General features: G+C 66.7%; 44 protein-coding genes and 1 tRNA gene. 12 read left to right on the top strand and 33 right to left on the bottom strand.

Annotated elements, in window-relative coordinates; genetic code table 11:
* The 5 genes from G020_RS15395 to G020_RS15530 all read left to right on the top strand — a co-directional run.
* Window positions 1–697, top strand: a 697-nt coding sequence (locus tag G020_RS15395) for a hypothetical protein (RefSeq protein WP_024329556.1), incomplete at its 5' end; no start/stop codon positions are given.
* On the top strand, window positions 694–1,611 hold the full coding sequence (locus G020_RS0110310; RefSeq protein WP_024329555.1) for a DUF4123 domain-containing protein: 918 nt from the start codon (window positions 694–696) through the stop codon (window positions 1,609–1,611). The genes G020_RS15395 and G020_RS0110310, both read left to right, overlap by 4 nt.
* Complete coding sequence (locus G020_RS15390; protein ID WP_231363073.1) at window positions 1,608–5,048, top strand: toxin VasX; 3,441 nt, start codon at window positions 1,608–1,610, stop codon at window positions 5,046–5,048. Before G020_RS0110310 ends, G020_RS15390 begins: the two co-directional genes overlap by 4 nt.
* 19 nt (window positions 5,049–5,067) lie before the next feature.
* A complete protein-coding gene (locus tag G020_RS0110300; protein WP_024329554.1) occupies window positions 5,068–6,399 on the top strand; it encodes a hypothetical protein in 1,332 nt (443 codons plus the stop codon).
* Between the two features lie 71 nt (window positions 6,400–6,470).
* On the top strand, window positions 6,471–6,911 hold the full coding sequence (locus G020_RS15530) for a hypothetical protein (RefSeq protein WP_231363072.1): 441 nt from the start codon (window positions 6,471–6,473) through the stop codon (window positions 6,909–6,911).
* Here the strand turns inward: G020_RS15530 and G020_RS15025 are convergent.
* The 18 genes from G020_RS15025 to G020_RS0110205 all read right to left on the bottom strand — a co-directional run bounded on the left by G020_RS15025 (window position 6,868) and on the right by G020_RS0110205 (window position 28,866).
* Window positions 6,868–7,164, bottom strand: coding sequence for a type VI secretion system PAAR protein (locus tag G020_RS15025; RefSeq protein ID WP_024329552.1), 297 nt, complete (start codon window positions 7,162–7,164; stop codon window positions 6,868–6,870). The genes G020_RS15530 and G020_RS15025 overlap by 44 nt on opposite strands.
* Window positions 7,165–7,290: 126 nt before the next feature.
* On the bottom strand, window positions 7,291–7,809 hold the full coding sequence (locus G020_RS0110285) for an Hcp family type VI secretion system effector (protein ID WP_018870968.1): 519 nt from the start codon (window positions 7,807–7,809) through the stop codon (window positions 7,291–7,293).
* Between the two features lie 320 nt (window positions 7,810–8,129).
* Window positions 8,130–8,720, bottom strand: a complete 591-nt coding sequence (locus G020_RS0110280) for a GNAT family N-acetyltransferase (RefSeq protein WP_024329551.1) — start codon at window positions 8,718–8,720, stop codon at window positions 8,130–8,132.
* The gene (gene tssM / locus G020_RS0110275) at window positions 8,704–12,351 is read right to left on the bottom strand and encodes a type VI secretion system membrane subunit TssM (protein ID WP_024329550.1); all 3,648 of its coding nucleotides are present in this window, start codon (window positions 12,349–12,351) and stop codon (window positions 8,704–8,706) included. Before tssM ends, G020_RS0110280 begins: the two co-directional genes overlap by 17 nt.
* Window positions 12,352–12,376: 25 nt before the next feature.
* Window positions 12,377–13,831, bottom strand: coding sequence for a type VI secretion system protein TssA (gene tssA, locus G020_RS0110270; RefSeq protein WP_231363071.1), 1,455 nt, complete (start codon window positions 13,829–13,831; stop codon window positions 12,377–12,379).
* On the bottom strand, window positions 13,819–14,460 hold the full coding sequence (vasI, locus tag G020_RS0110265; RefSeq protein WP_231363070.1) for a type VI secretion system-associated protein VasI: 642 nt from the start codon (window positions 14,458–14,460) through the stop codon (window positions 13,819–13,821). Before vasI ends, tssA begins: the two co-directional genes overlap by 13 nt.
* The gene (locus G020_RS0110260) at window positions 14,457–16,073 is read right to left on the bottom strand and encodes a sigma-54-dependent Fis family transcriptional regulator (protein WP_231363069.1); all 1,617 of its coding nucleotides are present in this window, start codon (window positions 16,071–16,073) and stop codon (window positions 14,457–14,459) included. Before G020_RS0110260 ends, vasI begins: the two co-directional genes overlap by 4 nt.
* Window positions 16,048–18,771 carry a type VI secretion system ATPase TssH gene (gene tssH / locus G020_RS0110255; protein ID WP_231363068.1) on the bottom strand — a complete coding sequence of 908 codons (2,724 nt, stop codon included), beginning with the start codon at window positions 18,769–18,771 and terminating at the stop codon, window positions 16,048–16,050. Before tssH ends, G020_RS0110260 begins: the two co-directional genes overlap by 26 nt.
* Window positions 18,653–19,465 carry a type IVB secretion system protein IcmH/DotU gene (gene icmH, locus G020_RS0110250; protein WP_231363067.1) on the bottom strand — a complete coding sequence of 271 codons (813 nt, stop codon included), beginning with the start codon at window positions 19,463–19,465 and terminating at the stop codon, window positions 18,653–18,655. The genes tssH and icmH overlap by 119 nt, the downstream gene beginning before the upstream one ends.
* A 2-nt stretch (window positions 19,466–19,467) precedes the next feature.
* Entirely contained in the window at window positions 19,468–20,805 is a 1,338-nt protein-coding gene (gene tssK / locus G020_RS0110245; RefSeq protein WP_024329546.1) for a type VI secretion system baseplate subunit TssK, read from the bottom strand.
* The gene (gene tssJ, locus G020_RS0110240; RefSeq protein WP_081647417.1) at window positions 20,805–21,344 is read right to left on the bottom strand and encodes a type VI secretion system lipoprotein TssJ; all 540 of its coding nucleotides are present in this window, start codon (window positions 21,342–21,344) and stop codon (window positions 20,805–20,807) included. Before tssJ ends, tssK begins: the two co-directional genes overlap by 1 nt.
* Entirely contained in the window at window positions 21,341–22,684 is a 1,344-nt protein-coding gene (tagH, locus tag G020_RS0110235) for a type VI secretion system-associated FHA domain protein TagH (RefSeq protein ID WP_231363066.1), read from the bottom strand. The genes tssJ and tagH overlap by 4 nt, the downstream gene beginning before the upstream one ends.
* 4 nt (window positions 22,685–22,688) lie before the next feature.
* Window positions 22,689–23,708, bottom strand: a complete 1,020-nt coding sequence (gene tssG / locus G020_RS0110230; protein WP_029681285.1) for a type VI secretion system baseplate subunit TssG — start codon at window positions 23,706–23,708, stop codon at window positions 22,689–22,691.
* Window positions 23,672–25,435, bottom strand: coding sequence for a type VI secretion system baseplate subunit TssF (gene tssF / locus G020_RS0110225; RefSeq protein WP_024329543.1), 1,764 nt, complete (start codon window positions 25,433–25,435; stop codon window positions 23,672–23,674). The genes tssG and tssF overlap by 37 nt, the downstream gene beginning before the upstream one ends.
* A 22-nt stretch (window positions 25,436–25,457) precedes the next feature.
* A complete protein-coding gene (gene tssE, locus G020_RS0110220; RefSeq protein WP_231363065.1) occupies window positions 25,458–25,847 on the bottom strand; it encodes a type VI secretion system baseplate subunit TssE in 390 nt (129 codons plus the stop codon).
* 42 nt (window positions 25,848–25,889) lie between these two features.
* Entirely contained in the window at window positions 25,890–27,365 is a 1,476-nt protein-coding gene (gene tssC, locus G020_RS0110215) for a type VI secretion system contractile sheath large subunit (RefSeq protein ID WP_024329541.1), read from the bottom strand.
* A 33-nt stretch (window positions 27,366–27,398) separates the two neighbouring features.
* On the bottom strand, window positions 27,399–27,908 hold the full coding sequence (gene tssB, locus G020_RS0110210) for a type VI secretion system contractile sheath small subunit (RefSeq protein ID WP_024329540.1): 510 nt from the start codon (window positions 27,906–27,908) through the stop codon (window positions 27,399–27,401).
* 625 nt (window positions 27,909–28,533) lie between these two features.
* Complete coding sequence (locus tag G020_RS0110205; protein ID WP_024329539.1) at window positions 28,534–28,866, bottom strand: hypothetical protein; 333 nt, start codon at window positions 28,864–28,866, stop codon at window positions 28,534–28,536.
* Between the two features lie 331 nt (window positions 28,867–29,197).
* Between G020_RS0110205 and G020_RS0110200 the strand changes: the two genes are divergently transcribed.
* The 4 genes from G020_RS0110200 (at window position 29,198) to G020_RS0110185 (ending at window position 32,701) form a co-directional block, all read left to right on the top strand.
* The gene (locus G020_RS0110200; protein WP_024329538.1) at window positions 29,198–29,992 is read left to right on the top strand and encodes a hypothetical protein; all 795 of its coding nucleotides are present in this window, start codon (window positions 29,198–29,200) and stop codon (window positions 29,990–29,992) included.
* A gap of 179 nt (window positions 29,993–30,171) precedes the next feature.
* The gene (locus G020_RS0110195) at window positions 30,172–30,819 is read left to right on the top strand and encodes an ERCC4 domain-containing protein (protein WP_024329537.1); all 648 of its coding nucleotides are present in this window, start codon (window positions 30,172–30,174) and stop codon (window positions 30,817–30,819) included.
* Window positions 30,820–30,958: 139 nt separating this feature from the next.
* Window positions 30,959–31,035: transfer RNA gene (locus tag G020_RS0110190), tRNA-Val, on the top strand.
* 136 nt (window positions 31,036–31,171) lie between these two features.
* Window positions 31,172–32,701, top strand: a complete 1,530-nt coding sequence (locus G020_RS0110185) for a phospholipase D family protein (RefSeq protein ID WP_024329536.1) — start codon at window positions 31,172–31,174, stop codon at window positions 32,699–32,701.
* An 18-nt stretch (window positions 32,702–32,719) separates the two neighbouring features.
* Here the strand turns inward: G020_RS0110185 and G020_RS0110180 are convergent, their stop codons facing one another.
* The gene (locus tag G020_RS0110180; protein WP_024329535.1) at window positions 32,720–33,310 is read right to left on the bottom strand and encodes a cyclopropane-fatty-acyl-phospholipid synthase family protein; all 591 of its coding nucleotides are present in this window, start codon (window positions 33,308–33,310) and stop codon (window positions 32,720–32,722) included.
* Between the two features lie 119 nt (window positions 33,311–33,429).
* Here G020_RS0110180 and G020_RS0110175 point away from each other — a divergent pair, with 119 nt between their 5' ends.
* The gene (locus G020_RS0110175; RefSeq protein ID WP_024329534.1) at window positions 33,430–34,281 is read left to right on the top strand and encodes an ion transporter; all 852 of its coding nucleotides are present in this window, start codon (window positions 33,430–33,432) and stop codon (window positions 34,279–34,281) included.
* On the opposite strand, the gene G020_RS0110170 is transcribed toward G020_RS0110175, so the two are convergent.
* From G020_RS0110170 to smc, 5 genes are read right to left on the bottom strand one after another with little or no spacing between them, the layout of a single operon-like run.
* The gene (locus G020_RS0110170) at window positions 34,278–34,592 is read right to left on the bottom strand and encodes a nucleotidyltransferase family protein (protein WP_024329533.1); all 315 of its coding nucleotides are present in this window, start codon (window positions 34,590–34,592) and stop codon (window positions 34,278–34,280) included. The two genes, G020_RS0110175 and G020_RS0110170, sit on opposite strands and share 4 nt — an antisense overlap.
* Window positions 34,585–34,977: a nucleotidyltransferase substrate binding protein gene (locus tag G020_RS0110165; RefSeq protein WP_024329532.1), complete on the bottom strand. Its 393-nt coding sequence runs from the start codon at window positions 34,975–34,977 to the stop codon at window positions 34,585–34,587. The genes G020_RS0110170 and G020_RS0110165 overlap by 8 nt, the downstream gene beginning before the upstream one ends.
* The gene (gene ligA / locus G020_RS0110160) at window positions 34,974–37,100 is read right to left on the bottom strand and encodes an NAD-dependent DNA ligase LigA (protein WP_024329531.1); all 2,127 of its coding nucleotides are present in this window, start codon (window positions 37,098–37,100) and stop codon (window positions 34,974–34,976) included. The genes G020_RS0110165 and ligA overlap by 4 nt, the downstream gene beginning before the upstream one ends.
* A complete protein-coding gene (zipA, locus tag G020_RS0110155) occupies window positions 37,097–38,278 on the bottom strand; it encodes a cell division protein ZipA (protein ID WP_024329530.1) in 1,182 nt (393 codons plus the stop codon). The genes ligA and zipA overlap by 4 nt, the downstream gene beginning before the upstream one ends.
* 31 nt (window positions 38,279–38,309) lie before the next feature.
* Window positions 38,310–41,825 (bottom strand): chromosome segregation protein SMC, encoded by a 3,516-nt coding sequence (smc, locus tag G020_RS0110150; protein ID WP_024329529.1) that lies wholly within the window; start codon window positions 41,823–41,825, stop codon window positions 38,310–38,312.
* A gap of 148 nt (window positions 41,826–41,973) precedes the next feature.
* Here smc and queF point away from each other — a divergent pair, with 148 nt between their 5' ends.
* A complete protein-coding gene (gene queF, locus G020_RS0110145; protein WP_018870388.1) occupies window positions 41,974–42,396 on the top strand; it encodes a preQ(1) synthase in 423 nt (140 codons plus the stop codon).
* A 7-nt stretch (window positions 42,397–42,403) separates the two neighbouring features.
* On the top strand, window positions 42,404–43,717 hold the full coding sequence (locus G020_RS0110140) for an FGGY-family carbohydrate kinase (protein ID WP_024329528.1): 1,314 nt from the start codon (window positions 42,404–42,406) through the stop codon (window positions 43,715–43,717).
* Window positions 43,718–43,747: 30 nt separating this feature from the next.
* On the opposite strand, the gene G020_RS0110135 is transcribed toward G020_RS0110140, so the two are convergent.
* The 9 genes from G020_RS0110135 to ndk all read right to left on the bottom strand — a co-directional run bounded on the left by G020_RS0110135 (window position 43,748) and on the right by ndk (window position 53,348).
* A complete protein-coding gene (locus G020_RS0110135; protein ID WP_024329527.1) occupies window positions 43,748–44,920 on the bottom strand; it encodes an aminotransferase class I/II-fold pyridoxal phosphate-dependent enzyme in 1,173 nt (390 codons plus the stop codon).
* The gene (der, locus tag G020_RS0110130; RefSeq protein ID WP_024329526.1) at window positions 44,904–46,355 is read right to left on the bottom strand and encodes a ribosome biogenesis GTPase Der; all 1,452 of its coding nucleotides are present in this window, start codon (window positions 46,353–46,355) and stop codon (window positions 44,904–44,906) included. The genes G020_RS0110135 and der overlap by 17 nt, the downstream gene beginning before the upstream one ends.
* A 7-nt stretch (window positions 46,356–46,362) precedes the next feature.
* Window positions 46,363–47,553: an outer membrane protein assembly factor BamB gene (bamB, locus tag G020_RS0110125; protein ID WP_018945667.1), complete on the bottom strand. Its 1,191-nt coding sequence runs from the start codon at window positions 47,551–47,553 to the stop codon at window positions 46,363–46,365.
* A 14-nt stretch (window positions 47,554–47,567) separates the two neighbouring features.
* Window positions 47,568–48,182 carry a tetratricopeptide repeat protein gene (locus G020_RS0110120; protein WP_018870393.1) on the bottom strand — a complete coding sequence of 205 codons (615 nt, stop codon included), beginning with the start codon at window positions 48,180–48,182 and terminating at the stop codon, window positions 47,568–47,570.
* 13 nt (window positions 48,183–48,195) lie between these two features.
* Window positions 48,196–49,470: a histidine--tRNA ligase gene (gene hisS, locus G020_RS0110115; protein ID WP_024329525.1), complete on the bottom strand. Its 1,275-nt coding sequence runs from the start codon at window positions 49,468–49,470 to the stop codon at window positions 48,196–48,198.
* Window positions 49,471–49,524: 54 nt separating this feature from the next.
* Window positions 49,525–50,775: a helix-turn-helix domain-containing protein gene (locus G020_RS0110110; RefSeq protein ID WP_024329524.1), complete on the bottom strand. Its 1,251-nt coding sequence runs from the start codon at window positions 50,773–50,775 to the stop codon at window positions 49,525–49,527.
* Entirely contained in the window at window positions 50,768–51,541 is a 774-nt protein-coding gene (gene pilW / locus G020_RS0110105; protein WP_018945663.1) for a type IV pilus biogenesis/stability protein PilW, read from the bottom strand. The genes G020_RS0110110 and pilW overlap by 8 nt, the downstream gene beginning before the upstream one ends.
* Entirely contained in the window at window positions 51,541–52,674 is a 1,134-nt protein-coding gene (locus G020_RS0110100; protein ID WP_018945662.1) for a bifunctional tRNA (adenosine(37)-C2)-methyltransferase TrmG/ribosomal RNA large subunit methyltransferase RlmN, read from the bottom strand. The genes pilW and G020_RS0110100 overlap by 1 nt, the downstream gene beginning before the upstream one ends.
* A 242-nt stretch (window positions 52,675–52,916) precedes the next feature.
* Entirely contained in the window at window positions 52,917–53,348 is a 432-nt protein-coding gene (gene ndk, locus G020_RS0110095) for a nucleoside-diphosphate kinase (protein WP_018945661.1), read from the bottom strand.
* Window positions 53,349–53,695 lie beyond the last annotated feature (347 nt).

Below are 53,695 nucleotides of genomic sequence, written 5' to 3'. Positions count from 1 at the left end.
CCCCCCGCCGTACCCGCTGCCCGACCACAAGACCCGCTCCGTGCTGCGCACCCGCAGCCACCAGGCCGAGGGCTACAACGAGCTGCGCTTCGACGACGCCCGCGACGCCGAACAGATCCACCTCCACGCCCAGCGCGACCTCGATCTGATCACCCGCAACGACCGCAGCGAGACCATCGAACGCCACAGCCATCTTGGCGTCCACGGCGACCGCCTCGCCGAGGTCCGCGGCAACGAACACCTCACCGTCCAGGGCGAACGCCGCGAACACACCGCCGCCGACCAGCACTTCACCGTCGACGGCACCCTGCACCTGAAGGCCGGTCAGGCCTGGCTGAGCGAATCCGGCCGCGAACTGCACATCAAGGCCGGCCACCAGGTCGTCCTCGACGCCGGCGCCGAGATCACCCTCGAAGCCGGCGGCAGCTTCATCAAGGTCGACCCCTCCGGCGTCACCCTCAGCGGCCCCAGCGTCCGCCTCAACTCCGGCGGCAGCCCGGGCTCCGGCTCCGGGCAGGCCGCCCGAACACCTGCGTTACCTGAGGATGCGAAAACACGTGAACCTGCGGTTGCGCAGGTAGGTACGGAGCCTGACGGGCCCCGCATCGAACCGGCTCGCCAGGAGGCTGCCCTGCGCGGGGAAATGGCTCTGACCCAGCCCTGCACACCTGCCGGCGATGACCAGGGATCGGCATGACCATGGAAACACTCCGCATTGGTGCGCCACCAACGGGGACGTCCCTCGGTGACGGGAGACACTACCTGCTGCTAGACGGCATCGCGCTGGAGCCTCTGGAGCGGTGGCTCTACGAGCATCTCGATGCCCCCCTCCATGAGCCGCTGTACCTGCATACCCCCCTGGCGGAGTGTCGAAACATATCGCCATGTCTGGTGGCCCTGGAAGGGGATAGCCCCCTCTGGGACTCCTTCCTGAAACGGGGCGCGGCAGAGGGCTGGGGCTGGCTCATGGCCAGCGACTTCTCGTTGCTCGAAGTGGCGGAGCACCTGCGCTGGCTGTTGTTCGTCGGGCACCCCGAGCAAGGTGAGAAGATTCTGCGAGTGGCCTCGCCCCGGGTCATGCAGTGTCTGCTCGAGGCCGAACCCGAGCCATCACAAAGCCCTCTCCTTGGCGTGATAGAAGCGCTATGGCTGCCCACGGCCGAAGACGGCAACGTCACCTGGCGACACTTGACCCGCGACCGGGGCAACAGTCACCCCGGGGCACCGACACCACCGCGGGAGCGCTTCAGCCTGCAGCCGGCGCATCTCGAGTCGCTCAGCCGCATTTCCTGGCAGCGGTTTGCCGGAGAGCTGGCACAACACCTCGAGACGTATTTTGCCAACGGCCCACTGCTCAGGGAGTGCGGGACGGCGCTCGCCAGCGCCCGGCAAGTGATCAATATCACCCGGCACCTGGGCTTCGATGGACGCCGCACCTACTACTACATGGCCAACATCCTGGGTACCCACGGGCAGGCTGCCCTGGATCAACAGCGCATGCCGGAGCTGGCTCGCCTCCTGACCCAGACCGACGACCGTCCCCCCATGGAACGACTCAAGGCCGCCCTCGCCGAGGCCCAGCGGCTTGCGAGCAGGGAGAGCAGTGCATGATTAGCGACATGGAAGCCGCCAACCGCGTCGCCGACAGTCAGAACGACAACGACCCGGGCGAGGAACAGGGCCTGTGCCCCATTACGCGAAGCGACCTGCAACTGGTTCCGGTGCGTTACGCCCTGGTCGAGTCATCGGAGGCGGAGCGGGCGTCGGACACCCCGGGCTTTGCCCCGCTGCACGAGGGCAGTTTCCGGCGTTGCGGCGTTCGTCCGGTTCGTGAGGGTTGGCTCTACCTGGTCCACAGTTCCGCGCCGGACGAGCTGCAGGTCTTCGAGGTCAAACCCGATGGCAGCGGTGATCCGATCATCGTCGAACGCAAGGGCAGCATCCAGGTGCTGTTCAGCCCGGTGGAGCTCACCGACGTGCATCAGTCGATGCTGCGGCAGGCGGCCTTTCGCGATCAGGTCATGACACGGGTAAATGTCGGCGCCTACTGCCCGGGGAACGGCACCGCCCATCTGCTGGACCCCGAAGCGTTGAAGGATGTCCTGGCGGACGATCACGGTGAACCCCGCCCGACGCCGGCCGCCCCGGGCCCGGACAGCGGCGAGCCCCTCGACCCGGGCAGCTATCCCTGGTGCGAAACCGAAGGCGAACACGGCGAATGGCGCCTTGCCCGTGCCGCGGAGATCAAGGCGGCGATTCAGGGAGACTACCAGCAGGACAGTGCCTGCCTGCTGGTCGAGGACATCGCCGGGCGCGTCAAGGACCTGGCCCAGTCCTGGGCCTGCCTGGCGGAACAGCAGGGCAACTGGCTGGCCGAGCAGGAAAGCCCGCTCTTTGCCGCCCGAACCATCGACGGGTTCATAACCCTCGATTTCGAGCCGCACATCGCCAATGCAGGCGAGGGCAACATCCCCGACTGGCTGGGGAATGCAGGCGATGCCGAGCGGGATGACCTCCAGAAGCTTGCAGAGCTCTTTTCGCAGCACCGCGAAACCCACGAGGACGCTTCCGTTAGTGCCGGCGGTCACCCGGGGTTCATGCGCAGGCAGCTGGCCCCCATCGAGGGCGATATCTCCGCGTTGAGCGAACAGCTGGCCGAAAGACTGGGCACAACGGCCGATCAGGTGGAAGACTTCGTCGAGCGCGCTGAGCAGGATCACTTCCGCGAGGTGATCGGCGGCCACTACGCCCTGGCGCCCAAGGGCATCGTCGATGTGATCCGCCAGAGCGAGATGGCGGACTACCTGGCCCATGCCGATCGACTCGAGGCCCGGTGGCAGGTCGACTATCAAGGCATCGGTACCGATCTGGCGGCCATCCTGGAAACCTGGCACACCCAGGCGCTGCTGCTCGACCGCGAGGACGAGCGCCACATCGTGCTGGCCTGCCTGCTGGAGAAACAGGCCGTCGAGACACTGCTGGCCTGCGGGCAGGAGGCCTTCCTGGCGCGTTACTACGCCGGTGACACCCCGGCAACGGCGCACCTGATGCACTTCGTGCCTACCGAATCCTTCGTCGAGACGTTCCTGTCACAAGGGAGTGGCATCCAGAAGGCCCTGTCCCAGACGGCATCACTGATCGCCGCCGAAGGCGCGTTGGCCAGCTACCAGCAGTGGCGGGATACGGTGGAGCAACAGACCGGGCTTCGCTTTCGCAGCGTGGAGGGGCTTTCCGACGAAGCCCGAACCGCCATCGCCGGCGAAGTGCAGCTCAAGGAGAAGATGCTGGGGCAGGCTGTCCTCACCACACTGCTCGACGAGGCCCAGGACAGTGACCTGGGGCCGCGCATCGCAACCCTCGCTTCCCGGTTGCCGGAAGGGCAAAGGCTGATGTTCGCCGAACGCCTGGGCCTGCTGGAGTTGGGCTGGGACATCCCCGATCAATCGGTCCTGGACCGCATCCAGAAGGCGCTGGTCGACACCGATACCGCCATGACCCGACTGACCGCGCTGGAACAGAAGCTCGAACAACTCCAGCGGGAACGCCAGCAGGAGATGACGCGCGCATCAAGGCGCGGTACCCGCCAGGCCCATCGCCGGGCGGCCGACCAGTTCAACGCCCGCAAGATCCGGGAGGCCCAGTTAGGAATCAACCAGCACAAGCGCCTGCTGGGAGCGGCACTCGACGACCTGGCCGAACACAGCTTCCCGATCGACAAGGACAACGGCCACGCCCTCAAGGTTGGCGGCCTCAGCATGGCCGCCACCCGTGCGGCCCTGGCGGAACGTGCCGCCGACCGCAAAATTGCCCACCAGCCGAGAGCCACACTGAACGACACCCTGAACACCCTGGTGCGCGACGAGCAGGGCGAAATATCCACGGGCCGCAGCCTGGGGGTGCTGGTCAACGGCAGCCTGTCCGTGCTGGGCATGATCATGGCGGGCGTGGCGTTGCGAGACATGCTCAACGCCAAGGCACAGGCAGATGTTCTCGAGCACCTGAACAGGATGGTTGCCAATGTGTCCGGGGCTGCTGCAAGCATCATGGCGATCCGGGAAATGATCATCGACGCCCGCCACCGCAACCTCTACCAGGGGCGCGGCTTTCAGCAGGTGGCCCTGGCCGAGACCCGCGCCGCCGCCGGCAGCCCCGCGCAACTGGAGCGCTGGGCCAGGGTGGCCAATGGAGCGATGGGGGCCGTGGCCCTACTGGGTGGCGCTACAGGTCTCTTGGAGGTTTACAGGCAATATCAGCGTATCGGAGGAGCGGATACCGACGCCGAGCGACTGGCCTCACAGGTTGCCTTTACAGGTGCCGTCGGAGTCGCCGGTGGTGGCTTCTTTATCGGCGGAATGAGCGCCCTTGGCCGGATACTGGGCAAGCCCGCCGTCGCCTGGCGACTGCTGCTGCTCAAATTCGCCGGCCCCGCGGGCTGGGTGGTGGCGGTCGGCACCGCGCTGCTGATCATCGGCGAGGCGCTCGCCAATCGCTTCTCGTTGAGCCCCGTGCAGCGCTGGTGCCAGCGCAGCCACTGGGGGCGGGAGAACGAGGGCTGGGATCGTGAGGCCCACCAGCGGGCACTGGCCCGACTGGGCGATACCGATCTCAGGGTGGAACGCCAGGGGCAGGCCGAACCCCATGGCGGCCCGGGACCCGGCCCGGCAGCCAGCGACCTCGCCATCCGCATCGGGCTGCCCGGGCTTGACGCCCCCAGTGCTGAAAACCTTGCAGTGGGCCTCTGGGGCGTCACCCCGCACCTCAAGGGAATGACCCGGGACTTACTCGAACATGCCGAGCTCGAAACCCGGGGCTCTAGCTATGCCCTGCACTACCATTTCGATCCCGAGGCATTGGCCGACTGCCACGAGTTCCGCCTGGTCATCCGCACCAAAGGCCCCGAGGGGCGCACCACCCGGGTATTCCAGCTGCATCGGCGCGGCACGTCGCTCTCCGACGCGTGGAAGGAGCTCTCCGCCCTCGGCGATCGCCGCCTCACCCGCCATCAGGTGGGCAACTGGCCGGACATGCCCCTGACGCCCTGGCCATAAGAACAAGGGAAAACCCCACATGCCCAAACCGACCACAGACGAACCGTTGCCCCCCATGCGCGCCGGCGAGCGGGAAAGCCGCGCCGGCGGTGAGCAGTACTGCCTCAGCCCCCTGCCGGTCCCCACCGACAGCGAACACGGGGTGGACGTGGCCCATATCGATGTGCGCCACGACGAGGCCACAATGGACCTGCGCCAGGGCGCCAGCCTCGATAGCCTCCTGATTACGGGGCATGTCTTTAGTGTTGGGTTGACCTTTATCGTGGGCATCGGGGCATTTCTGTTACTGCTGGCTTTCTTTTGGGGGGGGCTGCCATTGGCAACCATCCCATGGTGGTTTGGGGTGGCTTATGGCATATCGCTGTTTCCTCTCTTCACCGGCATTCTCTTTCCCGATGTTGTACTGAAGCGCATCCCGCCCATTCGCCTGCACCGACAACGCCGCGAGGTGGCCTTCGTAGTGGACGCCCCGGGAAGGCGCTTCTGGCTGCCCGATCCGACCAACATGTGGTTGATGGCAATTTCCGGTGCCATCGCTGCATCAACAGGGCTCATCTTCATAGCGGAATCGCCTGAATGGATGACGAATCCGGATACGGCCTTTCCACTCAAGGTACTGCTCATCCACATCGCCTCTTTGGCCTTTCTTCCCCTCTACCCCCACTTTTATGACTTCTGCCGCAAGCTCGTCGGCCAGCAGCGCCAGACGGTGCTGGTGCCCTGGGAGGACGTGATCGCGGTCTGCGGGTTCAACCCCAGCCTCAGCGCTGGTGGGGTGACGGGCTTCGGCTGGAACTTCGCCCTGATGCCGCCCGATCCCGAACGACCCGGCTACACCCTGCCCGGGGCCGGCATCATCGTCGGGGTCGGCGGCCTGCCCGGCGCGCTGGCCCAGTGGGAGTACATCCGCCGCTTCATGGAGGAGGGGCCCGAGGCGATCACGCCGTCGGCCCGGGAGTGGGGCGTGGAATGGTACGACGCCCAGGTGGCCCGGGAGCGGGAACGCTACGAGCGCACCCACGACAAGCGCCGCTGGCAGCGCTTTCGCCGCGAGCAGTGGTGGAACCATGCCCGCTTCGCCCACTGGTACACCGAGTACCGCATGAAGCATGTGCTGCCCCGGGCCGTGCCCAGGGACTGGCTCGCCGAGTGGTCCCGACCGCTGCCCGAAACCCAGTGGGCCCGGCCCTCCCAACCTCTGACCGAGCTCAGCGAACAACTGCGCGCCGCCTACCAGCGCGGCGAGCCGTTCGTGGAGATGGGCAATGTCGAACAACGCTTCGGCATCGAGGTCGAGCCAACACCGCGCAAGGCCTACCCCACACGGCCATTCGCCGCCAACGCGGCATGACCGGAACAACCATGGGTATGGCTAAAAGGAACATGGTGGAGCCGTTGGCCGCCCGCTCGTCGCGGGACCGGATGAGCGACCTCAGCGCCTGGGCTATCGGTGCCCACGCCCTCCACGCCTGCCTCCAGGCCCTGCACGTCGGTCGGGCCACCCGAGCCGCCAGCACCCCGCTTCCAGCACCCCGCTTCCAGCGCTACCTGCCCGACGGGCGCGAATACTATTTCTGGATCGACCGCTCGCTGCCCGACATCGAGCGCAGGGACGGCCACTACCACATCCACAGACAGACGATCACGGTCCGCGTGCAGTGGCGCCGGAACACCGAAAACGACGACCTGCCGCGCGTCCTGCCCGCGCCAGGCCCCACCGAACCCCGGCCGGACGACCTGCTCACGCCCGACTTCGAACGGACCGGACAGCCCGGGTGGGCCGACGAACGGACCTATCCGGCCGACGGTGGTGGGACTGTCAGGATCCGCTCACAACGCCACTGCCGCCGCCACCCACCATGACGCCACCACAGGACACCGGGTGGCCCGTCAGAGCGACAGGGCGGCCATCCACCAGCACCGTGGAACCGCCCGGAGCAATGTTGCGGGTGTGGGTGGACTTGCCGGATTTCTTGTGCGGAGCCAGCGGGTCGCCCTCGCGCGCAACCGGGCGTCCGTTGACGAAGACCGTGGGACTGCCCGAGATCACGGGCGTTGGCGGGTAGCCGTCATGCCCGGTATCCAGGTCCCCCACGACCATGATCGTTTTGGACATGGTTCCTTCTCCCTTGTATTGGCTATCCAGACTGCATAGCCCCCGGCACCACGAGAGTCCATCGGCGGCCATGACAGCGTTTGATTCGAGGGTCGAGGCCGCCCTTCCGGGCGGCCTCGATCCGGATCAGGACTCCTCGGGCGAACGCCAGTCGTCGGTACCGGAGGTACCGGCCACTGTGTGCTCCCAGTCGACCTTGCGATAGGCCAGGCTGACGTTCACGAGCTGGGTGAACTCGGCCTTGGATGCGTCCTGCGCGTGCGGCATGCTGAGATCGATGTCCACGATGGTGGCGTCGGTCAGCGTGGTGGTGAAAAAATGCTCCTGCTTGCCGTCCGTGGAGGTGCGGTACCAGCGCAGGTCCACGGACGGCAGGGATTCACCCGCTGCCAGGGCGTTGTAGAGCAGCGGCACGGCCTTGTTCAGGGCGACGGTGACGATCAGCGGCTTGTGCGCGCGCTGACCGGAGGGCTGACCGGATTGCGGATCGGTCGGGACAGTCACCACGTGCTTGACCTCCTGGACAAGCATTTCGTCCTCGTGCCCTTCCACATAGATGTTGCCGACCGAATCGGGGGTGAACGCGCCAGCGGTGATGTTGCCCTGGGTTTGTCCCTGGATGCTGATGTAGCAAGGTGTTGGCATTGTCAGTTCCTTGTGACGTTGGTTGGTGAATGTCCCGGAGGACACCAAACGAAAAGCAGCTTCCGTGCCAATGCTGCCCCGTTCTTTGTGCGGCCTGAAAAACAATAACTTGTCGCCCCAGCCAACCGAGTCTCCCCTCCCGTGGGCGAAGTCTTGCCCGGCATGGCGAGCAGGATGTTGCCTGCGGGCAACTTGTTACCCGGGCGCCGCACGGCCCCGGACCGTCCGCCCCGCCCCTTGCGCACCGAGGGACGGGGACGGAAACGGCAACAGGTGGAAGCCGGCCGTGCAGCCTGATGCCCCCGACCGGGACAAACCCGTCAGGGTCCCCAGTAGGCCGGTGCTTCGTAATGCATTACGTCCTTTGCATCCGTCCCCTGGCGCTCGAATCCGGCACCTTCCAGACAACGGGCCGCTGCTTCGCAGACGACAGGCAGGCGCGCGACACAGGGTTCTCCCCGAAAGGCCTCCCGGGTCTGTTGCAACAACCGCCGGCCATGGCCCCGCCCCCGCCACTGCTCGGGCACGCCGAAGAACCGTAGTTGCCACGCCGCTTCCGGTTGCGGCCGGCAGGCGAGCACGAATCCCAGCGGCTCGGTCGGGCGTGGGCACAGGCTCATCAGGCGCCCATCCCAGTGTTCGACCCCCTCATCGGCAACCTGCAGCCAAACGCCACTCTGGACCAGATGCTCCAACGCACGCCGAAACGTTGCGAGCTGTTGCTCTTCACGCAGCACCCAGGGAGAACAGCCTTGGTAATCGGCAAGCCGAACGGTCTCCAGAAACGCGTCCAGCATCTCCACAGGCACGGGGCGCAGGCCCAACCCGGCCGCAGTGTCCCCGGCAGCCGCCGCGGGCGTTGCATCGCCCTGGCCACGACGCCGGAACCATCCCTCAACGCGTTTCAGCATTCCGGCTTCCCCCGTCGTGGTAAAGCGCTGTCGGCAATTCGTAGTTCCGTGTCAGAGGCCGGGTGAAGGGGTTCCGGGAGCCCTTGGCGGTGAGCTCGTAGGTCATGTGCCCCCCATCAACGCCGAAGCGAAGTTTCAGCTCCCTTTCCCCGGCGGAGACGATCTCGGCGTGGTCCACCAGACGGAACCATGCCCATGCCCCGCGGAACGACACACTGCGTGGCGAGCGGTTGACCTGTCCCGGTACCAGGGTGACCCGACTTTCGTTGGTATCGCGCAGGTTGTTGGGCCAGATCATGCGAACCCCTTCCGGCGCACCGTGGCGGTATTCCAGGAGTTGTCCGTCGACGTTGAGGATGCTTCGCCGCTTGTCGCTGCTCAGTGTTACGGGCTCTACAGTGAATTCCACGTCCAGGAGGCCATCACGACCGAAATAGGCCTCGCGGATCCGTTCGGCCTGCTCGACCGACCGCAGCACGGCGGGGTTCAGCAGCGAAGCGCCATCCGCATCCTCGAGCAGTTCCGGCCCCTCGTCGATGAACGGCTGCAGCTTGTCCTGGAAGAAACCATCGATCACCCCGCCTTCCGCAAAGAATGCCTCGAAGTCCTCGAGTGCCGCCTCGCGGTCGGCCTCCGGATCGAGGGGATAACGTCCCGCCAGACCGCTCTCGAAAGGGGCCACCACTTCGTCCAGCCATTGCCGCTCGAGATAACGAATCGCCTCGGCGGTGATCAGCTGCCAGCTCTGTTGCGCCAGGTCGTCAAGGAATCGATCAACGGGGGCCGGCAGATCCCCCGCCAGACGCTCGACCGCCTCCACCGGGTCACCGCTCGACAGCAACAGACGGTCGCGTGCGTGCCGGAAGGCCGTACGCCCGGGCTCGCTGGACTGCTCGATCGACCGAAGGTGATCCCGCAGCTCTGCCACGGCGGCCATCGCGCTTTCCAGGTCACTCGGGTCGTCCTCGTCGGCGCGGCCGACGGCGTGCAGGGCCTCGAAATGCCGGGCAACCTCGCCGGCCAGCTGGTAACGCGGCGAAGTCTTGAGCGCCTCGCGGGCGGCTTCGTCGTCCACCGGCAGGCGCGGGTAGAGATCGGTATGGCGCCCCGCCTCGAGCAACAGCCGATCCAGAGGACGACTCGCCCCCAATAGTGCATCCATCACCACAACGGCGTGGGAAACATGCTCGAAATCGACCAGCCGGATGTTGTCCAGGGCCTGACGCCAGGTGACATGGTAATCGGCCACGTAGCGCTCGCGAAGCGCGTCGCGGAGCCGCTCCTCATCCCGGTCACTGAAGGCGATATCGTCACGTCGGCCCAGAACCCACAGGTCCACCAGCGCCAGTTCGGTGGCCTCTTCGATGTCCTCCAGAAATACTTCCTCGAAGCCCTGCCGGGTCAGCAGCCCGGGGAGCCGAATGCTGGAGACGTCGCCATCCCGCGCCCGAAAGACCGTACTCCACCCGGGTCCGACCCGACGGTCGAGACGCAGCGCCCCGTCGCCACGGGCCTCGCCCTGCTTGCGCAGCAGGGAATAGACCCGTTCGTCAAGCGGCTGACGCGCGAGCACCTGCTGGGCCTCCCGAATACTGCCCTCCACCGGCTCCATCGCCGCCTGCGCACGGGGGTTGCCCTGCGACCACTCCAAGAGGAGATCCGTATGGGCCATGGCGTAATCCATGTGGGCCAGCAGCCGGCGCTGCAGCTCACCCTGGTTGGGGAACTGTCTCTGCCAGCGATCCGCCATGTAGGCATGCACGCGCTCCGGCTGGCGGCCGCTGGCATCGGAGATCATCCGGAGAATCCGCAATCGGGTGAGCTGTTCGTTGCTGCCGGGCGCCGCGGTGTTCATCTCGTCCGCAATACCGATCATCACCGCGGGCAGGAAGTGGTACTGCAACATGTCCAGATAGGCCTGATCGACCATCCGGCCCACGGTATACCCCTGATACAGGCCCATATCCGCCACGGCCGGCCAGCGCTGTCGATAGTCACCGAAAACCGCAGTCGCATCGCGCATCCGGTCCAGCAGATCAACCATGCTTTGCCCGGTGGGGTCGTCACGCTGCATCACCGAGGGCTGTACGTCCATCAGCCCATGGGCCTTGGCTTCCACCGCCTGCAGGGCAAGGGCGTTCTTCTGGTAGAAATGACCCCAGCCCAGCACCAGCGCCAGACCGCCGCCCAGGCACAGCGCAATCGTTGCCCGGTGCACCGTACGACGCTTCGCGACAGCATCGGCCGTTTCTCCGACCAACCCCGCCTCGGGAAACACCACGCGCTGGAGAAGCTGTTCGGAAAAATACGCGACCGAGCGCGCCGCCCTGTATGCCGGACGCGCTTCGCCCTTCATGCGATAACGCGCACTTGCCGTTTCCGCAAAGGGGTCCACCGGCACGCCCTGTTGATACACGGACGTGAAATACACTCCGCGTACCTGCGGTTCCGTGGCGTATCGTCGGGCGCTGAGTGCTTCCTGGAGGGTCTCGCGCAGCACCTCGCCCAGCCCCGCCAGCTGGCGGGAGAAACGGAACACCGCCTCCCGTTCGGAACGGTCCCGCGACTCCGCCAGCCAGTTCAGAAGCCTTCGGTCGATGCGCTGGACCATCCCTTCGTACTCTTCGGCGAAGGCCCGCTCCCATTGGTCGGGCTGGTCCGCGACTCCGGGCTCGAAGGAGAAGCCCAGTGGCTCGCTGCGGGCATCCCGGCCGTAATGACGGAAGAATTCGTCAAAGCCGAAAAGGCCATCCATCTTGGTGAGGACCACGTAGACCGGCACCCGGCTCCGATAGCGGGTTGTCAGATCCTGCAAGCGTCCGCGGACAATCTCGGCCTGTTGACGGCGCTTTGAAGGGTTGGCCGACGCCAGCCACGAAAGATCCAGCACCAGCAGGACCCCGTCCAGGGGGCGCCGGGGCCGCTGGACCCGGATCCAGTCAACCAGGTTGGACCAGAGCCCTTGGGACACCGCGTCCATCGCGTTTTCATCCCTTCCGGAATCGTGTTCGAGCAGGCCCTCTCCAGGCTCGACCAGCACCGCCTGATCACTCACCCACCAGTCCACACGCCGACCGCTGCCTTCATCCTCCTCCGGCTGCAGCACCGTCCGGGTCAGCGCGAAACGCAATCCCGACCGATTGATCAGGCTGGTCTTTCCGCTGTCGTCCGGGCCCAGCACCATGTACCAGGGGAGAGAATACATGGCCCGGCGGCGCCGCCCGAGGTGTCCGCGCAGCTGTTCAAGCCAGCGGGCCAGGCCCTGGGTCTGGTGCTCCACCGCAAGGGCTACCGGATCGGGCTGGCCAGCCTGTCTGCGTTCCTCGTCAACCGCCTTCAGACGGGCGGCCAGACGCACACCCCATATCACGAGCACCGTTGCGACCACGGCCAGAATCACCGCGAGCCGGTTCGGCCAGGGTGCCAGCGGGTGGCTGTCGCCCACCTGCCAGGCCGGCCCCCATATCCAGATCACGGCCAGCACTGCAGCCAGCATCGCCACGAGCAACCAGAACCAGAGCTTGCCGGAGCCGCCCCCCTGACCCGCCGCCTTCCCGGCCCCACCGATGGCGGACGGCTTGAAGATGCTCCGTGCAAAGCGGGAGATGCCTTTCCTTGCGTGATTCCACATGTGTGCTTCCTGCGTGTTTTTCCGATTAGTTCCGACAGCCTGCACCGGCCGCCTTCAGGCGCTGAACGAGCTGGGGTTCCCAGTGTTCCAGTGCGAGGTCCTCGATCACGGCCTGTACCGCCCGGTACTGCTGCCGGGACAGAGCCTCCAGCCCGGCTTCCCCAAGCAGGTCGGCGCTGGCAAGACGCCAATAGGCCTCGTCACGCGGAGACCTGGCTGCCGCCAGCCCGCGGTCGAGAATGGAGAGTGCGGTGTTCAGACCATCGTCCTCGTCCAGGCAGGAGCGCGCCTCTGCAAGGGCCTGCTGCCATGGAGCATCCGCTGCCGGCAGTCCGCTGCTTTCCGTCCCGCCCGCCCGGGCCAGCCACTGGCGCGTGGTTTCATCCGCGAACGCGGTCCCGTCGCTGAACTGCAGTTCCACAAGCCCGGGTAGCCTGGTTACGAATCGGACGGTTTCCTCGTGAATCGCATCGGCGCAGTCATCGAACCCCAGGCGCTGCGCCAGCGTTGCACTGAGACGCTGCCCCTCGAGCCAGAAGGGGCTGACCGCCAGACTTTTCTCCAGTCGCTGCCAGAGGGCGTGGTTGCCACCGCGCTCCGCCCCTTCGCGATACTCCGCCATGCGGTCGGCGGCCACGGCCGCCAGCTCGGTACGTTGACCGTCACGGGTCGCGGGAACACCGTCGATCGGCGCCCACACCGCGTAGCGACGCAGCCGATAGCCGATGGGCTGATCGGGCGCCTGAGCGGCCAGATGATCGGCCACGCGAAGCAGCGCTTCCCGTTGCCCGCGTTCGTCCCCGGTGCGCAGCTCGATTCCGGCCAGCGCGGAGCCTTGATCCGCGGACAATGGGGCCCGCTCGGGAGGCGTTGGTCCGTGCTCCTCCTCCAGCTCCCCTGGGCCCTCGGGCGCTGCCGCCGCGAGACGGGTCAGCGTTTGTTCCAGCTCCTCCAGGGGGTCGACCGGCAATCCCGCCGCCCGCGCCTTCTCCTGCAACTGCTCGAGTATGTCGAGGTGCTCTTTGTACCCGCATTTCGTGCCGGCCGGGAGACCGGCGGCCAAGTGAACGGCGCGCTGCATGATGGTGCCGAACAGTTTCCGGCGCAGAGCCTTGCCGGGCTCGCCGGGTCGCGGGTAGGCGTTTTCCCACCATGTATCCAGTGCCCCGGAGAGCAACCGCAACGAGACTTCGAAGCGGGCCGGATCACGCTCCTGCTGCAGACAATGAAGCAGATGGGCGAGCACCCGAATGTCCTTGCCCGCTTCACAGAGCAGCCGGATCGCGCGACTTTCCGCGCCGGCCCAGTCAATCTGGCCATGCCGCAGGGAGCCGACCTTCATCAGTTCCTCGTCCAGCCAGGCGTAGTCGGTACTGCCGGCCACTTCCTGACCAACCCCCGAGGGCCCGTCCACCGGCGCCAGCACCGCCTCCACGTGCGCACCGGATTCGACCCGGTCCATGTCTTCTACCAACGACATTTCGCCCTCAAAGGCCGAATCGCTTCGGCCAGGTCGTCGATCTCGAAGCGCAGCCCGTCCAGTGCCGGCAACGCCTCGCTGCCCAGCTCCAGATTCCCGCCCGCCAGCAACTGCCGCAGGGTTGCGATCGCGGGCAGGCCGCGCCCCCCACTCACGACCCGGCCGCCATCGCGCACGCGCCAGGTCTGCTGGATGCGGGTGCCGCCCTGGACGAGCTCCATGTCGACGCGACCCGCCGACGCCGGTAGCGGAAGATGGACCTGGAAATGGGTAATGTCCGAATAGCAGGCGACCACCAGCCGAGGCCGCGGCGGCGGCGTACCCAGTGCCGGGGCTGTGAGCAGCACCACCTCCTCGTATTCCCCGACACTGAGACGATGATCGTCCGTCGCGCGTCGGGCTTCCTGCCGCTCGACCACCTCCCACAGCGGAGGGGCCGGGTGCGACGCGCCGGGGTCGCCCGATTCGGAGCGGAAGAGGTCGTCATAACAGGCCAGACGATCGGCCCTTGCTTCGATCTCCACGCATGCGGAGACGGCTTCCGGGCCAACCGACTCGCTGGCCTGCAGGAGCCCTGCCGCCCAGGCGAGCGGCAGTAACAGAAGCCGTGCAGCATTTCCGTGCCTCATGTGAAATCCTTGTCCAACTCGAATTGCCGGCATTTGTACGCCAGCGTCCTTTTCGGAACGCCCAGGCTCAGCGCAGCCTTGGCGCGGTCTCCCTCGAACTGGCGCAGCTTCTCCCGGATCAGGCGCGCCTCGTAATCGCGCACCGCCTGCCGCAGGTTGACCGGCGCCTGCGCCGGATTGGAGGCTCCCGGGACGACCGGCTCCGTAGCCCTTGCCACCGGCAGCAACTCCGGCCGGATCACTTCGCCTTCGCTCGCCATCGCGCAGGCGTATTCCAGCGTATTGCGCAGCTCGCGCAGGTTCCCGGGGAACTCATACCCCTCCAGACAGGCGAGGGCTTCGTGGCTGATACTGATGCCGTCCCGTCCCTCGCGCGCGGCGAATTCGTCGACGAAATGCCGGGCCAGCTCGTCAATATCCTCCCGACGCTCCCGCAACGGCGGGAGATGGAGGGGGAACTGGTTCAGCCGGTAGTAGAGGTCGGCCCGGAAACGCCGATCGCGGATAAGCTCTACCAGCGGCTGGTGGGTTGCGGATACAAGACGGACATCCACCTCGTGCTCCCGCCCTCCGCCCAGCGGACGATACCGGCCACTCTCCAGCACCCGCAGCAGCTTCGCTTGCAGCGCCGACGGCATGTCGCCGATCTCGTCCAGAAACAGGGTCCCCCCGTCCGCTTCGGCCAGCAGACCGGCGCGATCGTGCGTCGCCCCGGAGTGGGCCCCACGCAGGTGGCCGAACAACTCCGATTCGAGCAGCGCCTCCGGGATGGCAGCGCAATTGATCGCCACAAATGCCTTTTCACGCCGCGCCGAGAATTCGTGGATTGCCCGTGCGACGTGCTCCTTTCCGGTCCCGGTCTCGCCCTGCAGGAGGACCGCGAGCCTGGTTTCCGCCGCGCGGATCACACGGGATCTCAGTTCGGCCATGGCCGGCGACCCCCCGATCAGTCGGCGGCCAAGCGCCTGTTCCAGGGAACGGGCCCGGGAGTCCTGTTGCAGGCGGTTCAGGGAATGGCGCAGATCCTCGTCACGGCGGTGCGCTCGCGCCTGGTTGAGCAGCCTGTACCAGGTGGTGCTGACAAGCCGCTCCAGCGCACCAAGGTCCGGAGCGGCCCGCAGCGCCCGCAAGCGGCCCGTGGGACCCGCGAGCGCCATGACTCCCAGCCAGTCGTTTCCGGCCGCTTCTCCACGCAGCGGCCGGCACTCGATCTCCCAGTCGCCGGGCAGATCCTCGATATCGGCCCGAAACTCCGGGTCATCCATGCGCCCTCGCAGGTCCGCCACGCGTGCTTGCAACGTACGCCCGGACCGGACCACATGCGCATAGGGATGCCGGAAGTCATCGCAGGCGTAGCGCGCCGCGTTGGCGTCGGCAGACATCCACCGCCCGCTGGCATCCAGCGCCAGGAGACGAACCCAGCCGGTCGGCACGGTTTCCTCGAGCAAACGGGCCGTGCGTCGGCGCAACTGTTCGGGTGATCGGCTTTCCACCAGTGGAACCACCGACACAAGCCCGCCGACGACATGGCCGTTCGCCTGCATGTCAGATTCGAGAGTCACGGTTGCGTGCAATCGCGGCGTGTCGTCAGGCGATATCAGCGCGGAATTCACCGCTCTCCGGGTCAATTCCGAGTTCCATGCGCTGGATCGTTTCCTTGCGGGCCAGATGCTCCAGCAGCTTCAACGACACCGGCGGCAACAGCTCGCCTTCGATGACGGATTCGAGCATGCGGGCACCGTTCTCGCTTCGCCGCGCCCGCCGGCAGATGGCCTGCGGCAACGCCGGCGCCACCTCGATTTCGGCACCCGCATGCTGCCGCCGGATACGCGTCACCAGGCCATCGAGTTTCGCCGTAACGATCTCCTCGAGGGTGCTGTCGGACAACGGCCGGTAAGGAACGATCTCCATCCGGGCCAGCAAGGCGGGCTTGAAGAACGCGGCGAGCTCCGGATAAAGCGCCTGCTCCAGCGCCTCCGGTTCCGCGTGATGCCGCACAATCTGTTCATACCCAAGGTTGGAAGTAAGGAAAAACAGAACGTTGCGACAGTCGATACAGCGACCTTCACCGTCACTGAGTTCCCCCTTGTCGAATGCCTGATAGAACAGGTTCAGGACGTCGGGGTGTGCCTTCTCGGCCTCGTCCAGCAGTACCACGGAGTACGGACGCTGGCGGAGGGCCTCGGTAAGCAGCCCGCCTTCGCCGAAACCGACATAGCCCGGCGGCGAACCGATCAGCCGCGCAACACTGTGCTTCTCCTGATACTCCGACAGGTTGATGGTGGTCAGGAACTGTCGCCCCCCGTAAAGCTGCTCGGCGACCTGATGGACCGTCTCGGTCTTCCCGACACCGCTCGGCCCCACCAGCAGGAACGCCCCCAGTGGACGCCCCGGTCGGCGCAAATCCGCGCGCGCGGTCAACAGGTGCCGGTGAAGCTGTTCGATGGCTGCGTCCTGTCCCTTGATATGTTCGCCAAGCAGAGCGGGAAGCCGCGTCAGACGGCCGAGCTCGTCGTCGCTCATGCGATCCACCGGAACGCCTGTCCAGTCCTCGATCACTTCTGCAACCCGGGGCGCCTCGACCGTCGCGCTGACCAGGGCATGGCGCGTCTGCAGCGCCTCGAGCTCGCGTTCGAATTGCGCAAGCCTGGCGGCCGCCGCATCGCGCTCGCCGTCCTGCCCCGCCGCTTCGCTCAGCAGCGGGGAGTGCAGGTCCAGGATCGCCCGAACCTTTTCACGCTGTTCCTGCCATGCCGCATCGAGTTCGGTGCGCCTGGCCCGGAGCTCCGCAAGATCCCGCGACAGTTCCGCCTCGCGATCCCCCGCATCCGCACGCCCCAGCAGTCGCTCCCGCTGCACCTGGTCCATCTCCCGCTCCATCGCGAGAACCTCGCTATCCAGGTGAACCAGTCCCCGCGGAGGCGACTGCAACGCCCGGGCCACTCTTGCACAAGCGGTGTCCAGCACCTCGATCGCCTTGTCGGGCAGCTGTCGGCCGGCGAGGTAACGTGCCGACAATTCCGCCGCCGCACGGAGGGCGCTTTCGCCGATCACGACGCCGTGGCTGTCTTCGTAGACATCCCTCAACCCGCGAAGGATAACCAGCGCCTGCTCCGGCGTCGGCTCAACCACGCTGACGGGCTGGAAGCGGCGCGCCAGGGCCGGATCCTTCTCGATGTATTTCTTGTACTCGCGCCAGGTGGTAGCGGCGATCGTCCGCAGCTCACCGCGGGCCAGGGCCGGCTTCAGCAGATTGGCGGCATCCCCGGCACCCTCCGGGTTCCCGGCCCCGATCAGCGTGTGCGCCTCGTCGATGAACAGCAGCACCGGGCACTGCCCTTCCGCTGCTTCGCGTATCACTGCCTTGAGGCGTTTCTCGAACTCGCCCTTCACAGCGGCCCCGGCCTGCAGGGCCCCGAGGTCCAGAACCCGCAGATCCACCTCCCGCAGTGACGCGGGCACCTTGCCCGCGACAATGCGAAGGGCCAGTCCTTCAACGAGCGCGCTCTTGCCCACGCCCGCATCACCGACCACCACGGGGTTGTTCTTCCGGCGTCGGACCAGGATGTCGATCATCTGGTCGATTTCGAGATCCCGACAGAGCACCGGATCCAGTTCACCTTCGCGGGCCTGTTCGGTCAGGGAATGGGTAAAACGCCCCAGCGCACTGTCATCCGCGCTGGCGGCAACCGCTTCGGCGCCCTCCTTCCGGGGCTGCTCCGCGGACCCGGCGACAAGCCGGTCGAAATCGCGCAACAGTACATGGCGATCGACGGCCGCCATCCGATACGCGTTGTCGTGATCGAGGTAGCGGTCCGGGTACTGCAGCAAGGCGAGCAGGATGGCGCCGCTGCGCAGTTGACTATGCTCCAGCTCCGTGCTGGCCATCAGCCAGGCATCCTGCAGAAGGGCGACCAGCGTCGGCGAAAAAGCCGGTGTGCCCTCCTCTTCCGGACGCATGGGCGCCGCTGCGGCCAGCAACCGGCCGCGCAGCTCCGAAACCTCCCCGAGGGCATCGCCCAGCAGGCAGCGGACGTCGCACAAGGGCTGATCGAGGAACGCTGCCAGCACATGCGCAGCACTCACCTCCGGTGCGCGCTGTTCAATACACAAACCGGCCGCGGCCTCCAGGCCCTGCCGTGCGACCGGATGCAGACGCTTGAGAAGTGCGCCGAGCTCTACCTTGAGCATGTCAATTCCCTTTTTGTTCGAACCATTGCGCCACGAGGGCGCTGACTTCACTCGCCTGCTGACCGAGGGACCAGGACATCGCCAGATAAAGGCCCACAGACACCACAGCAAAAAGTCCAACGATCATCCACACGGGAAACTCACCGCGCGATTTCCAGCGACTGCGCGTCACATGCCGTTCCGGATCCGTCAGTGCTTCTTCACTGGTTTCGTGCAGGGACGACAGCTGATCCCCCAGCGCCTTGACGATACGTTGATACTCGTCGTTCTTTTCGGGCTGTATGCGGTAGCGCCCCTCGAACCCCAAACAAAGGCAGACATAGATGAATGTCAGCAATTCCTCGTACCGCTGCGGTTCCTGTTGAAGCCGTGCGAGGATGGAAAAGACCTTCTCCCCTCCCCAGGTCTCGTCATGGAAACGGGCCAGCAGCGAATGTTCCGCCCAGTCGCTCTGCGCACCCCACGAGGTGCTCATCACCGCCTCGTCGACGAACGAACACAGGACATAGCGATACGCCAGCACGGTTGGTCTGTCGTAGCCCTGCTCCGTGAGCTCGATGTCGATGGAGCGGATTTCCTCCACCACCTGGCGGTACAGGGCTTCAACGTCTTCCAGCCGCTCCAGTTGGCGTACGCGGATCACCAGTCCAAACAGCGGACTCGCCGCATCGACCAGCGGATTAAGGCTGTAGCCCCGAAGCCGGAACACCAGTGCCTCGTCGCCATCCAGCATGCCGGCCTGCACCGCGGCTCCGGAACCTCCCTCGCTGAAACCCCTTCCATGATCTTTCAGACTTTCTGCGATTGCCGTCATCGCTAGCTCCTGATCGCCCAGAACTGGATATCCAGCCCCGGAAATTTCCCGCCGACGTGAAATGCGAAGCCGCTACCGCCGGACAACGTCGACCATGCCTCACTACGCCGGTCGAGCTGGAAGTAGATGTGGCTTGCGTGGTATGGAAGCTGCCGTGGCGCCACGGGCAACGGGACCAGCGGCACGCCCGGCAACTGCAGGCTCACCAGGTCCGTGATGCGTTCAATGCTGGCCACCTTGGTCTGCTGCACGAACAGGCGACGCAGTTCCTCCACCGGCATATCGGCGTGCACCGCCACGATGAACTCCGCATCCTCCAGGAGCCCGGGATCACTCAAGGGTGCAACCATCAGGCCGTACCGACGATGCTCCAGCGGAATCGCAACGGCGCGCGCTTCGAGCACGGTGGACAGCGCCAGTCGAAGCCCCTGCATCAGGGCCCGCAACGAGTCGTCCGGATGGTCGTGGTCGTACGGAGGGTAGGCCCGCGGAAGACGCGACTCGTCCGTAAAAGTGGCCAGCTCGCCACAGGCTTCCAGCATGCAGGCATACAGCGTTTCCGGGTGCAGGCGGCGATGCTGGGCCAGATGCAGAAAGCGGGGCTGCAGGCGGTTGAGCAGCTGCAAAAGCATGAAATCCGAGACATCGGCGACACCCGCCTGTTCGGGGGCAGCAAGCCGCTGGGCAATGCTTCTTGCCCGCTCCTGCATCAGGCCGGCCATCTCGCCCAGAAACCGCTGCAGGCTTGGCGCAACGCGGGTACTCAGCGCCGTGGGAACAAAATGCGGATCCAGTACCAGCCCGCCATCCGGCCGGAGTTCGAGGATCCGGGCGACCGCCAGACAGGCATAACCACTACGGTCATCGCGCTCCAGCAGCAGCCTTGGAGCCACCCTTGCCACGGACAGTTCCGTGGCATCGCCCCCGCGGGAGTGCAGGTCGCGGATTTCGCGCGGCTCCAGCCGAAACCGACCTTCGTATTCCGGCTGATCGGTGTCCGCCACCTCGGCCACACTGTCGCGCGCAAGCGGCAGCGCAAGATAAACATGCTGGTTGGCCGCGCTCGCCTCCGTGACCTCCAGCGGCTCCGGCTCCAGGTCATCCCCGGGAATGTCGAAGGTTGTCCCGTCCGGCAACACGCCACGTGCCCGAGTCAGCGCCACCCGGCCGAACCCGAGAAACTCCTGGTTGAGCGACAGCTCCACGAACCCGTGGTCATAGGCGCAAGCCGCCTCGAGCCGGAGGTTGACCACCCCTTCAAGGCTGCGTTGCTGTTGCTGGAAATGCTGCGGCTTGATGAAGTCGCCTTCACGCCAGACTACTCGATTTCGACACACCATCAGTCCTCGTCCTGAAGGTCGGCTTCGTGCCTGCGCAAATGCACGAGAAGGTTGTAGTCACGGCCTCGCGATTCAACGCGCAGGGCCTTTTTCCACTGCGCTTCATCCGGCATCGCGTAATACGCCACCAAACCGATGTAGCGGGCATCCGAGTCCAGTTCACCCAGAAAAAAACTCTTGAACTGGCCTGGCAACAGGGTGAAGTCGTCGTGGTCCAGATAATTGGTCCCGAGCGCGTCTTCGAGCTCTTCCTCGAGCTCCTCATAGCTTGCGGCCATGAGCATTGAGTCATCCTTCAATTGCATCACGCGAAACATCAGCGGTGTACCTTCGCCTTCGCTGTTGGGATTGACGTCCTCGTCGGCCACCAGGCTCAGGCGTACCGCAGAAGGCTGGTCTTCCGGATGGCCTACCGGAACGGACGGGTCCCAGATCACCTGCCCCAGCTTTCCTGCCGTTTCCAATGGTGTTGCACATCCGCTTACAAGAACTGCAAAAATCACCCACACCAGCAACCGACAACCCCGGCAGGAGATCATTTCGTCTCCCCTTGCCGACTCCGCACCGACTGGTCATACGCCTGTTCGAACACCTCCCAGAACAGCTTTGCAAAGCCCTGTTGCCGATCGGAATTCAACTCCGCGAAATAGTGGCGGTACATGCGCCATGACCAACCGTCGCCACGGGCCTCTGCTTCGTCTCCGGTTCGATATGCCGCGAACCGACGCTGCAGGGTGTCCGGCTCGAACGCCGACAGCAGCGTCTGCAGCCCGGCACTGATTGCGGTTTCCATTGCCTGCTGATGCCGGCTCATGAGCTCCAGCGACTCCGACACCGCCGCCGCCGGTGCGAGATGCACCGGACTCCGGTCGGAAGAAAACATCGTTCGGACCGTCTCGTGATAGTCCTGCTCGAGACGAAGCGGATTATCTTCAATCGGCTGCAGGCGGCGGTCGCGCAGCGGGTACCTGGACTCGTGCCGGGTACGGTGGAGTTCGCACAAGCCGGTCACCGTCGCTTTCACGGTCTCGCCGACGAGCGCCAGAAATTCCCTTTGCTCGGCCGCGTCACGGAATTCCAGGTTCACACCCAACGCTCCGAGCAAGGGCTGGATACTCGCGCCACCGGCGGCGCCCGCGGTCGCGGTCGCCGTCTCCGGCCCCGACCACCGTTCGTCCAGGTGGGCCCCCACCGATTGCTCCAGTGCCTTCAGTTCGTCTTCGCGTGCTTCCGTGGACCGGGGTTGCGCCGGACTCATCATGGCGGACTCCTCCCTGGATCGAAGGTCGCGGCCGCCGTCCGGGCCCGTCCACTCTCCGTTGACCGAACCATTCTTTTTGTTGCCCTCCATAGCCCCCTCCAATGCCTTGATCGGATCATCCACATGCCGGCCCGGATCGGACTGCCCACCCAACGCGACCAACGGATCTCCTGCGTCATCCGCCTTCTCGGCCATCAGCGGCCCGCCATCCGCCGTCATGACTGCCTCGCGACCCCCGGTCAGCGCCCCGGCCAAAGCGGAGATCCCGAGATACTCATTCCCGCTTCCGGCATGGACACGAACGTGGTAATCGCCGATCACCAGAGTGTCCCCATCGGACAGCGATACCTTTTGATTTCGGCCCAGCGGCTGTCTTCCATTGTTGATGCAGGTGTCGCCGCCTTCTGCCTGCAGGATGAACCTGCCGTCCTCGTATCCCACAAAGGCATGTACACCGCTGACACGCCCCGCAGTGTCGGGCAGCCACCAATCACAGGCACCCTGATCGCTGCCAAGGCAACCGCCATCCGTGCCGAACACATGGCTACTGCTGCACTGACCATCAAGCACTTCCGAATTGGTTACCACCATGGTCAGTTCCGTCGGTCGTTCCGCCACCACATCACTCCCTTGTCTGTATACGGACACGCCGCCCCTGGCGCATCGCTTCCGTTCGTGGAGAGACAAAACTGGTCCATCCCAATAGACTCGTTTTCGGACAGGAAAGCCGCATGCCATCGACCTCCTCTGGCTGCAGTTCCAGCTCCAGGTCATACGCGAGCGGTTCACGCAGGAGGAAATCCACCAGCGACTGCAATACGCGGAACTCCCTGCCACTGGGGAGAAAGTCGCTCATTCGTGTGCGACTCAGTCCGGCAATGCGGATCACAAACTTGCCGTTGATGTCCCGCACCCGCTCTCCGATGGTGAAATCATGGTTCAGCCGCATACCGGCGACACCACAACGACTACGTTGATCGGGCGATATCTGCACCGATCGGGCACACCAGGGAAGCACCGTCACCTGGTCGAGGTCGAAGTAATGCGCAAGGATTCCCCCCACGACTTCCGGAGCCCGGGAGCGCCCCGCCACCAGGCCGGCATACGCCAGCATCTTGCTCCAGTTGATCGGCGTCTCGCCGCGCATGCCCTCGTCCGCGAGGCCGGTCAGCGCAAACAGCACCGCCGAGAACCCGTCACCTGCGCCGTCCTCGTAGCGGATGTGATGGCGGTACTTTCGCCACGAGAAATGGAAAAGCGTCAGCAGCCGGTGATGGAAGAAATCCAGGAGATCGGCAGCGGCACCTTCGTCGTGGGCGCGTGCCTGCGCCACCTGTTCCAGGTAGTAACCGGGGAGCGGTGACTGCGCGCCATGCAAGCCCATGAACCCAACCTCCAGGCCATACCCCCGCTGCTCGCAATACCGCAGGTGAACCACGTCGCTCCCGGGAAATCCCAACGACGGCGACACACTGAACCGAATCCCCTGCACGACCGGCCGCGTGTCCACCCTGCGCTCGGGGATCTCCCCGCGCACACGGAACAGCAACTCGACCAGCTGGAAGAAGTCATAGTGATGCGCGCATTCCCGAAGGACCTCGGGCACTACATCAGCGGTTGTTGTCCGGGCTGCCACTTCCATGTGTAGCGCTGCTCGCTTTTCCGATTAATGACCTGCAACTCGTGAAACGAGTTGATGCTCGCGTACAACGCCAGAAACCTGGCCAGAACCGAGCCAAACTGATAAAGGCTCCCTTCGTCCCCAAAGGCGTCTTCGTCCAGTTCCACAACCGAACGCAAACCCCGAACCGGCAACCCCTGGAACAGTCGATCCACCGCTTCCGTCCGAATCGAACGGATCCCGGCCAGCCGGTTTTGCGAGACTCGCTCCGCCTGACGGTCTGCAAACGACCGGAAATCGTAGGCCCGCAATACCGAGCGGAGGGCATCCGTGCTCAGCAACGAGAGATAGTTGAGGGCCAGGTTCGACAGCAGCGTCCACAGCAGGCCGTCATCCAGGCGTGGCTGTAGCCGCGGCGTGGGTGCCGTGATGTTGCTTACCGTGGCCATGGCCGGCGAGTCGTCGGCGTATGTCGCCACGTCCCCGACCGCCAGTGCCTCCGGGAGGCGCCGATTGGTGCAGGTGAGCCGCAACGAGACGGTTTCCCGGTCTCCCAATCGCTGGACCTCGTCGCCGCGCACGAAGGAGATGTCGTGGTCGAAGCCGTCATTTCGCATGCTCTCGCGCGTGCGCACCCGATAGAACAACGCTTCCCCGCCACGATCCCGCTCCAGCTGATGCTGGAAACTCTCGAAGGGGAAATAGCGCCTGGGCTTTCCGCGAAAACGCCCGTCGGCCTCGGTCAGCCAGCCCTCCACCTCGTCGACGCTGAACACTTCGTAATGCCCCGGGTTGCGACTGCTGGGCGTTATCCTGTACTCGCTCCGCTGACCGGTCAGATCGACCGGGTCCGCATCCATCTCGAACAGATTCACGGCCGGCGTACAGTGCAGCTGAAAGTTGTCGACTCCTGGACGCACATCGGACGGAAGGCTTCGCGAGAAACGGAACACCAGCCTCACCTCCTCTGCCGCCCGGTTCGGACAACTGGAGCTCAGACCTTTCACTTCGACAAACCGGAACGCGTCCGGAAGGCACAGATACTCCTGCAGAATGCGGTAACCCTCGAAACTGTTCCTCGGATACGGCAAGACGGCCTGGTCCCGCTCGAACCCCACCGGCCCAATGGCGTCAAGCGGCAATCTGCGTTGCTCGCCATCGATCCACAGGTGCAGGTCTTCCAGGTAATGCTGGAGCCAGAGGTAGAGCATCCGCGCCGAATATTCGTCGCCACCAAGGTAGAACCGCATGGACTCGGGAGCGACCGCATCCAGCGGCTGGTCTCCATGCACACGCAAGTGGAGGGTCAGTTCCGACGAATTGCCCGAGTGGAGGTCTGCCACCTCCACCACCTCCAACGGGTTCAAGGTGACGTCATGGCTGGTGCGGAACCGGCACTCGGTACCCTCGACCGGAACACTGGACAGCATAGTGCCCCGCGCGATGCGGTAGGTTCCGGTCAATGCCTGCCATAGCGGAGTGAACCGTACAATCGTCATGCTGGGCACCGGCCGCAGGTAATTCGGCCACAAGGTGTTGATCAGCGAGTGAGTGAGTTCCGGAAACTCGTCCTCGACCTTCTCGCGCATGCGCCCGGTCAGAAAGGCAAAGCCCTCGAGCAAGCGCTCCACGTCCGGATCCGTTCCACGCTCGGAAAGGAAACGGCTCAGCTGAGGGTAGGCCTCGGCGAACTCGCGGCCCTGCTCCCGCAGGAAGTTCAGTTCGTCCCTGTAGTAACGGTTCAGCATCACTCAAACCCGGCCAACGCCGTCATTCGACGAGCCAGTACCGGCGATCGGCCAGCAACAGGTCCAGGGTGGTTTCGTCACGCCGGCCGTCCAACGCCAGTCGGGCATGCACCCGAAACTGAAGCCGTGTCGACTGGCTTCCGTTGTCCTGGACCTCCACGTTCACATCGGTGATGCGCGGTTCAAACCGCTCGATGCACGCCTGGACGGCCTGCCGCACACCGAGCTTGAGGTCCAGCGCGGCGCCCGTGGCATCGTTGAAATCCATCAGTCCGAGTTCCGGCACGCACGGACTATGACCGGGACAGCTGTTGAGCAGATCGGTCAAATGCCGCTTGATCGAGTCGACAAGCGCCTGGTCGCCGCCACCCGAAGGCTCCGGGTAACCCGGTGCGGCCAGACGCTCGAACAACCGGCGCCCATTGCTGTTGTGAGACACCCCGGTCACAGGTCCTTACTCCTTGTCCAGGCGACCGACAAGCGAGAGTTCGAAGTTCGCGCCCATGTACTTGAAGTGTGGCCGAACCGCCAGGGATACCTGATACCAGCCCGGGTCTCCCTCCACATCGGAAACATCGATCGCGGCAGCCCGAAGGGGACGACGGCTTCGCACATCGGCGGGCGGATTTTCCTGATCCGCCACATACTGTCGGATCCAGTCGTTCAGCTCCCGCTCAAGATCCTGCCGCTCCTTCCAGGCACCAATCTGCTCGCGTTGCAGCACCTTGATGTAGTGCGCAAGGCGATTGATGATGAACATGTACGGGAGCTGCGTGCCCAGCTTGAAATTGGTCTCGGCCGCCTGACCCTCCGGGGTATTCGGGAAGCGTTTCGGCTTCTGCACCGAGTTGGCGGAGAAAAAAGCCGCGTTGTCGCTGTCCTTGCGCATCGTCAGAGCGATGAAGCCCTCTTCCGCGAGCTCGTACTCCCGACGGTCAGTAATCAGCACTTCAGTGGGAATCTTCGCCTGCAACTGGCCCATGGCCTCGAAGGTGTGGACGGGAAGGTTCTCGACCGCTCCGCCACTTTGCGGGCCAATGATGTTGGGGCACCAGCGGTATTTGGCGAAGCTGTCGGTCAGGCGTTCGGCCAGGAGATAGGCCGTATTCCCCCAGAGATAATGCTCATGGCTTTGGTTCACCGTCTCGCGGTAGCTGAAGGTCTTGATCGGGTTCTCGACCGGATCGTAGGGCATCCGCAGCAGAAAACGGGGCGCGGTCAGCCCCAGGTACCGGGCATCCTCGCTCTCGCGAAGACTGCGCCAGCGCGCATATTGCGGACCTTCGAAGACTGCGGACAAGTCCTTGATATGGGGGAGATCCTGGAAGCTCTCCACACCAAAGAATTCCGGTGCGACCGACGAAATGAACGGTGCATGCGCCACAGCGCCCACCGCAGCGGTGTACTGCAGCAGCTTGATGTCGGGCGTGCTGGGGTTGAACTCGTAAACCCCAATGACCCCGGCCACCGGGTCACCACCGAACTGGCCGTAACCGGATGCATACACATGCTGATACAGGCCGCTCTGGGCAAGCTCGGGAGAGAACTCGAAGTCGTCGAGGAGTTCTTCCTTGGTGGCATGCAGCAGACTCAGGCGGATGTTCTCGCGAAAATCGGTGCGGTCCACGAGAAGCTTGAGCCCGCGCCACGCCGATTCGAGCTTCTGGAACCGGGGAAGATGCAGGACTTCGTCCACCTGCGCGCTGATCTTCCGGTCCAGCTCGACGATCATGCGATCCACGACCGCCTTGTTGACCTGCGGCGTTTCTTCGTCATCCCGCAGCAGTTCGCTGATGAAGGCGGCAACGCCCTTGCGCGCGACATCATAGCCTTCGTCCGCCGGCGCCATGCGGGTTTGCGCCATCACCTGATCCAGCAGGGACCCGGTGGCCACGCCGTCGCGGGACTGTTCCTCTACCACTTCGTTCATTGCTTGTTACCTCGCTTCCGTTGCAAGCCCCGATTACTCGGTTCCATCCGTGGAGGGGGTGTCCTGTTCGAGTTCTTCCAGCAGCTGGTTTCGCGCCTCTTCGCTCTCCAGAAGCTCCTGCAGGCGTTCGCGAAACGCCGGCACATTGCCCAGCGGCCCCTTGAGGGCAACCAGTGCCTCGCGCAGCTCCACCAGCTTTCGCAGCTCGGGGACCTGCTGGGCGACCTTGTCCGGGGAAAAGTCGTCCAGCGCCTTGAAGGAGAGACTCACCGGAAGATCGCTGTCCTCATCGCCGTCCTGGAGACGGTTCGGCACCGAGGCCTCCAACCCGAGGCCCGCTTCGGCCAGTACCGACTGGAAGTTGTTCTTGTCGATGGAGACCGTCGAACGCTCCTCCACCGGCGTGTCCTCGGTACCCCCCTTGAAATCACCGACGACCAGGAGCTTCAGCGGAAGCTCGGTCTCGGCCTGCTGGTCTCCAGTGGCGGGGACATAACGAATGTTGATGCGCTCCCTGGGCGCAACCGTTCCTTCTTTGGACATGATTCACTCCTTGTGACCAGATGAAGTCTCGGTCAGACACGACAAACGCTCCGGCACCCACAAAGGTGCAGAACACTCGTGACGCTTGACGAGCTGACAAGAGGGAGACGTCGAAGTGGGAAATGCGGTGGCTACCGCTCATTGCGGGGGTCCTTTTCGTCCATGATTGTTGGTCGCCCCAGCGCCGGTGGGGGCAAATCGCTCTCGTCGCTTCGGCCCCCTGCAAGGAGCAAACCGAAAGGCGTTTTGAGCGCCCGATCATCCTGACCGGGAAACACCACTTTTTGTATCACTATGCGGAACCAGCCGTCCACACCAAAGTCAGGGTTGTACCGACCTTCCAGAGACGTCAAGCACCGTTTCTGGAAATAGCGAACATTTTTGCGTTCCTCGGGCGCCAGGCTTTGCCCGCGCGGGTTCGCGGATCCAGGCCCCATCCAGGAGCGTCGTTCGGCACGGGGTTCATCCGGCTGACGGACAACGCGCGGGAAAGGTCGCAGACACCCCTGGCTGCGCGCCTTCTCATTGCAAGTCGGGGGCATCTCGAACCCGGGCCGACAGGCTTCCTGTCGTCCCCGCATACCTCCCAGCCAGCATCGACGCAGGCCTCGCACGGGCGTCCCAGTCAGCCGCGAGGCTTTCCAGCTGCAGCGCCTTCGCTACGGCCGGTCATCGCTTCCAGCTGCTCCGTCAATCGCACGTCGATGGCTTCCAGCTCGACGCGCAGGGACTTCAGGGCGTCCTCGTCGCCGCCGGATCGCTCCAGCTCCGCCAGCCGGTTGGCGACGTCGTCCCGTTCCTTCATGGCCTCCTGAATCGCGTCTACCTGGCGGCTTTGTGCCTGCCATTCGGCCTGCTCGGCCTCGGCACGCCGGAGCAGACGGCGCCGTTGCCACGCCGACAGCACAACCAGCAGCACTAACACGCCGCCGATCAACATGTGGATATTGATGTTCATCGACGCTCCTCCCCGATATCCATATCACACAACCTCTTCCACTGAAGGGTCTTTCTACCGCAGCCTCCTCCGAACCTCAAGCACCGTCGGCAGCCGCGGAAGATGGCGCGCGACAGTGTTGCTGCCGGAGGCGAATCTGACCGAGTGCCCGAACGAAACCCCGAGGGTTCCGGACTTCGAGTGAGATCATCAAAGGCCGTCAGGCAATGTCGCCCCCTCCAAACGGAGGTTTCTCCATCCAGCTGAGTTCCGGTTCCATTGGTCGGTCGATGGTGCGGTTCACGCCACGCCCCGACCACATGCTCAGGCCAGCCAAAGGAGAAGCGAAACCGTGGGTAACCAACTGGTATTCAAGAACTGGAGCACTCCGCTCATGGGGCTCTTCGTGCTCGTGATGAGCGTGATCTTCCTGACCACGTTCGGCCGCAGCACGCATCTCGCCTGCGGGGCGGAGGAGCGCTACTGCGAACTCACCCGATCGGCCCCGTTCGGCATCCATGAATCCACCGAGGGCCGCTACCCCCTGGACGAGATCCAGCAGGCCACACTGGGCGAGAGTCGGAACAGCGACGGCGACCGCACCTACTCCGCCAACCTGCAGCTGGACGACGGCTCGGTGGATATCCTGGGCTACAGCCGGAGCGGCCGATCGGGCGTTCAATCCATCGTGGACGAGGTCAACACCGGCCTCGACGATGTCCGTCAGGGCGGAGACTTCCACATGAGCCACCAGGTCACGTTCGGCCTGTGGATGCCCCTGGCGATGGGCGTGCTGGGTCTCTACCTGCTGCTGTTCCAACGCAATGTAGTGGCCCTGTGGCTGCCGCCCGGAGTTAACCAGCTACAGGTCGCCGAACGGCGCTGGTGGCAGCCGGGGAGCCCCGGCAAGATCCGCGACATCCCCTTGCAGGACATCAGCCGGGTGGCCGTAGAGACGACCTGGTCGAGGTCACAGCGTTCCGGCCATAGCAAACCCGCGCACAGGCCGGTCATCTATCTGAAATCCGGGGAATCCATCCCCCTCACGCGAACGCGCAGATCAGGCCAGGGCGCCTTCCGCCGGCAAGAGCAAGTACGCCGCTTCCTCGAACAGGGCGGTGCATCGCTGGACGACGAGCCCGCGTAACCGGGGTGAGGATTCGATCGGTGGCCCGGACAGAACCGCTCGGGCAGCTCGGGCAGGAACACCGGGGAGGGCAACGAACCGGCGCCCTCCCCGGTGGTATCCGAGACTGCATGAGGGATTGCGAGTTACCCCCTCCGCTCCGCCTAGACTGCGTGCGGGTCACACAACCGGAGTCCCCAATGGAAAATCTTCATCTGCCGATCCGCGTCGACAAGCGCGAAAAGGGCAAGATCATCCAGCGCATCGAAGAGCTGGAGGGCGTGGAACTGGAATTCACCGATCTGGACGTGGGCGATTACGTCTTGCCCAACGGCGTCGTGATCGAACGCAAATCCGCGGCCGACATGGTCCTGAGCGTGGTTGACAAGAGCCTGTGGGAGAACGCCGCGAAGCTGAAGGCCAACTACCGGCAGGTGATCTACATCGTCGAAGGGGACCTGTACGAGCCCCGCTTCTACCAGCAGGCGCTGGACATCCACCGCGCCCTGGCCCACCTGACCATCGCCCTCGGCATCAGCGTGCTGCCCAGCCCCGATGCCGACAACAGCGGCATGCTCATCTACCTGACCGGCCTGAACGCACAGATCGAGCCGGATCCTGTCGACCGTGAGGCCGAGTCCGACAACCGGCGCAAGGTCGCCGAATTCATCCTCAGCGGCCTGCCCGGGGTCGCCGCGGACGAAGCCCGCGACCTGCTGCGCCACGTTGGCAGCGTGCGCGACGTGATCAACGCCGACGCCGGCACCCTCGCTCAGACCGACGTCCTCGACCCCGAACGCGCTGAACGCATCGAGTCCGTCGTCACCTACGGCAGCCGCAAAAGCTGAGCGATCGATGACCGGACCGCAACCCGACGTCCGTGGTCAACGCGACATGTGCCGCACGAAGGAGCTCAAGGAATCATCGGCTTACAGCATCCTTTGACACACCCGAAAGACGCTGTAGAATACGCGTCTCGGACACGACAGGCGCGTAGCTCAGTTGGTTAGAGCACCACCTTGACATGGTGGGGGTCGGTGGTTCGAGTCCACTCGCGCCTACCAGATTTGTGAAAGGCGAGCCCGACCTGGTCCGGCTCGCCTTTTTTTCGCCCGGAACCCGTACATCGGGTCGGGCTGCCGGAGATCGGGGCGGTCAGACATGGAGTCCAGGCTCAGGGCGTTGGTAACGGGGCTTGCGGTGCTGTTGCTGGCCTCCGGCTGTGCGTCGCTGGAACCGCGCGACGACCGCCCCGCGAATCCGCCCTCTGCACCGGCCGCCAAAGGTCCCCTCGCCGAATGGATCACGCCCCGGGTGGATGCATCTCCGGGGAAATCCGGATTCCGTCTGCTGGATGATGGCGTCGAAGCCTTTCAGTGGCGGGCCTTCAGCGCGCGCAAGGCCGAGGATCGGCTGAGCATTCAGTACTACATCTGGCGCAACGATGCCGCCGGCCGGGCCCTTCTCGGCGAGCTGCTGCGCGCGGCCGACCGCGGGGTCAACGTCTCGGTACTGCTGGACGACATCGATGCCCGCGGCCGCGACGACATCCTCGCCGCCGTCGATCAGCACCCCAACATCGACATCCGCCTGTTCAATCCCTTCCGCACCCGTCACGGGATGCTCGGCAAGGGGCTGGAATTCCTGACCCGGGGCGTGCAGCTCAACCGGCGCATGCACAACAAGGCCTGGGTGGTCGACGGCCACCTGGCGATCATCGGCGGGCGCAACATCGGCGACGAGTACTTCGAGGCCAGCCCGGAATACAATTTCGCGGATCTGGACGTGGCGATCGTCGGGCCGATGGCCGCCGAGGTGGAGGCCTCGTTCCACGATTTCTGGAACAGTCAGGGTGCCATCGGCATCCAGCGCGTGGTCTCGCGCCTCCCGGATCCGCCCCGGCTGCAGGAACATCGCGAGGCCCTGCAGGAATGGCTGTCCACACAGAACGACCACCCGCTGCTGCAGAAGGCCCCGGCCGGGCGCCTGCCCCCGGGACATATCGATGACGATGAAGCCTATGTCTGGACTGCGGCGGCGGACTTCGTGGCGGACCCGCCCGCCAAGGCGCTGGACACCGCGGGTTTCGATCCCGAGCGGGATGGCGGGGTCACCCCGGCGCTGCGGGCCCGCTTTTCCGGGGTAAGCAACGAGCTGCGCATCATCACGCCCTATTTCGTCCCACAGCGGCGGGGCACCCGGGAACTGATCGAGATGGCGGAGCGTGGCGTTCGCGTCAGCGTGCTGACCAACTCGCTGGCCTCCAATGATGTGGTGTTCACCCACAGCGGATATTCACGCCGCCGACCGACCCTGCTGCAGGGCGGCGTGGAGCTGTACGAGCTGCGCCCCACCGCCCTGCCAAACGGCGAGGAACGGGCCAGGCGCTGGGGCCTGGGGTCGTCGCAGACCAGCCTGCACACCAAGGCCTTCGTGATCGACGGCCACGAGGCGTTCGTCGGCTCCTACAACCTCGATCCGCGTTCGGCCTACAGCAATACCGAATCCGGGGTGTTCCTGCGCGAACCGGCGCTGGTCGGCCAGGTCGTGGACCTGCACGAGCGGATTATCCAGCCCGAGTTCGCCTACCGGGTCGAGCTGGACGCCGAGGACAACCTGATCTGGAGCGACGACCAGGGCCGCACGTGGCGGCGCGATCCCAAGGCCGGCCACATGCGTCAGATCCTTTCGGACCTTACCATCCTGTTCCCGGTGGAGAGCCTGCTGTAATACCCGCGGGCAGCCCGCTCAGGACGGACGCCGGCCGACCACCTGCACCACCGCGCCGCGACCGGTGTGGTAGATCCCTTCCAGCACATCGCGCTCCAGCTCGTGGGCGTAATCGAACTCGAGGCCATCGAGCTCCTCGCTGAGCGCGTTCAGGTCCATCATCAATTCTTCCACCGGCGGGCCACCGGTGCCGTGCGCCAGCTGCGCCGGCGTGTACGCCTCGAGGATGAAAGTACCGCCGGGGCGCAGCCCCTGAACGACATCGGCATGCACACGACGCCGGATCTCCGGCGGCACATGGCAGAAGATCGACACGATCACATCCCAGCTTTCCGGATCAATGCGGTAGTCAGCCAGATCGGCGACCTCGGTCCGGATACTCACCCCGCGCTCGGCCGCCAGCCGTTCGGCCTTGCGCAGGCCCACCAGAGAGCTGTCGACCGCGGTCACGTCGAAGCCCTGTTCGGCCAGATACACCGCGTTGCGGCCCTCGCCTTCGCCCAGGCACAGCGCGTCGCCCGGCGGCAGGGTCGCCACCGCTTCGCGCAGGAAGTCGTTCGGCTCGGTGCCGTAGGCGAATTCCTCCGTTGAATAGCGTTCATCCCACATCATCCACTCCTTGCATGTTCCGGGCTCCATTGCCGGGCGCGCGGGTTTGGCCTACTCTTGGCGCGCCCTGCAGTCACCCGATTGCTTCTTCATACGTTCGTTTTCACGACCAGGCCACCATGACCGAGACCGTAACCCTGCGCGGCCGCCTGACGGCCCTGATCGAAGCCAATTACACCCAGCGCTTCATCATCGGACTGATCCTGCTGAACGCCCTGACCCTGGGCCTCGAAACCTCGCATGCGGTGATGCAGGCGATCGGCCCCGTGATCAACAGCGCCGACGCGATCATCCTGTCGGTCTTCACCGTCGAGGTCCTGACCAAGATGTTCGTCTATCGTCTGGGCTTCTGGCGCAACCCGTGGAACGTATTCGATTTCTTCGTGGTCGGCATCGCGCTGATCCCGGCGACCGGCCCGTTCTCGGTGCTGCGCGTGCTGCGTCTGCTGCGTCTGGTCTCGCTGGTGCCCAAGCTGCGGTTCATTGTGGAGGCGCTGCTGCGCGCCATCCCGGGGATCATCTCGATCATCGGGCTGCTGCTGCTGATCTTCTACGTGTTCGCGATCATCGCCACCGGACTGTTCCGCGAAACCCATCCCGAGATGTTCGGCAGCCTTGGCGCGACCATGTACAGCCTGTTCCAGGTCATGACCCTGGAAGGCTGGTCGGAAGACGTGGCGCGGCCCGTCATGGAGGAGCATCCCTGGGCGTGGGCGTTCTTCGTACCGTTCATCCTGATCGCCACGTTCACCGTGCTCAACCTGTTCATCGCCATCATCGTGGACGCGATGCAGCGCATGCACGACCGCGCGGTGGAGATCGAAAAGCAGGCCATCCACGAGAGTGTGCACGAAGAAAACAAGGCCCTGCACAACGAACTGCAGGCCCTGCACGAGGAGACCAGCGCGCTACAGGAACGCCTGTCCCGGATGCAGAACCTGCTGGAACAGCGATCGCGCGAAGGACGCTAGCCCAGCTCCCCGACCTCCGGGAGCGGCACGCATTCGGCGCGGATGCGGGCCGCGAACGCCTCCGATATGCGGTGCGCATCCACCACATCCACCGGAAACGGCAGGTCCGACTCGGCGAGGTCGGCCTCCAGCTCCCCGAGGATCGCGAAGTCCAGGGCCTCGCCGGCATCCACCAGCAGGTCCAGGTCCGAAGCGGGCGCGCTGCACCCGGTGGCGCGCGAGCCGAACAGCCACACCCGCGTCCCCGCGGGCAGGTGCCGCCTCACGAGACGCTCCACCACCTCCCGCTGAGCCGGCGCAAGATCAACCATCCGGACGCTCCAGCTTCTCGATCAGCGCCTGCATGGCGGGCAGAAAGCTTCGGGCAATCTCGTACACCTCCTCCGCCACGGCTTCGTTATACGTGTGGGAGGTCATGTTGCGGGCCCTGTGAAAGGCAAACCACTGCGCGGGATCCTCGATCAGCTGCCGCGTCGCCGCCAGACGAAACAACTCCCGACGACTGAGCGGCATCACCACCTCGCGGCCCTCATCCTCGACCAGGCGCCGCTGCAGCAGCTTCCACGCCAGCTCGAAGCTGTATTCGAAGCGCTGGATGGTCGCGTCGCGCATGAACTCGTCTTTCGGCTGCGCCAGCGCCCGCTCCAGCGAGGCGGCCGCGTCGCGCAGCGGGGTCACCAGCAGGCCGTCACTCATGCGCTGCCTCCTTCCGTGGGCTCGGGCTCGGGCTCGGCCAGCAGATCCTCGCCCTCCAGCAGCCGGGCCAGTTCCTCCGGGCCCAGCACCGGTACGCCCAGCGATTCGGCCTTTGCGACCTTGGAGCCGGGGTCGGCGCCCGCGATGACCGCGCTGGTCTTCTTCGACACCGAGCCGGTGATCTTCGCGCCCAGCGCCTCCAGACGGGCACGGGCCTCGTCGCGGCTCATCTCCTCCAGGGTCCCGGTGAGCACGAACGTGCGGCCCGCCAGCGGGGCCGGCACGGCATCGTCCCCGGCGTCGCCGGGCGGGGCCGGCTCCGGTTCCGGCCAGTGCACGCCGGCCGCACGCAGGGCTTCGACCACCTCGCGGTTATGCGGCTCGGCGAAGAAATGCACGATGTGTTCGGCCACCACCGGCCCCACGTCCGGGATCGACTGCAGGGTCTCGGCATCCGCCGCCATCAGGGCATCCAGGTCACGGAAATGCGCGGCCAGGGCCTGTGCCGTCACCTCGCCGACCTCGCGGATGCCGAGGGCAAAAATGAAACGCGCCAGCGTGGTCTCGCGCGCGGTCTCCAGCGCGCGCACCAGGTTGTCGGCCAGTTTCGGCCCCACCCGTTCCAGCTGCTGCAGGGTCTCCGCATCCAGCGCGAACAACTCCGCCGGCGTGCGTACCCGGCCGTTGTCGACCAGCTGCTCGATCAGCTTCTCGCCGAAGCCCTCGATGTCCATGGCGCGACGCGACACGAAGTGCTTGAGCGCCTCGCGCCGCTGCGCCGGGCAGACCAGCCCGCCGGTGCAGCGCGCCACCACCTCGCCCTCTGGCCGCTCCACATGCGAGCCGCATTCGGGGCAGGCGGCCGGAAGCTCGATCGGGCGGGTCTCCGCCGGCCGCTCGCCACCGGCGCGACCCACCACCTCGGGGATCACGTCACCGGCGCGGCGCACGATCACGCGGTCGCCGATGCGGATGTCCTTGCGCTCCACCTCGTCCATGTTGTGCAGGCCGGCGTTGGACACCATCACCCCGCCCACCAGCACCGGCTCCAGCCGCGCCACCGGCGTCAGAGCCCCCGTGCGCCCGACGTTGAACTCGACGTCGCGCAATGTGGTGGTCCGCTCCTCGGCCGGAAACTTGTGCGCGATCGCCCAGCGCGGGGCCCGCGACACGAACCCCAGCACCTGCTGGTCGGCCAGATCGTCCACCTTGTACACGATGCCGTCGATCTCGTAATCCAGATCGCGCCGCCGCGCGGCCAGCTCCTCGTAGTAGCCCAGGCAGCCCGCCACCCCGGTCACCACACGGCGCTCCGGACACACCGGCAGGCCGAGATCGCGCAGGGCGTCCAGCACCGCCGACTGCCGCCCCGGCAGCGCCCCGCCCTCGACATGCCCCACGGAATAGGCAAAGAAACTCAGCGGCCGCCGGGCCGTCACCTTCGGGTCCAGCTGGCGCAGGCTGCCGGCGGCGGCGTTGCGCGGGTTCATGAAACCGCGCTGCCCCTCGGCCTCCAGGCCTTCGTTGAGGCGCAGGAAATCGGCCCGGCGCATGAACACCTCGCCGCGCACCTCCAGCACGGCCGGGATCGTGCCTCCCACGCCCTGCACCCCGGCCGGATCCAGGCGCAGCGGCACCGGGCGCACGGTGCGCATGTTGGCGGTCACGTCCTCGCCGGTTTCGCCGTCGCCGCGGGTGGCGGCGCGCACCAGTACCCCGTCCTCGAACAGCAGCGAGATCGCCAGCCCGTCCAGCTTGGGCTCGGCCATGTAGGTGACGGCCCGTTCGGCACGTGCCGGATCACCGGTGTCGCGCGCCAGGCGCTCGCGTACCCGCCGGTCGAAGTCGTGGATCTCGTCCGCCTCGAAACCGTTGGCCAGCGACAGCATCGGCAGGCGGTGGCGCACCGTCGCGAAGCCCTCGGCCGGCTGCGCGCCCACGCGCCGGGTCGGCGAGTCCGGGGTGATCCATTCGGGGTGCGCGGCCTCCAGCGCCTCGAGCTCGCGCAGGAGCTCGTCGTATTCGGTATCCGAGATCTCGGGGTCGTCGTGGACGTAGTAGCGCCGGTTGTGGTGTTCGATCTGTCGGCGCAGCGCCTCCAGGCGCTCGCGGTCGGCGCTCATTGCGTCCTCCCGCGCCGGAGGATGTCGGGCCGGTTGCGCAGCAGCCACTGGTTCAGATCCTCGCGCATGTGCGCCAGGGTCTGGTTCGTCGCCGTCGACTGCTGCGCGTCCAGGATGGTGCCCCCGAGGTCGCGTGCCAGCGCGTGCGCGTTCTCCAGCAGTGCCTCGAACGCGCGCTGCGGATGGGCGCTGTAGTGCACCTGGGTGAACAGGGTGACGCCGGGGGTCATCATGTCCGCCAGGTCCTCGTCACGCAGGGTCCCGGGCGCCACCATGTTGGCCACCGAGAACAGCGGCTGTCGTTTGTCGCTGGCGGGTTCATGGTAGTGGTAGATGTCCATCGCCCCGGGCTTGAGGCCCGCGCGCTCCAGCGCGGCGCCCAGCGCCACGCCGGTGAACGGCTTGTTCCGGGGCGCGACCACGTGCAGCAGGAGAATCTTCTCCTGCAGCGACGCCGACGCGGCGCGCGGGTTCTCGCCCGCCTTCCACGGATCCGACACATATTCGCCCAGCGATTCCGGATCCGGCCGGTGCGGCTCCTCGATCAGATCCGGATCCACCTCGTGGTCCGGGTCCAGGCGTTCGCCCACCGGGCCACGCGACTTGCGTCCGGGTCCCGGCATGCGTGCGCGCACGGCGTCCAGGCCCTGGCGACCGACGGCAATCAGGCGTTCCCCGGGCGACGGCTTCGCGCTCCGGCGACGCTGGCGACCCGGAGCCGCACGGCGCCCGGACTCGGGTTGGGGCTCGGGTTCGGGCGCCGCCCGCAGGTCGCCGCCGTAATCGGTCTCGAACCCGCGCGGGCCGGACGCACCATGGTCGGCGGCCCCGGCGCCGGGCTCTTCGTCTTCCAGCACGCCGTAGATGTCGTTGACCGGTTCCTGCGCGGAGGTCGAGCCGCGCGGCGCGGCCTCGAACGGATCATCCGGATCGGGCTCCGCATCCGGGCCCGGCGAGGTCACGCCGAGATGCGGCTCGCGCCGTCCGCCGGTCACGCGGGGGCCCTCGTCCAGCGGATCGGGCGCGCCGGCACGGATATGCACCGCATCATCGGCCCAGTCGCCGGCGTCATCGGCCTCGTCACGCTCGCGCGCACGCCTGCGCATGCGGTGCGTGATCCAGATCCCCGCGATCAGGACGACTCCCAGCAGCAGCAGACTCAACCGCATCCAGTCCACGAAAATTCCTCGCTCGTTGCGCCCGGCGCCGTCAGGCCCCGGCCATTTCCACGGCCTCGTCGACGTCCACACTGACCAGCCGCGACACGCCCGGTTCGTGCATGGTAACGCCGATCAGCTGTTCCGCCATGGACATGGTCGACTTGTTGTGGGTGATAAAGATGAACTGGATCCGCTCCGACATCTCCCGCAGGAGCTCGCCGAAACGCCCCACGTTGGCCTCGTCCAGCGGCGCATCCACCTCGTCCAGCATGCAGAAGGGTGCCGGATTCAGCTCGAAGATGGCGAATACCAGCGCCGAAGCCGTGAGCGCCTTCTCACCCCCGGACATCAGATGGATGGTGGACAGGCGCTTGCCCGGCGGACGCGCCATGATCGCCACGCCAGTATCCAGCAGGTCGTCACCGGTCATCTCCAGGCGCGCCTCGCCGCCGCCGAACAGGCGCTGGAACTTCTCCCCCAGCCCGGCGTTGACCTTGTCGAAGGTCTCGCGGAACAGCGTGCGGGTCTCGCGGTCGATGCGCTGCATCGCCGCCTCCAGGGTCTCCAGCGCCTCGATCAAATCGGCGTGCTGTTCCTCCAGATAGCGCTGACGTTCCTCCAGCTCGCGGGCCTCGTCGATCGCCGCCAGGTTGATCGGCCCGAGCTTCTCGATCGCCCGGTCCAGCTCGGCGATCGCCCGGTCCCAGGCCTCCACGCCGGCGTCTTCCGGCAGCTCGGCCGCCAGCTCGCGCGCGTCGAATCCGGATTCCTGCAGCTGTTCGCGCAGCTGTTCCAGCTGCGTGGCCCGTGAACGCTGGTCCAGCCGGTATTCCTCGCAGGTGGAACGCTGCTGCTCCACCCGCTGCTCCAGCTCCGTCAGCTCGCCGGCCACCTCGCGCAGGGCATGATCGCACTCGTCCAGCTGGCTGCGCGCGGCGGTCAGCGCGCTCTCGGCCGCCTGGCGCGCCTCGGCCGCCGCCTGCAGGTCCTTCTTCCACTGTTCCAGCGGGGCACGCCGGCCCTCCAGACCCTCGCGCAGACGTTCCTGACGCTCGCGATCCTCGCTCAGCTGGCGTTCCAGGCGTTCCCGCTCGCTCTGTTCGCGCTCCAGCCGATGGCGCGCCTCCTGCTCGGCCAGGCGCGCCTTGCCCGCGGCATCGCGTGCCGAACGGGCCTGCTCGCGTGCCTGCTGACGGGCCTCGCGGGTCGCGGCCACGCGGGCCTCCACGGCTTCGCGATCGGCCTCCAGACCCTCCAGACGCTCGAGTGCCCGATTGCGTTCGGCCTCGGCCTCGTCGAACTGGGTGCGTACGCGTTCGTCCTCCTCGGCAACTTCTTCCAGCTCGCGGTCGATGCGCGCCTGCTGCTGTTCCAGTTGCCGCGCCTGATCGTGCAGCCGCTGCACGCGGTTCTCGCCCTCCTGCACCTGCTTGCGCTGTTCCGCGATCCGCGCGTCCACCGCGTCGCGGGCCTCGCGCGCCTCGCCGATGCGCTCCCTGCGCCCCGCCAGTGAAGCCTCCAGCGCCCGGCCGCGCTCCTGCAGGGCATCGCGCTGCTGCTCCAGCTCGCGTGCCAGACGCACCCGCGCGACCGCCCCGCTGACTTCGGCTTCCAGCGTGCCATGCGCCAGCCAGCCCGGGCCCAGCCAGGTCCCGCCGGGCGTGATCACGCTCTCGCCCGGGCCACAGTCCCGGGCCCGCTCGCGCGCCGCCTGCGCATCGGCGGCGCAGTAGATGCCGGCCAGCCAGCGCCGCACGGCAGCCGGACCGCGCACCCGCGCGGCCAGGCTGTCGTCGGGTACCGGCTCGGCGGACGCCGTGCCATCCAGGCGGCGCAGCGGCGCCTCGGGCAGATCGGCCAGAGCCGCGGCCTCCAGCCCCAGGGGATCGCCGGCACCTTCGGGCACCTCGGCTTCCAGCCAGCTCCCCAGCACCGCCTCCACCGCGGTATCCCAGCCGTCCTCGACCTCCAGCGCCTGGACCAGCGGGCGGCCGGCGTCGATACCGTGGCGCCGGGCCCATTCCTCGCGCCGCTTGCGAGTCGCCTCGGGATCGGCCTCGCCACCGAAGGATTCCAGCCCGGCCAGGCGCCCCGCGACCTCGCGGTGCTCGCGCTCCACGGCATGGGCCTGTTCCTGTTCCTCCGCCTGCTCCGCCTCCAGACGTTCCAGCTCGGCGCGCGCCTCGGCACTGCGCGCCTGCTCGGATTCCAGGGCCTCACGCAGCCCGGCGAGCTCGCCCTCCACGCGCTCGGCCTCCTCGCCCGGATGGGTCTGCGGCAGTGCGGCCTTTTCGGATTCCAGTTTCTCGCGCCGGCGCGCAAGGCGCTGGCGGGTCTGTTCGGCGCTGTCCATGCGCGAACGGGCCACCTGCGCGGCCTGACGCGGTTCGGCCAGATTGCGCTCCCATTCCTGCTGGGCCTCGCGCGCCGCCTGGTCCGCCTGTTCGGCCTCCTCGGCGGCGGCCTCCAGGCGCTGCTGTTCGCGTTCCGCATTCTCCAGCGCTTCGCGCAGGCGCTCGCATTCGCGCTCTGCCTCGCGGATGCGCCCGGCCACCGCATCCTGCTGCTCGCCCGCCGTGCGGATGCGCGTGTCTAGGTCCTCCAGTTCGCGCGTCTCGCGCTCCAGTTCGGCCTCGGCATGGCGAATCGACTGCTCCAGGCGCGAGACCTCGGCGGCGCGGTCGTAGTACGCGCTCTGCGCCTCGGACACCGCCGCCTCGCGGTCCACGCGCTGCTGGCGCAGGGTCTCGGAGCGGGTGCGCGCGTTCTGCGCCTCGGCCTGCAGCCGGGCGAGTTCGGTCTCGGCGGCGGACAGCTCGGCGCGGCGGCTTTCCAGCGCGGCCTCTTCCGCCTGCAGCCGCAGCAGGACCGCCTCGGCCCGCTTGCGCCGGCGATCCGCGGCCAGCTGCTGGTAGCGCTCCGCGGTCGCCGCCTGCCGGTTCAACCGCTCCGCCTGCTTGCCCACCTCCTCGCGCAGGTCGTCCAGGCGCTCCAGGTTTTCGCGCGTGTGGCGCACGCGGTTCTCGGTCTCGCGCCGGCGTTCCTTGTATCTGGAGATTCCGGCCGCCTCTTCCAGATAGGTGCGCAGGTCCTCCGGACGCGCCTCGATCAGCCGCGCGATCATGCCCTGCTCGATGATGGCGTAGCTGCGCGGCCCCAGGCCGGTGCCCAGGAACAGGTCCACGATGTCGCGCTTGCGCGCGCGATGGCCGTTCAGGTAGTACTTCGACTGCCCGTCGCGGGTGAGCGCGCGCTTGACCGCGATCTCGGTGTAGGCGCTGTATTCGCCGCCCAGTCGCCCTTCGGAGTTGTCGAACACCAGCTCGATGCTGGCCTGCCCCACGGGCTTGCGGCTGGAGGAGCCGTTGAAGATCACGTCCTCGCCGGAATCCCCGCGCAGATGCTTGGCCGAGGATTCGCCCATCACCCAGCGCACGGCATCGATGGTGTTCGACTTGCCGCAGCCGTTGGGGCCCACCACGCCTACCCGGTTGCCGGGCAGCACCAGGGTGGTGGGGTCCACGAAGGACTTGAAGCCGGCCAGCTTGATTCGGGCAAGGCGCACGTCGGTATCCTGGGTGTTCCGCAGCCTGGGGTGTACGGGCGTAGAATGGTACACGCTTACAGGTCGAACGTGACCCCGACGGGAACTCGCGCGCGACTCGCTTCTCCAACCGCGCACGCAAAAACAGCCGAAACACGAGAACGCATTCATGCCCAGCCAGCCGAGCAAGACCCTGGACACCTTCGACAACCCCTCCCCGGACAACAACTTCGCGATCTACATCCGGATCCCGGAGTTCACCTGCCTGTGCCCGGCGACGGGGCAGCCGGACTTCGCCGAGCTGCATCTGCAGTACGTGGCGGACCAGCGCTGCGTGGAACTGAAATCGCTGAAGAACTACATGTGGTCTTTCCGCAACGAAGGGGCGTTCCACGAGGCCGTGACCAACCAGATCCTCAACGACCTGGTGGCCGCGACCGATCCGCGGTTCATGCGCCTGACCGCAAATTTCTACGTGCGCGGCGGGATCTACACCACGGTGGTCGCGGAACACCGTCAGGAGGGCTGGACCCCGCCGGAGAGCGTGACCCTGCCGCCGCCGACGCGCAGCCCGCAGGGCACTGAATACTGACATCGCCGTGCACCCGCCCCGGGCCATCGGACTGGACGTCGGCACCTCGGGGGTGCGCGGCGTGCTGCTGGACCCCGACGGAGGGCGCCGGGCCACCGCCAGCCGCGCGCTGGAACCCGCCGGTATCCGGCATGACGGTCCACTGCACGAACAGGAGCCGGAGCACTGGTGGGAGGCGCTGCAGGAGGTGCTGGCAGAGCTGACCGACAGCCTCGAGGGTGAACCCGCCGCCATCGCGATCGACGGCACCTCGGGCACCCTGCTCGGTACCGACGAACAGGGCCACCCGCTCCACCCGGCGCTGATGTACGACGACCGCCGGGCGGCCCCGGCGGTGCCCCGCCTGGCGCGCCTGGCCCCGCCCGAGGCCGCGGTCCACTCGGCCTCCAGTTCCGCCGCCAAGCTCCTGTGGCTGCGCGGGGAACACGGGCTCTCCGGCGTACGCCGCGTGCTGCACCCCGCCGACTGGCTGACCGGCCGCCTGCGCGGACACTACGACCGCATGGACGAGAACAATGCCCTCAAGCTGGGCTACGACGTGGTCCGGCGCCGCTGGCCGGAATGGCTGCTCTGCGAGCTCGGCGACGAGACCGGCCTGCTGCCCGAGGTGGTGCCGGCGGGCACCCCGCTGGGCCCGGTGGACCCGGACCTGGCCGCGAACCTCGGCCTGAATCCGGCCTCAAGGGTGGTCGCGGGCACCACCGATTCGATTGCCGGTTTCCTCGCCGCCGGGGTCGCGGATACCGCCACCGGCGTCACCAGCCTGGGCTCGACGCTGGCGCTCAAGCAGCTCTCTCCGCGGCCGCTGTTCGCGCCGCAACTGGGGGTGTACAGCCACCGCCTCGGGGATCGCTGGCTGGCCGGCGGCGCATCGCATAGCGGCGGGGCCGTGCTGCAGCAGTTCTTCGACAATGCAGACCTGGAGCGGCTGGGTGCGGCGCTGGATCCGGAACACGACAGCGGCCTGGACTATCTCCCGCTGCCCGGCCCCGGCGAACGCTTCCCGCTCAACGATCCGGATCTGCTGCCCCGCATGGAGCCCCGCCCGACGGACGATGCGCGCTTTCTGCAGGGGCTGCTCGAGGGGATCGCGCGCATCGAACGCGATGGCTATGCACGGTTGCGGGAACTCGGCGCGCCCGAGCTGCAGCGCGTGGTGACCCTCGGCGGTGGCGCGCGCAGCCCCGCCTGGAGCCGCATCCGGGCGCGCATCCTCGGGGTCGAGGTGAGTACGGCGGCGGAAGACGAGGCCGCGGTCGGTACTGCCCGTCTGGCGCGGGGCACCGCGCTGGCGGCGCTGCAGGAACCGAACCCGGCCTGAACCGGAGATTGACCCGGTCTCGCGCCCGGGTCAGGTCAGCACGCCGCGCAGGCGCTCCACCGCTTCGCGCAGCCGGGCCTCGCTCTGGGTATAGGCGATGCGCAGATGGCGGGCGCCATCGGATGGACTGAAATCGGTCCCCGGCGTCAGCGCGACGCCTGCCTCGTCGAGGATGCGGGCGCACAGGGCCTCGGAATCCGCGCCATGGGCACTGCAGTCGGCATAGATGTAGAACGCCCCTTCGGGACGTGCGCGCACCTCCAGGCCGAGTTCCGGCAGGGCCTGCAGCAGGAAGTCGCGACGGCTTTCGAGCTCGCGCACCCGCTGCTGCAGTTCCGCTTCGATGTCCGGTTCGAAGGCGAACATCGCCGCCGCCTGGGCCACGCTGGAAGGCGCCACGAACAGGTTCTGCGCCAGGCGGCGGACCGGATCGACCCACGAGGGCGGCACCACCATCCAGCCCAGGCGCCAGCCGGTCATGGCGAAATACTTGGAGAAGCTGTTGATCACCACCACGTTGGGGTGCAGGGCCGCGGCACTGCGCTCGGGCTCGCCGAACACCAGCTGGCCGTAGATCTCGTCCATGATCACCAGCCCGCCGCGGGCCTCCACCACCGCCACGATCTCCGCGAGGGTCTCGCGCGACAGACAGGTGCCGGTGGGGTTGGCCGGCGACGCCAGCAGCACCGCGCGGGTCGTGTCGCTCCAGGCCGCGGCCACCGCGGCGGCGGTCGGCTGCCAGGCGTCCTCGGCCGACACCACCAGGGGCCGGGGCCGCGCGCCCCGGGCCGCGACGAACTGTCTGTTGCAGGCGTAGCCCGGGTCCGGCAGAAGCACCTCCTCCCCGGGATTCACGCCGGCCGCCAGCGCCAGCAGGATGGCCGCCGAGGCCCCGGACGTGACCACGACCCGTTCCGGGTCCACTTCGGCCGCGTGGCGGTTGCGGTAGTCCTGCGCGATCGCCCGGCGCAGTTTTTCGCGCCCGTGCGCCGGCGTGTAGCGGGTTTCCCCGGCGGCCAGGGCGATCTCGCCGGCGGACACCACACCACGCGGGGTCACGAAATCCGGCTCGCCGACCTCCAGATGGATGATGTCGCGGCCGGCGCGCTCGGCCGCCTGGGCGCGGTCGAGGATGTCCATCACGCGGAACGGCTCGACCACCTGCGCAAAATCCGACAGGGCGGGCTCAGCGCTTGCGGACATGACGCATCAACCTTTTGCGTTTCTGCTGCTGGCGCGGCGTGAGCTTGTTGCGCCGGCCGGCGTAGGGGTTCTTCCCGGAACGGAACTCCAGCCGCAGGGGCGTCCCCACCAGCTTCAGCTGACGGCGGAAGAAGTTCTCCAGATAGCGCTTGTAGGCCCCGGGCAGACGGTGGGTCTGATTGCCGTGGACCACGATCACCGGCGGGTTCTGCCCGCCCTGGTGCGCATAGCGCAGCTTGATCCGCCGCCCGCTGACCAGCGGCGGCGCATGCTCGGCCACCGCGGCCTCCAGCAACCGGGTCAGCTCCGGGGTGGAGATGTCCACGAACGCACTGGCGTGGGCCTCGCGCACGTCGTCCAGCAGGTGCCCGACGTTGGTGCCGTGCAGGGCCGAGATCAGGCGCATCCGCGCGTAATCGACGAAACCGAGGCGGCGCTGCATCTCGGACCGGACCCACTCGCGATCATCCGGGTCCATGCCGTCCCACTTGTTCACGGCCACCACCAGCGCACGGCCGGCATCGATCACCAGCCCCAGCAGGTGGGCATCCTGATCCGACAGCCCGGCACGGGCATCGATCACCATGATCACCACGTGCGCGGCCTCGATCGCCTGCAGGGTCTTGACCACGCTGAACTTCTCGACGGTCTCGTGGACCCGGGCGCGGCGCCGCACCCCCGCGGTGTCGATCAGGGTGTAGTCCTGATCCTCGCGCGTGAACGGCACGAAGATGCTGTCGCGGGTGGTGCCCGCCACCTCGGTGGCGACCACCCGTTCGTCGCCGAGGATCCGGTTGACCAGCGTGGACTTGCCGGCATTGGGCCGCCCCACCACCGCGACACGGATACCCGGCCAGTCGTCCAGCGCGGCCTGCTGGGCGTCCACGTCCAGGCCGTCGCCGTCGCCGGCGCCCTCGCCTTCACCGCCCGCCGCTTCCCGATCCCGGGCCACGTCTTCCCGCACGGCCTGCATCAGGCCGCGCACGCCGCGACCGTGGGTCGCGGCGATCGGGGTGACATCGCCCAGGGCCAGGGCGTGGAACTCCGCGCTGACCACGTCGGCGTCCAGGCCGTCGGTCTTGTTGACGATGACCCGGACGCGCGCGCCACTGGCGCGCAGCTGTTCGGCGATCGCCTCGTCCTGCGGTGTCAGACCGTCACGCGCATCCACCATGAACAGGACGTGATCGGCCTCGGCGACCGCGCGGCGGGTCTGTTCGGCCATGGCCCGGTCGACCCCTTCTTCCTCGCCGGACAGGCCGCCGGTGTCCACCACCATGTAGGGAAACTCGCCCACCCGGCCGATACCGTACTGGCGGTCGCGGGTCAGACCGGGCATGTCCGCAACCAGCGCGTCGCGCGAGCGGGTGAGCTGATTGAACAGGGTCGACTTGCCCACATTCGGGCGGCCGACCAGCGCGATGACGGGGATCATGAGGGGATCAGGCGTCCTCGTCGATGCGCGCGTCGATCGCGGTCAACCGACCGTTGTCGGTGATCACGTACAGGGTATCGCCCGCCAGCACCGGCCGTGCCACCACGGCGCCACGCGCCACGCGGGTGCGGGCGGCGAATTCGCCGTCTTCCAGGTCGAGCCAGTGCAGGTAGCCCTCGAAATCGCCAACGATGGCGTAACCCTCGTGAACCACCGGCGCGGTCACCCCGCGCAGGCGCAGGCCCGCGTTTTCCCACAGATCCCCGCCGTTGCGCGGATCCACCGCGCGCACGTGGCTATCGGCGTCGCTGACCACCATCACGTTGCGGCTGATCGAGACATCCCCGCCCTGATAGGACGAGAACTCCCGGTCCCAGTAGAGCTCGCCGGAATTGAGATCCACCGCGGCCATGCGCCCCTGGTAGCTGACACCCAGCGCCGCACCGCGGTAGACCGGGATATGGCCATCCACGTCCACCATGCGCTCGACCTCGGAGCGGCCGGTGGGCACGCCCAGGGTCGCCTCCCACAGGGTGTTGCCGCGGGTGAGGCCCAGCATCATCAGCCGACCGTCATCAAAGCCGGCCAGCACGCGCCCGCCGACGATCTGTGGCACGTGCGCCCCGCGCAGACTCAGTGCCGGCGTAGTCCGCAGCGCGGTCCACTGCACCGCGCCGGTTGCCGCGTCCATGGCGTGCACCCGCCCGTCATTGGTGCGCGCGATCACCATTCCCGACGCGACCTCCGAGATCCCGATGACTTCGCTGGAGAGCTGATTCCGCCAGCGCTCGCCTTCGCCGTCATCGCTCACCGCAATCGCCAGACCTTCCAGGGTCCCCACAACCACGATGCCCTCGCCGACGCCCACGCCCGAAGCGATGCGCACGTCGTCCAGTCGCGTCTGCCAGGCGCGGGCCCCGGATTCCCGGTCGTGCGCCACGATCCGGCCATCCGCGCCGGCCGCGAACACCCGGTCGTCCTCGATCGCCGGATAGGCCTCCCAGAGGAAGCGATCCCCGCCACGCCCCAGCGAGGCCGACCAGCGCTCGGAAGGTTCGCCGCGCACTTCGAAATCGGTCAGTTCCGCCGGGGGCTCGCTTTCATCCCGGGAAAACAGGCCGCAGGCACTCAGTGACAGTGCCAGGCCCGCCACCGCGAACCACTGCAGGGCGTAGCGAATTTTCGCGAAATGATCCATGTCGGCGGGCGTCCTCACGCGGAGAGATCCTCGAATTTCAGTTGCAGGTATTCCGGGCTGTGGCCGGCGTCCAGGGCCTCGCGGTAGCGCTCGCGGGCGGTGTCATGGTCACCCCGGGCGCGGGCCAGATCCCCGTCGAGTTCCAGCCGCAGGCCGCGGAATGCATCGTGCTCGACGGTCGCGAGGACCGATGCGGCTTCGTCCAGGGCCTCGGTCCGGATGAGCTGACGCACCAGCCGCAGACGGAACAGCGCACGATGGCCGTCATCCGGGGCGGCGTCCACGGCCTCGCGCAGGGCGGCCACCGCGGCCTCTTGCTCGCCACCGGCCAGCGCGACCTCGGCGCGATGGGCCCAGGCCAGCGCCACATAGGGCGTGCGCCCGCCATGTTCGATCAGTTGCCGAGCCATTTCGTCGGCCTGCTCGTACTGGCCGGCGCGCATGCTGAACTGCAGCGCCTGGTACATCTCCGAGGCCTGCTCGGCACGTTCGGCCTGCTGACCGCTCCACCAGTTGTAGCCGAACAGGCCGGCGATCCCGAGCACCAGCCCGGCGATGACCGCCATGCCGTTGTCGGACCACCACTGCTTGATCCGTTCCGCCTTTTCTTCGTCGGTGAGATAACTCATGTCAGGTATTCCTTCAGGATTGCAGGGCGGTGTCCATATGCGCGGACAGCTCGGCACGCGCCACGGTCTGCTGTTCGCCGCCCTCGCCGCGCAGCGGCTTGACGGTCACGGTACCCGCCGCGGCCTCGTCGGGCCCCAGTACCAGCGCCACGCGCGCGCCCAGCCGGTCCGCGCGTTTCATCTGCGATTTCATGCTGCCACCGCCGCAGTGCTGTACCAGTTGCAGATCGGGACGCGCCTCGCGAAGTTCCTCGGCCAGTCGCAGCGCCTCGCCCGTCTGTTCCGTATCCGGCACCACCAGATAGGCGTCCGGCACCCCGGCCGCCGGCGCGTCTTCGCGGGCCTCCAGCAGGGCCACCAGGCGTTCCAGCCCCATGGCCATGCCGATTGCCGGCGTCCCGCGGCCACCCAGCTGCTCCACCAGGCCATCGTAACGGCCACCGGCGCACACCGTACCCTGCGCCCCCAGCTCGTCGGTGATCCACTCGAACACCGTATGGGTGTAGTAGTCCAGCCCGCGCACGAGACGCGGGTTGTGCTCCCAGGCGATGCCCAGCGCATCCAGGTGACCGCAGAGCGCATCGAAATGCGCCCGCGATTCCGCGTCCAGATGGTCCATCAGCGACGGGGCCGTGGCCACCACCTCGCGGGTCCCCGGATCCTTGCTGTCGAGGATACGCATGGGATTGTCGTACAACCGGTTGCGGGCCTCTTCGTCCAGCTGCTCGCGATGGGCCTCGAAGTGCGCGATGAGGTGCTCCCGATACTGCGCGCGGCATTCCGGGGTTCCCAGCGTGTTGAGCTCGAGGCGCACGTTGCTCAGACCGAGCATGCGCCACAGACGCGCGGTCATCGCCAGGACCTCGGCATCGATGTCCGGCCCCGGCAGTCCGAACACCTCGACTCCGACCTGATGGAACTGGCGATAACGCCCTTTCTGCGGACGCTCGTGGCGGAACATCGGACCCATGTACCACAGCCGCTGAACCTGATTGTGCAGCAGCCCGTGCTGGATACCGGCGCGCACGCAACTCGCCGTGGCCTCCGGGCGCAGGCTCAGGCTGTCACCGTTGCGGTCCTCGAAGGTGTACATCTCCTTTTCCACGATGTCGGTGACATCGCCGATGGATCGCGCGAACAGCTCCGTGGCCTCCACCAGCGGCATGCGGATCTCGTGGTAACCGTAGCGCGTCAGCAGGTCGCGCAACTGGTCCTCGAGGTGCTGCCACAGGTGAACGCTGTCGGGCAGGATGTCGTGCATCCCGCGAATGGATCGGATGGCTTTCATCGGGTGTAATCGGATTGGTATCGGGTTGGGGCGCGCCGGATGATGCGCGCCTGATTATTCTTCCAGATCGAAGCGGGCCGTACGGTCGTCACGGATATGCTCGTCAAATGCCACCGGCTCGCCGTTCAGCGTGAGCTCGACGCCGGCGGCATTGCCCAGGACCGCACGTCCGGGGAGTTCCAGCTGCAGTTGCTCGCGCGTGCCCGGCGAAAGCACGCCGGTCAGCACTACCGCATCCTCCGCGTCACGGATCTCCACCCAGGAGGTCTCGCGGATCTCGAGGATCAGTTCGGCCCGCCCGTCCGCGGACGGCGCCGATTCGGCCTCCCCGGTCGTTCCCTCGGTGATTTCCTCGGGGACTTCGACGACTTCGGTTTCCTCGCCGGCCGCACCGGCCTCGTCCACCGGGGCCGGCGCGACCGGTTCGTCGATCCCCGCATCCTCGGGCACGGTATCCATGCCCGTGTCCGCTGCGGTGTCCTCCGACGCCTCCTCCGCAGCCGGATCACGTTCCAGCCGGGCCAGGGGTTCTGGCGGACCGATGGCCGGCGTTTCGGCCTCAACGGTCCCTGTTTCCGTGTCAGGGGCAGTGTCGCCCTCGGTGGCGGCCCCGGGCTCATCTTGTTGTGGCCGATCTTCAGCGGGCTCTTGCCCTGCCGGCTCGTCCGGTGTGGTCTCCGTTTCCAGAGTCGGCAGGCCATCGCCCGTACCGAACTCCGGCAGCGCATCCAGGGAGACGTCTTCCGCCCAGAAAACCGTGGCGACGGCCAGCAGCACAACAACCAGCAGCGCACCCACCCAGTACGGCCACACCGCGCGGCGCCGGTTAGCCCGATGCTTGCGCGTGGCGACCGGTCGCGGAGCCGGCTCGGCCGGTGCCCGACGATCGTAGGCCTGCACCCAGGGCTCGGCATCGACCCCGAGTTCCCGGGCGCAGGACCGAAGATACCCGCGCACGTACGCCGGGGTGATGTGTTCGAAGCGATTGGCCTCGAGGTCTTCCAGCAGCGCGCGCCCCAGGTGGGTGCGGCGCGAAAGCTCGGCGATTTCCAGGCCGGCGCCCTCGCGAGCCACGCGCAGGCCGCGACCGGGCTGCGCGTCAGCGTCGTCCATGTCGTCAACGCTCACGCCGACGCCGTCCGAAACACCCTCCGGCTGATCACGCGTTGAAAGACCCGCCGTCAGCGGCGGTTCCTCGCCGGCGCCTGCGCCCGGCTTTCCACCCAGCGCAGGCCGGCCGGAGGCCGTATCATCCACGTCCTCCACCCGGCCAAGCTCCGGATCCCGGTCGCGACGATCAGCCACCGTCACGCTCCAGGCGCCGCAGCCGTTGGGCTTCGTCACTGTCGGGGTAATCCTCGCGCAGGCGGTCGGCACAGGCGCTCGCGTTGCGATCCCGTCCCAGCGCCGTCTCCGACTGATAGCAAAGCAGCAGCGTCTCGGCGTTCTCGATGCCGCGACCGCTCAGCCGCTGCAGGAAGGCGCGCGTCTGCATCGGCTGGCCCGCCTGATAACTGACCGACGCCAGCTCCAGGAGCGCGCGCGGATTCTCCGGGCTGCGTTCCAGTGCATCCCGAAGGCGCTGCTCGGCACGCTCGTATTCACCCGCATCGGCGTAACAGGACCCCGAATTCAGGAGCGCAACATCGCGCCGGTCGTAATCCACGTTGTTGATCGCCTTGTCGAACAGCTCCTGGGCCCGCTCGAACTCGCCCTGGCGGCAGAGCATTGCGCCGGTGCTCACCTGGATGTGGGGATCGTCCGGGTCCTGCGCCAGCGCCACCTCGTAGTGCTCGACCGCCTCGTCGACCGCCCCCCGGCGTTCATACACCGTCGCCATCCCCAGATTGGCCATCGGATGCCGATGGTCGAACTCCAGCGCCCGCTTCAGGCTGCGTTCGGCCTGTTCCATTTCGCCTTCACGCAGGTAGCCGATGCCGAGCTCCGCATTGATATCCGCCGCTTCTTCGCCATCGCGACCCGTTTGCCGGTCCATCCCGGCACAACCCTGCAGCAATGCCACCACAACCAGCATTGCGGCCGCCTTCCCCTGCCAGCCACCGCGCATCATCACGATGCCCTCCGTTCGGTTCCCGGGATCTCCGCATGCAGACGGATCATGCGCATCCCGCGATTGGTACGGTCCTCCACCTGACCGACGAGCTGACCGCAGGCGGCGTCGATGTCATCGCCGCGCGTGCGCCGCACGGTGGTCACATAGCCGGCCTTCTGCAGCAGACGTTCAAAACGTTCGATGTCCGCCTCGGAGGGCCGGTCGAACGGCGCGCCCGGGAACGGATTGAACGGGATAAGATTGAGCTTGCACGGCAGCTCGCGCAGCAGCGCCGCGAGCTCGCGCGCATGCTCCGGCCGGTCATTGACCCCGGCCAGCAGCACGTATTCCACGGTAACCCCGCTGTGCGACCCCGTTGCTTCCACATACCGTCGGCAGGCGTCGATCAGCGGGGCAATCGGGTATTTCCGGTTGATCGGCACCAGCCGGTCCCGCAGCTCGTCATTGGGGGCATGCAGGCTCAGAGCCAGGGCGACATCGGTGTGCCCGGCCAGGCGGTCCAGCGCCGGCACCAGGCCCGAGGTGGACACCGTCACCCGCCGGCGGCTGAGGCCATAGGCATTGTCGTCGGTCATCAGCTGCAACGCCGGGACCACCGCATCGAAATTGGCCAGCGGTTCGCCCATGCCCATCATGACCACGTTGGTCACGGCGCGCGGACGCCCTTCGGGCGCCGGGAGGCGCTGCATGGCCAGCCACACCTGACCGATGATCTCGGCGCTGGTCAGATTGCGGTTGAACCCCTGCTGCGCGGTGGAGCAGAAGGTGCAGTCGAGGGCACAGCCCACCTGAGAGGACACGCACAGCGTGCCGCGACCGCTGTCGGGGATGTAGACGGTCTCGATGGCGTTGCCATCGGGGAGACGCAGCACCCATTTGACGGTGCCGTCGTCGGAGGTCTTTTCCAGCGCGACCTCGGGCGGCCGAATCTCCGCCTCACGCGCCAGTCGCTCGCGCAGCTTGCGCGAGACGTTGGTCATTGCGTCGAAGTCCGTGACCCCGTGCTGATGCATCCACTTCGCGACCTGGGTGGCGCGAAAGCTCGGCTCCCCCCATTCCCCGAACAGCTCCGAGAGCTGATCGCGGCTGTAACCCAGCAGGTTGACGGGGACGTGGTTGGGCAAGGACATTCTTACGACCGATTGGAGCGGATGCCACAGTGTACTTCGCCCGGGCACCGCATGCCTACAGGGCGACCCCCATCGGCAGGAGGCCGACCCTCCGGCCGATCGGGCGCCCGGGGAACCTCCTGTGCCCGGTCGGGCCACGCCGGGTCGGCCAGCAGGCTGGCCTCCTGCGGGTCGAACCCTGCCCCGGCAGGAGGCCGGCCCTCCGGCCGATTTCACGCTCCTGCGGTTTGACCGCAATCGCCTCAGCGGGTGCGCGGGCAGACACCGTCATCGCCGAAGAAGAACGCGATCTCGCGTTCGGCGGTGTCCGCGGCGTCGGAACCGTGCACCGCGTTCTCGTCGATGGAGACCGCGTAGTCGGCACGGATGGTACCGGGGGCCGCTTCAGCGGGGTTGGTCGCCCCCATGATGTCGCGGTTCTTGGCGATGGCGTCCTCGCCTTCCAGAACCTGCACCATGACCGGACCCGAGATCATGAACTCGACCAGATCGTTGAAGAACGGGCGTTCCTTGTGAACTTCATAGAAACGCTCGGCCTGGGCGCGATCGAGGTGCATCATGCGCGCGCCCACGATCTTCAGGCCGGCCTTCTCGAAGCGGCTGTAGATCTCGCCGATCACGTTCTTGGAGACGGCGTCGGGCTTGATGATGGAAAGGGTACGTTCTTCGGCCATGGGGCGGCTCTCCTGTAGGGGCAATGATTCGAGTCGGGTCGCCACCCGCTCCCGCAAACGCGAAACCCGCCATATGGCGGGTTCCCGATGCGAACGCGGTCACGGGGCAACATGCGGCGCGCAGTGTAGCGGCCCGGCCGGCGCGCGGCAACGGCCGCCCCCGCAGGAGGCCAGCCTCTGGCCGATCCGGCACCTGCCGATCCCGCACGTCCGTTCGCGGCCGAGGCCGCTCCCACATGCCTGACGAATCCTGTAGATACCGTGTCTCGCTTACTGGTTGCAACCGGTGCTACAGCGAGGTTGGTACGGCTGCTGCGACTTCAGCACACCGAAGGCGATGTGGAGCA

It is taken from the genome of Thioalkalivibrio sp. ALR17-21, from assembly GCF_000420185.1.
GTDB classification, from domain to species: Bacteria; Pseudomonadota; Gammaproteobacteria; order Ectothiorhodospirales; family Ectothiorhodospiraceae; genus Thioalkalivibrio; species Thioalkalivibrio halophilus.
This window is presented reverse-complemented; position numbering and strand designations above follow the sequence as displayed.

Coding starts and splice junctions, on each gene's coding strand:
- G020_RS0110310 (WP_024329555.1), top strand. CDS start 694: ATGACCATGGAAACACTCCGCATTGGTGCGCCACCAACGGGGACGTCC.
- G020_RS15390 (WP_231363073.1), top strand. CDS start 1,608: ATGATTAGCGACATGGAAGCCGCCAACCGCGTCGCCGACAGTCAGAAC.
- G020_RS0110300 (WP_024329554.1), top strand. CDS start 5,068: ATGCCCAAACCGACCACAGACGAACCGTTGCCCCCCATGCGCGCCGGC.
- G020_RS15530 (WP_231363072.1), top strand. CDS start 6,471: ATGAGCGACCTCAGCGCCTGGGCTATCGGTGCCCACGCCCTCCACGCC.
- G020_RS15025 (WP_024329552.1), bottom strand. CDS start 7,164: ATGTCCAAAACGATCATGGTCGTGGGGGACCTGGATACCGGGCATGAC.
- G020_RS0110285 (WP_018870968.1), bottom strand. CDS start 7,809: ATGCCAACACCTTGCTACATCAGCATCCAGGGACAAACCCAGGGCAAC.
- G020_RS0110280 (WP_024329551.1), bottom strand. CDS start 8,720: ATGCTGAAACGCGTTGAGGGATGGTTCCGGCGTCGTGGCCAGGGCGAT.
- tssM (WP_024329550.1), bottom strand. CDS start 12,351: ATGTGGAATCACGCAAGGAAAGGCATCTCCCGCTTTGCACGGAGCATC.
- tssA (WP_231363071.1), bottom strand. CDS start 13,831: ATGTCGTTGGTAGAAGACATGGACCGGGTCGAATCCGGTGCGCACGTG.
- vasI (WP_231363070.1), bottom strand. CDS start 14,460: ATGAGGCACGGAAATGCTGCACGGCTTCTGTTACTGCCGCTCGCCTGG.
- icmH (WP_231363067.1), bottom strand. CDS start 19,465: ATGACGGCAATCGCAGAAAGTCTGAAAGATCATGGAAGGGGTTTCAGC.
- tssK (WP_024329546.1), bottom strand. CDS start 20,805: ATGGTGTGTCGAAATCGAGTAGTCTGGCGTGAAGGCGACTTCATCAAG.
- tssJ (WP_081647417.1), bottom strand. CDS start 21,344: ATGATCTCCTGCCGGGGTTGTCGGTTGCTGGTGTGGGTGATTTTTGCA.
- tssG (WP_029681285.1), bottom strand. CDS start 23,708: ATGGAAGTGGCAGCCCGGACAACAACCGCTGATGTAGTGCCCGAGGTC.
- tssF (WP_024329543.1), bottom strand. CDS start 25,435: ATGCTGAACCGTTACTACAGGGACGAACTGAACTTCCTGCGGGAGCAG.
- tssC (WP_024329541.1), bottom strand. CDS start 27,365: ATGAACGAAGTGGTAGAGGAACAGTCCCGCGACGGCGTGGCCACCGGG.
- tssB (WP_024329540.1), bottom strand. CDS start 27,908: ATGTCCAAAGAAGGAACGGTTGCGCCCAGGGAGCGCATCAACATTCGT.
- G020_RS0110205 (WP_024329539.1), bottom strand. CDS start 28,866: ATGAACATCAATATCCACATGTTGATCGGCGGCGTGTTAGTGCTGCTG.
- G020_RS0110195 (WP_024329537.1), top strand. CDS start 30,172: ATGGAAAATCTTCATCTGCCGATCCGCGTCGACAAGCGCGAAAAGGGC.
- G020_RS0110180 (WP_024329535.1), bottom strand. CDS start 33,310: ATGTGGGATGAACGCTATTCAACGGAGGAATTCGCCTACGGCACCGAG.
- G020_RS0110175 (WP_024329534.1), top strand. CDS start 33,430: ATGACCGAGACCGTAACCCTGCGCGGCCGCCTGACGGCCCTGATCGAA.
- G020_RS0110170 (WP_024329533.1), bottom strand. CDS start 34,592: ATGGTTGATCTTGCGCCGGCTCAGCGGGAGGTGGTGGAGCGTCTCGTG.
- G020_RS0110165 (WP_024329532.1), bottom strand. CDS start 34,977: ATGAGTGACGGCCTGCTGGTGACCCCGCTGCGCGACGCGGCCGCCTCG.
- ligA (WP_024329531.1), bottom strand. CDS start 37,100: ATGAGCGCCGACCGCGAGCGCCTGGAGGCGCTGCGCCGACAGATCGAA.
- queF (WP_018870388.1), top strand. CDS start 41,974: ATGCCCAGCCAGCCGAGCAAGACCCTGGACACCTTCGACAACCCCTCC.
- G020_RS0110135 (WP_024329527.1), bottom strand. CDS start 44,920: ATGTCCGCAAGCGCTGAGCCCGCCCTGTCGGATTTTGCGCAGGTGGTC.
- der (WP_024329526.1), bottom strand. CDS start 46,355: ATGATCCCCGTCATCGCGCTGGTCGGCCGCCCGAATGTGGGCAAGTCG.
- bamB (WP_018945667.1), bottom strand. CDS start 47,553: ATGGATCATTTCGCGAAAATTCGCTACGCCCTGCAGTGGTTCGCGGTG.
- G020_RS0110120 (WP_018870393.1), bottom strand. CDS start 48,182: ATGAGTTATCTCACCGACGAAGAAAAGGCGGAACGGATCAAGCAGTGG.
- hisS (WP_024329525.1), bottom strand. CDS start 49,470: ATGAAAGCCATCCGATCCATTCGCGGGATGCACGACATCCTGCCCGAC.
- pilW (WP_018945663.1), bottom strand. CDS start 51,541: ATGATGCGCGGTGGCTGGCAGGGGAAGGCGGCCGCAATGCTGGTTGTG.
- G020_RS0110100 (WP_018945662.1), bottom strand. CDS start 52,674: ATGTCCTTGCCCAACCACGTCCCCGTCAACCTGCTGGGTTACAGCCGC.
- ndk (WP_018945661.1), bottom strand. CDS start 53,348: ATGGCCGAAGAACGTACCCTTTCCATCATCAAGCCCGACGCCGTCTCC.